57 protein-coding genes, 1 riboswitch and 1 other annotated feature (2 of these 59 cut by a window edge) are annotated in these 57,671 nt (G+C 40.5%); of the genes, 22 read left to right on the top strand and 35 right to left on the bottom strand.

From position 1 onward, the window contains the following. A protein-coding gene (gene ftsW, locus A33I_RS13550; RefSeq protein WP_022628905.1) for a putative lipid II flippase FtsW crosses the window boundary here: on the bottom strand, positions 1-496 show its start. 647 nt of this gene lie to the left of the window's left edge; 496 of the gene's 1,143 nt are visible here — the first part of the coding sequence; its start codon is at positions 494-496; its stop codon lies beyond the left edge, outside the window. Between the two features lie 260 nt (positions 497-756). Further along, positions 757-2,391, bottom strand: a complete 1,635-nt coding sequence (locus tag A33I_RS13555) for a putative polysaccharide biosynthesis protein (protein ID WP_022628906.1) — start codon at positions 2,389-2,391, stop codon at positions 757-759. A 267-nt stretch (positions 2,392-2,658) separates the two neighbouring features. Between A33I_RS13555 and A33I_RS13560 the strand changes: the two genes are divergently transcribed. Beyond that, positions 2,659-3,927 (top strand): BaiN/RdsA family NAD(P)/FAD-dependent oxidoreductase, encoded by a 1,269-nt coding sequence (locus A33I_RS13560; RefSeq protein WP_022628907.1) that lies wholly within the window; start codon positions 2,659-2,661, stop codon positions 3,925-3,927. A 621-nt stretch (positions 3,928-4,548) separates the two neighbouring features. On the opposite strand, the gene leuS is transcribed toward A33I_RS13560, so the two are convergent. Both leuS and A33I_RS13570 read right to left on the bottom strand, forming a co-directional pair. After that, entirely contained in the window at positions 4,549-6,972 is a 2,424-nt protein-coding gene (gene leuS, locus A33I_RS13565) for a leucine--tRNA ligase (RefSeq protein WP_022628908.1), read from the bottom strand. A gap of 175 nt (positions 6,973-7,147) precedes the next feature. Then, positions 7,148-7,370 (bottom strand) — a binding site (T-box leader). A 68-nt stretch (positions 7,371-7,438) separates the two neighbouring features. Then, positions 7,439-8,647: an MDR family MFS transporter gene (locus tag A33I_RS13570; RefSeq protein ID WP_022628909.1), complete on the bottom strand. Its 1,209-nt coding sequence runs from the start codon at positions 8,645-8,647 to the stop codon at positions 7,439-7,441. Positions 8,648-8,867: 220 nt separating this feature from the next. Between A33I_RS13570 and mnmL the strand changes: the two genes are divergently transcribed. The 3 genes from mnmL (at position 8,868) to A33I_RS13585 (ending at position 11,116) form a co-directional block, all read left to right on the top strand. Then, positions 8,868-9,848: a tRNA modification radical SAM protein MnmL/YtqA gene (gene mnmL, locus A33I_RS13575; RefSeq protein ID WP_022628910.1), complete on the top strand. Its 981-nt coding sequence runs from the start codon at positions 8,868-8,870 to the stop codon at positions 9,846-9,848. Next, positions 9,849-10,421 carry a tRNA 5-(aminomethyl)-2-thiouridylate-methyltransferase MnmM gene (mnmM, locus tag A33I_RS13580; RefSeq protein ID WP_022628911.1) on the top strand — a complete coding sequence of 191 codons (573 nt, stop codon included), beginning with the start codon at positions 9,849-9,851 and terminating at the stop codon, positions 10,419-10,421. A 128-nt stretch (positions 10,422-10,549) separates the two neighbouring features. After that, a complete protein-coding gene (locus A33I_RS13585) occupies positions 10,550-11,116 on the top strand; it encodes a beta-class carbonic anhydrase (RefSeq protein ID WP_022628912.1) in 567 nt (188 codons plus the stop codon). 49 nt (positions 11,117-11,165) lie between these two features. On the opposite strand, the gene A33I_RS13590 is transcribed toward A33I_RS13585, so the two are convergent. The 3 genes from A33I_RS13590 to A33I_RS13600 form a co-directional block, all read right to left on the bottom strand. Further along, a complete protein-coding gene (locus tag A33I_RS13590; protein ID WP_022628913.1) occupies positions 11,166-12,014 on the bottom strand; it encodes an SDR family oxidoreductase in 849 nt (282 codons plus the stop codon). 64 nt (positions 12,015-12,078) lie between these two features. Then, positions 12,079-13,131 (bottom strand): tetraprenyl-beta-curcumene synthase family protein, encoded by a 1,053-nt coding sequence (locus tag A33I_RS13595; RefSeq protein ID WP_022628914.1) that lies wholly within the window; start codon positions 13,129-13,131, stop codon positions 12,079-12,081. A 186-nt stretch (positions 13,132-13,317) separates the two neighbouring features. Then, positions 13,318-14,100 carry an alpha/beta hydrolase gene (locus tag A33I_RS13600; protein WP_022628915.1) on the bottom strand — a complete coding sequence of 261 codons (783 nt, stop codon included), beginning with the start codon at positions 14,098-14,100 and terminating at the stop codon, positions 13,318-13,320. A gap of 123 nt (positions 14,101-14,223) precedes the next feature. Between A33I_RS13600 and A33I_RS13605 the strand changes: the two genes are divergently transcribed. The 4 genes from A33I_RS13605 (at position 14,224) to A33I_RS13620 (ending at position 17,032) form a co-directional block, all read left to right on the top strand. After that, on the top strand, positions 14,224-14,745 hold the full coding sequence (locus A33I_RS13605) for a gamma carbonic anhydrase (protein ID WP_022628916.1): 522 nt from the start codon (positions 14,224-14,226) through the stop codon (positions 14,743-14,745). 203 nt (positions 14,746-14,948) lie between these two features. Then, positions 14,949-15,479 (top strand): phosphatase PAP2 family protein, encoded by a 531-nt coding sequence (locus A33I_RS13610; protein ID WP_022628917.1) that lies wholly within the window; start codon positions 14,949-14,951, stop codon positions 15,477-15,479. A 20-nt stretch (positions 15,480-15,499) separates the two neighbouring features. Beyond that, positions 15,500-16,651: a glycosyltransferase family 4 protein gene (locus A33I_RS13615; RefSeq protein ID WP_022628918.1), complete on the top strand. Its 1,152-nt coding sequence runs from the start codon at positions 15,500-15,502 to the stop codon at positions 16,649-16,651. An 87-nt stretch (positions 16,652-16,738) separates the two neighbouring features. Beyond that, positions 16,739-17,032 carry a hypothetical protein gene (locus tag A33I_RS13620; protein ID WP_022628919.1) on the top strand — a complete coding sequence of 98 codons (294 nt, stop codon included), beginning with the start codon at positions 16,739-16,741 and terminating at the stop codon, positions 17,030-17,032. A gap of 120 nt (positions 17,033-17,152) precedes the next feature. Here A33I_RS13620 and A33I_RS20285 read toward each other — a convergent pair whose 3' ends face one another. Further along, on the bottom strand, positions 17,153-17,305 hold the full coding sequence (locus tag A33I_RS20285; RefSeq protein ID WP_012960167.1) for a DUF1540 domain-containing protein: 153 nt from the start codon (positions 17,303-17,305) through the stop codon (positions 17,153-17,155). Between the two features lie 168 nt (positions 17,306-17,473). Further along, positions 17,474-18,679, bottom strand: coding sequence for a methionine adenosyltransferase (gene metK / locus A33I_RS13625; protein WP_022628920.1), 1,206 nt, complete (start codon positions 18,677-18,679; stop codon positions 17,474-17,476). Between the two features lie 160 nt (positions 18,680-18,839). Next, positions 18,840-18,952: riboswitch (SAM riboswitch) on the bottom strand. A 463-nt stretch (positions 18,953-19,415) separates the two neighbouring features. Here metK and pckA point away from each other — a divergent pair. Continuing rightward, positions 19,416-21,002, top strand: coding sequence for a phosphoenolpyruvate carboxykinase (ATP) (gene pckA / locus A33I_RS13630; RefSeq protein WP_022628921.1), 1,587 nt, complete (start codon positions 19,416-19,418; stop codon positions 21,000-21,002). Positions 21,003-21,082: 80 nt separating this feature from the next. On the opposite strand, the gene A33I_RS13635 is transcribed toward pckA, so the two are convergent. Together A33I_RS13635 and A33I_RS13640 are read right to left on the bottom strand one after the other, a co-directional pair. Further along, positions 21,083-21,388 (bottom strand): thiamine-binding protein, encoded by a 306-nt coding sequence (locus A33I_RS13635; protein ID WP_022628922.1) that lies wholly within the window; start codon positions 21,386-21,388, stop codon positions 21,083-21,085. Between the two features lie 108 nt (positions 21,389-21,496). Then, positions 21,497-22,291, bottom strand: a complete 795-nt coding sequence (locus tag A33I_RS13640; RefSeq protein ID WP_031311655.1) for an alpha/beta hydrolase family protein — start codon at positions 22,289-22,291, stop codon at positions 21,497-21,499. Between the two features lie 154 nt (positions 22,292-22,445). On the opposite strand from A33I_RS13640, the gene A33I_RS13645 reads away from it, so the two are divergent. The 3 genes from A33I_RS13645 to A33I_RS13655 are packed head-to-tail and all read left to right on the top strand — an operon-like array spanning position 22,446 to position 25,027. After that, positions 22,446-23,441 carry an ABC transporter substrate-binding protein gene (locus tag A33I_RS13645; RefSeq protein ID WP_022628924.1) on the top strand — a complete coding sequence of 332 codons (996 nt, stop codon included), beginning with the start codon at positions 22,446-22,448 and terminating at the stop codon, positions 23,439-23,441. Between the two features lie 13 nt (positions 23,442-23,454). After that, positions 23,455-24,231, top strand: a complete 777-nt coding sequence (locus tag A33I_RS13650; RefSeq protein ID WP_022628925.1) for an ABC transporter ATP-binding protein — start codon at positions 23,455-23,457, stop codon at positions 24,229-24,231. Then, complete coding sequence (locus A33I_RS13655; protein ID WP_022628926.1) at positions 24,212-25,027, top strand: ABC transporter permease; 816 nt, start codon at positions 24,212-24,214, stop codon at positions 25,025-25,027. Before A33I_RS13650 ends, A33I_RS13655 begins: the two co-directional genes overlap by 20 nt. A gap of 15 nt (positions 25,028-25,042) precedes the next feature. Here the strand turns inward: A33I_RS13655 and ytkD are convergent, their stop codons facing one another. From ytkD to A33I_RS13705, 12 genes are all read right to left on the bottom strand, one after another. After that, the gene (ytkD, locus tag A33I_RS13660) at positions 25,043-25,522 is read right to left on the bottom strand and encodes an RNA deprotection pyrophosphohydrolase (RefSeq protein ID WP_022628927.1); all 480 of its coding nucleotides are present in this window, start codon (positions 25,520-25,522) and stop codon (positions 25,043-25,045) included. A 71-nt stretch (positions 25,523-25,593) separates the two neighbouring features. After that, complete coding sequence (locus tag A33I_RS13665; RefSeq protein WP_022628928.1) at positions 25,594-26,802, bottom strand: bacillibactin exporter BcbE; 1,209 nt, start codon at positions 26,800-26,802, stop codon at positions 25,594-25,596. 141 nt (positions 26,803-26,943) lie between these two features. Further along, a complete protein-coding gene (locus A33I_RS13670; protein WP_022628929.1) occupies positions 26,944-27,435 on the bottom strand; it encodes a YwpF-like family protein in 492 nt (163 codons plus the stop codon). 573 nt (positions 27,436-28,008) lie between these two features. Then, entirely contained in the window at positions 28,009-29,364 is a 1,356-nt protein-coding gene (bioA, locus tag A33I_RS13675) for an adenosylmethionine--8-amino-7-oxononanoate transaminase (protein ID WP_022628930.1), read from the bottom strand. Continuing rightward, positions 29,333-30,055 carry a dethiobiotin synthase gene (gene bioD / locus A33I_RS13680; protein WP_022628931.1) on the bottom strand — a complete coding sequence of 241 codons (723 nt, stop codon included), beginning with the start codon at positions 30,053-30,055 and terminating at the stop codon, positions 29,333-29,335. The genes bioA and bioD overlap by 32 nt, the downstream gene beginning before the upstream one ends. 174 nt (positions 30,056-30,229) lie before the next feature. Next, complete coding sequence (locus A33I_RS21105) at positions 30,230-30,376, bottom strand: hypothetical protein (protein WP_012960181.1); 147 nt, start codon at positions 30,374-30,376, stop codon at positions 30,230-30,232. A gap of 160 nt (positions 30,377-30,536) precedes the next feature. After that, on the bottom strand, positions 30,537-30,698 hold the full coding sequence (gene sda / locus A33I_RS20290) for a sporulation histidine kinase inhibitor Sda (RefSeq protein WP_022628932.1): 162 nt from the start codon (positions 30,696-30,698) through the stop codon (positions 30,537-30,539). 60 nt (positions 30,699-30,758) lie between these two features. Further along, a complete protein-coding gene (locus tag A33I_RS13685) occupies positions 30,759-31,934 on the bottom strand; it encodes a MalY/PatB family protein (RefSeq protein WP_022628933.1) in 1,176 nt (391 codons plus the stop codon). Between the two features lie 120 nt (positions 31,935-32,054). Next, a complete protein-coding gene (locus A33I_RS13690) occupies positions 32,055-33,011 on the bottom strand; it encodes a 2-hydroxyacid dehydrogenase (protein ID WP_022628934.1) in 957 nt (318 codons plus the stop codon). A gap of 98 nt (positions 33,012-33,109) precedes the next feature. Further along, positions 33,110-33,541, bottom strand: coding sequence for a DUF3888 domain-containing protein (locus tag A33I_RS13695; RefSeq protein ID WP_022628935.1), 432 nt, complete (start codon positions 33,539-33,541; stop codon positions 33,110-33,112). 105 nt (positions 33,542-33,646) lie between these two features. Next, complete coding sequence (locus A33I_RS13700) at positions 33,647-35,974, bottom strand: pullulanase (protein ID WP_022628936.1); 2,328 nt, start codon at positions 35,972-35,974, stop codon at positions 33,647-33,649. A 183-nt stretch (positions 35,975-36,157) separates the two neighbouring features. Then, positions 36,158-36,337 (bottom strand): CsbD family protein, encoded by a 180-nt coding sequence (locus tag A33I_RS13705; RefSeq protein ID WP_022628937.1) that lies wholly within the window; start codon positions 36,335-36,337, stop codon positions 36,158-36,160. Between the two features lie 134 nt (positions 36,338-36,471). On the opposite strand from A33I_RS13705, the gene abc-f reads away from it, so the two are divergent. The 5 genes from abc-f (at position 36,472) to A33I_RS13730 (ending at position 41,668) form a co-directional block, all read left to right on the top strand. Beyond that, positions 36,472-38,025: a ribosomal protection-like ABC-F family protein gene (abc-f, locus tag A33I_RS13710; RefSeq protein WP_022628938.1), complete on the top strand. Its 1,554-nt coding sequence runs from the start codon at positions 36,472-36,474 to the stop codon at positions 38,023-38,025. A 740-nt stretch (positions 38,026-38,765) separates the two neighbouring features. After that, positions 38,766-39,212: a DUF4385 domain-containing protein gene (locus A33I_RS13715; protein ID WP_022628939.1), complete on the top strand. Its 447-nt coding sequence runs from the start codon at positions 38,766-38,768 to the stop codon at positions 39,210-39,212. 168 nt (positions 39,213-39,380) lie between these two features. Next, positions 39,381-40,034, top strand: a complete 654-nt coding sequence (locus A33I_RS13720) for a deoxynucleoside kinase (protein WP_012960190.1) — start codon at positions 39,381-39,383, stop codon at positions 40,032-40,034. Further along, the gene (locus tag A33I_RS13725) at positions 39,991-40,689 is read left to right on the top strand and encodes a deoxynucleoside kinase (RefSeq protein ID WP_201783214.1); all 699 of its coding nucleotides are present in this window, start codon (positions 39,991-39,993) and stop codon (positions 40,687-40,689) included. Before A33I_RS13720 ends, A33I_RS13725 begins: the two co-directional genes overlap by 44 nt. A gap of 124 nt (positions 40,690-40,813) precedes the next feature. Further along, on the top strand, positions 40,814-41,668 hold the full coding sequence (locus A33I_RS13730; protein ID WP_022628940.1) for a protein-glutamine gamma-glutamyltransferase: 855 nt from the start codon (positions 40,814-40,816) through the stop codon (positions 41,666-41,668). Positions 41,669-41,693: 25 nt separating this feature from the next. Here the strand turns inward: A33I_RS13730 and A33I_RS13735 are convergent, their stop codons facing one another. The 3 genes from A33I_RS13735 to A33I_RS13740 all read right to left on the bottom strand — a co-directional run bounded on the left by A33I_RS13735 (position 41,694) and on the right by A33I_RS13740 (position 44,077). Next, entirely contained in the window at positions 41,694-43,175 is a 1,482-nt protein-coding gene (locus tag A33I_RS13735) for a flavin monoamine oxidase family protein (RefSeq protein WP_022628941.1), read from the bottom strand. Between the two features lie 69 nt (positions 43,176-43,244). Next, positions 43,245-43,385 (bottom strand): hypothetical protein, encoded by a 141-nt coding sequence (locus tag A33I_RS21110; protein ID WP_012960194.1) that lies wholly within the window; start codon positions 43,383-43,385, stop codon positions 43,245-43,247. Between the two features lie 62 nt (positions 43,386-43,447). Next, entirely contained in the window at positions 43,448-44,077 is a 630-nt protein-coding gene (locus A33I_RS13740; RefSeq protein WP_022628942.1) for a restriction endonuclease, read from the bottom strand. A 205-nt stretch (positions 44,078-44,282) separates the two neighbouring features. On the opposite strand from A33I_RS13740, the gene A33I_RS13745 reads away from it, so the two are divergent. Genes A33I_RS13745 through A33I_RS13755 form a run of 3 tightly spaced genes read left to right on the top strand, consistent with a single transcriptional unit; the run spans position 44,283 to position 46,385 of the window. Further along, the gene (locus A33I_RS13745; RefSeq protein WP_022628943.1) at positions 44,283-45,014 is read left to right on the top strand and encodes an SDR family NAD(P)-dependent oxidoreductase; all 732 of its coding nucleotides are present in this window, start codon (positions 44,283-44,285) and stop codon (positions 45,012-45,014) included. Next, the gene (locus A33I_RS13750; protein WP_022628944.1) at positions 45,004-46,035 is read left to right on the top strand and encodes an S-adenosylmethionine:tRNA ribosyltransferase-isomerase; all 1,032 of its coding nucleotides are present in this window, start codon (positions 45,004-45,006) and stop codon (positions 46,033-46,035) included. The genes A33I_RS13745 and A33I_RS13750 overlap by 11 nt, the downstream gene beginning before the upstream one ends. Then, entirely contained in the window at positions 46,032-46,385 is a 354-nt protein-coding gene (locus tag A33I_RS13755; RefSeq protein ID WP_022628945.1) for a VOC family protein, read from the top strand. The genes A33I_RS13750 and A33I_RS13755 overlap by 4 nt, the downstream gene beginning before the upstream one ends. A 147-nt stretch (positions 46,386-46,532) precedes the next feature. Here the strand turns inward: A33I_RS13755 and A33I_RS13760 are convergent, their stop codons facing one another. The 3 genes from A33I_RS13760 to A33I_RS13770 are packed head-to-tail and all read right to left on the bottom strand — an operon-like array spanning position 46,533 to position 48,868. Beyond that, complete coding sequence (locus A33I_RS13760) at positions 46,533-47,072, bottom strand: GNAT family N-acetyltransferase (protein ID WP_022628946.1); 540 nt, start codon at positions 47,070-47,072, stop codon at positions 46,533-46,535. 12 nt (positions 47,073-47,084) lie between these two features. Then, entirely contained in the window at positions 47,085-47,735 is a 651-nt protein-coding gene (locus tag A33I_RS13765) for a response regulator transcription factor (RefSeq protein ID WP_031311659.1), read from the bottom strand. After that, a complete protein-coding gene (locus A33I_RS13770) occupies positions 47,732-48,868 on the bottom strand; it encodes a GAF domain-containing sensor histidine kinase (protein ID WP_022628948.1) in 1,137 nt (378 codons plus the stop codon). Before A33I_RS13770 ends, A33I_RS13765 begins: the two co-directional genes overlap by 4 nt. A 116-nt stretch (positions 48,869-48,984) precedes the next feature. On the opposite strand from A33I_RS13770, the gene A33I_RS13775 reads away from it, so the two are divergent. Both A33I_RS13775 and A33I_RS13780 read left to right on the top strand, forming a co-directional pair. Then, positions 48,985-49,599, top strand: a complete 615-nt coding sequence (locus A33I_RS13775) for a restriction endonuclease (protein ID WP_022628949.1) — start codon at positions 48,985-48,987, stop codon at positions 49,597-49,599. 196 nt (positions 49,600-49,795) lie between these two features. Next, a complete protein-coding gene (locus A33I_RS13780) occupies positions 49,796-51,061 on the top strand; it encodes an L-lactate MFS transporter (RefSeq protein ID WP_012960201.1) in 1,266 nt (421 codons plus the stop codon). Between the two features lie 85 nt (positions 51,062-51,146). Here the strand turns inward: A33I_RS13780 and A33I_RS13785 are convergent, their stop codons facing one another. The 6 genes from A33I_RS13785 to A33I_RS13810 form a co-directional block, all read right to left on the bottom strand. Beyond that, positions 51,147-52,844 (bottom strand): putative ABC transporter permease subunit, encoded by a 1,698-nt coding sequence (locus A33I_RS13785; RefSeq protein ID WP_022628950.1) that lies wholly within the window; start codon positions 52,842-52,844, stop codon positions 51,147-51,149. Between the two features lie 10 nt (positions 52,845-52,854). Then, positions 52,855-53,649, bottom strand: coding sequence for an ABC transporter ATP-binding protein (locus tag A33I_RS13790; RefSeq protein ID WP_022628951.1), 795 nt, complete (start codon positions 53,647-53,649; stop codon positions 52,855-52,857). 124 nt (positions 53,650-53,773) lie between these two features. Continuing rightward, complete coding sequence (locus A33I_RS13795; protein WP_022628952.1) at positions 53,774-55,372, bottom strand: Na/Pi cotransporter family protein; 1,599 nt, start codon at positions 55,370-55,372, stop codon at positions 53,774-53,776. Next, complete coding sequence (locus A33I_RS13800) at positions 55,369-56,037, bottom strand: phosphate signaling complex PhoU family protein (protein WP_022628953.1); 669 nt, start codon at positions 56,035-56,037, stop codon at positions 55,369-55,371. Before A33I_RS13800 ends, A33I_RS13795 begins: the two co-directional genes overlap by 4 nt. A gap of 77 nt (positions 56,038-56,114) precedes the next feature. After that, positions 56,115-57,416: an ABC transporter substrate-binding protein gene (locus A33I_RS13805; RefSeq protein ID WP_022628954.1), complete on the bottom strand. Its 1,302-nt coding sequence runs from the start codon at positions 57,414-57,416 to the stop codon at positions 56,115-56,117. Between the two features lie 22 nt (positions 57,417-57,438). Then, positions 57,439-57,671: the 3' portion of a carbohydrate ABC transporter permease gene (locus A33I_RS13810; RefSeq protein ID WP_012960207.1), read on the bottom strand. The gene runs 577 nt beyond the window's last position; only the last 233 of its 810 coding nucleotides appear in the window; its start codon lies off the right edge, out of view; its stop codon occupies positions 57,439-57,441.

The following is a 57,671-nucleotide window of genomic DNA, read 5'->3' on the forward strand; positions in this document are numbered from 1 at the left end:
TACCTAGGTCTGGCTGAAGCATAATCAGTCCAAAAATAACCGCCACCACAACGAGCGGCGGAAGAACCCCTTTGATAAACTGATCAATATACACTTGTTTTTTGGAATAGACATGTGCAAGGTAAATGACAATTCCGATCTTAACAAATTCTGAGGGCTGCAAATTAAGCGGACCAATACGAATCCAGCGCTGGGCCCCTCCTACTTCATAACCTAATGGGGTTTTAACAAGGATTAAGGATAATACCATAAACCCGACAATAACGATGGCAAGCTTTCTGTATAGCCGGTATGGAAAGTGCATGAAGAATAAAAAAGCTGGTATGGCAAGCAAGAACCACACAGCTTGTCTTGTAATAAAATGATAAGGATTATTAAACTTATCAATCGCCAATACATAACTTGAGCTAAATACCATTAACAGACCGAACCCAGCTAATAGGAACGTTGTAATGATAAGAACCCAATCATTATCTTTAATAAATGAATATTTCATCCGGTCCCCCAACTTGTTCAGTCTTTATTTTTTTCCATGACTGTTCTAGCTTGATTCATTATATCAAACGACTGAAATTAGAAAAAGGGGCTTTCGTTGCCAACACTTGTCGAAATAACGGCGTTTAGACAAGATTCATCATATCCTTCAATATTTTACATGATTACGTAAAAAAAGAAAGACCATTAAAAGACCATTAATTGAAGATCAAAATTGAAAAAGCTGACTGCCACGGCAATCAGCTTCTCTCACCTATTCCTTTAACTATTTTCTTTGGCGGCCTTTTTTCGTTTTAGAAAGCGAAAACGGTGGCCTAATACTTTTTCTGCAAGACCAGATCGGTATACTAAATACCCATAAACAAGAGCACCGATTCCAACACCAATGAACATAAGAATAAAGCTGTTCAGTCTTCTATCAAGAGGCATAAACGATTGAAGTCCGTTAATAGCTAATATGACCGCTCCTGCCATGACCCCTGAAAACATTAATACAAGAAGGAATCGTTTAAAAATTGAGGAGTAATCAAATTGCGCATAGCGGCCAATCGCCCACACATTAATCATAATCCCTACTAGGTAACCAGCATAAGTCGATACAATCGCCCCAGCCGGCCCCATTAGAAGGAGCATCAAATAATTTAAAGCTAATTTAACTAATAGAGCTGCTACAAGAGATAAGACTGCTTGCTTTTGACGATTCATCCCTTGCAGAATCGCAGCTGTTACAGCAAATAGGGAGAATAGCAGCGTCATAGGTCCATAATATTGTAAAACCATTCCGCCAATCGCTAAATCTTCAAGTCCATAAAGTGAAGCAAACACTGGGTAAGCAAGAGCTGCCATTCCTACTGCGGCTGGTACAGAGATAAATAAAATAATCTGATACGTCTGAGTGATTTGTCGCTGCAAGGCATCGTGATCACCGGAAGTAAAAGACTTTGTAATCGTCGGCACTAAAGTAATAGACAATGCCGTTGCTAAAGCCATCGGTATAAGCACAATCTTATGAACAGATTGGTTTAGCGCACCAAAGAATGCCTCGGAAACTGCTTCATAGGAAGTACCTGAAAGAGCGTTATTTACGGTGAATAAATCAACATACTGAAACAAAGGAATGGCTAAGCCAACAAATGATAAAGGCAGTGCATAAGCAATCAGCTCCTTATACATTTGAGGAAGAGTTAAGTCATGCCTTATCGTACTTTCTTCTACTTGCTTTAAAATATGTTTTCTTCGTTTAAACCAATAATATAAAAGAACCGCAAGACCGCCAAGCCCCCCGACAAAGGCGCCGAATGTAGCAAATCCGACGGCTAAACCGATACCGCCATCGCCAACCCCTACAATTATAAAGGCCATTGCAAGGATAAAAGAAATACGAACAATCTGTTCAACTACTTGTGACACACTCGTCGGCCCCATGGATTGAAACCCTTGGAAATACCCTCGAATAACAGCCATCACCGGGACAATGATCAGCGCAACACTGACCATACGGATGGTGAAAATAACATCTGCTTGAGTGTTACCGCCAGGCTTTTCCACCGGAAGAATACTAGGTGCCAAGACAGGAGCCAAAAGAAACAACGTCAAAAATGCTAAAAACCCAGTTATAGACATAAATAATAAGCCAGATTTAAATAATCGATGACCGGTTTCATAATCTCCTAGTGAATGATATTTAGAAACAAACTTTGATACGGCTAAAGGAACACCGAGTGTCGCTAAACTTAATATGACTACATATTGTGCATATCCGTATCCATATAAAGCAAGACCTACTTGTCCTACTAGCGCAGAAAACGGAACAATATAGACAAAACCAAGGATCTTCGAGATAAGCGTCGCAGCCGTTAAAACCATTGTGCCACGCATTAATTTTTGATCAGCCATCTTTTCCTCCTACTTTTACTAGAACACTTCGTAACAAACGACCTCTATTTTTTACTTCTAAAAATGATATTTAACACTAGTAAGCATTGTAGCATAGAGACACACTAAATATTTAGTAATTATATAAAAAAGTCTAATCGAGAAATAACTGCATTTGAGATAAAGCTTACATTCATTAAAATGTGCGACATATCAAGACAAACTTCCTTTTGCCTATAAAAGATGCTACTCTAAAACAATCAAATGAAGATAAATAAGGTGATATAAATGAATAAACACGTAATTGTCATTGGCGGCGGTCCAGCCGGGCTAATGGCTTCTATTGCTGCAGCGGAACATGGAGCAAATGTGACGCTTCTTGATAAAGGAAATAAACTTGGTCGAAAGCTGGCTATTTCAGGAGGCGGCCGCTGCAATGTGACAAACAGAATGGACCTGCAGGAATTAATTGCTCACATCCCTGGAAATGGCCGGTTTATGCACAGCCCGTTTTCTGTCTTTAATAATGAAGACATTATTACCTTCTTTGAAGGGCTTGGTATCGAGTTAAAAGAAGAAGACCGAGGCAGAATGTTTCCGGTTAATGATAAAGCAACGACCGTTGTTTCTACTCTTCTAAAGCGTGTTCGTGCACTGAATGTCAATATCCGAACAAATACAGGAGTAAAATCCCTGCAATTTAACGAGGAAAAAGTCCACTCTGTTCAATTACAAAATGGTGAAACTCTTGAGGCTGATGCTGTTATCGTCGCTACAGGCGGGAAATCAGTACCTCATACCGGCAGTACAGGTGATGCATATCCATGGGCAGAGCAAGCTGGACATACGATTACAGAACTCTACCCTACTGAAGTTCCGATCACATCAAATGAGCGCTTTATTAAACAAAAGCAGCTCCAAGGCTTGTCCCTTAGAGACATTCATCTCTCTGTGATCAACCCAAAAGGAAAAGTGATCAAAACTCATGACGGTGATATGATTTTTACTCACTTTGGAATTTCCGGGCCAGCTGCTCTTCGCTGCAGCCAGTATGTGGTTAAAGCATTAAAGAAATTTTCCGTTAAGACCATTGAAATGCAACTTGACCTTTTTCCTGACACTAATAAAGAAATGCTCTTTCAAGATTTAGTGAAACGGGTCAAAGAGGAACCAAAAAAATCCTTAAAAAACTTATTAAAAGGCTTTGTACCTGAACGCTTTCTTTTATTTATGTTCGAGCAGCTGGACCTAGATAGTACTCAGGCAGCTAACACTTTTTCACATGACCGCTTACGTGACATTGCCGGCTTTTGTAAGGCCTTTTCTTTTAAAGCAAATGGTACGCTTTCTATAGAAAAAGCGTTTGTTACAGGCGGAGGCGTTTCTGTTAAAGAAGTAGAACCGAAAACAATGCAGTCTAAGAAGAAGCAAGGTCTCTTCTTCTGCGGAGAAGTATTAGATATTCATGGATATACAGGAGGATATAATATTACCTGCGCCTTCTCTACTGGCTACACGGCCGGGAAAGCAGCAGGCGAGCTAGTCAGCTCATTATAGGGGAATTTAAGTTATTCACAATTCCACAGATCACTCCCCTTTATAAACCAATATTTGTCCGTTTGTATTTCAACAGACTGTGCATAACTCGTTTTTCACCCACAAGTTATACACAGTCTGTTAGTATTTTCTGAAAATTTGTTGATAACGCTTTCTTTATTAACAAATTTATGTGGATATAATGTGTGACTGAATATTCATTCATTTATTAATAATAGAAAAGAGGAGCTGCCCTTGTGGATAGCTCCTCTTCCACTATATGTGTATCGACACAATCGCGTGCTGAACTCATACATATCCATCTAGCATTGACGCATATCGCAGTTGAACCGACGCAATTACCTTAGAAAAGTGCAATAACATTCGGCAATGACGCATATACGTGTGGAACGAGCGTAATTAGGGTTCTTACCGACGCATAAACTGCTTGAAAACGTACAATTGAGTTATAGCAGCCAGCTGAGCGACTTCAGCCAAGAGAGTCGCTTTCACTTTTCCTGTCTAGTTACAGCTCCTTGCCCTGCGGGTAAAAACGGTGAGTCAAACGAAGTCTAAGTTCGGACTTCTGTTTGTCTCCCCTCATTTTACCGCATGCCAGAACAGTCGCTTACACTTTTCCTTTTACCCTACTACAATATTAACTAGCTTTCCTGGCACCGCAATAATTTTTCTTACGGTTTTGTCGCCGATTGCTTCTTGTACTTTGTCGTCATTCTTTGCGATTTCTTCCATTTGATCGCGTGAGGCGTCTGCTGGAATTACAAGTTTTGCACGTACTTTACCGTTAATTTGAACAACTACTTCTACTTCATTTTCAACAAGAAGTGATTCTTCGTATGTTGGCCACTCAGCATATGTGATGGTTTCGTTGTGTCCGAACTTCTCCCAAAGCTCTTCTGCAATGTGAGGAGCGAGTGGCGCTAGAAGTTTAACAAAGCCTTCCATTAACTCACGTGGAAGCTTCTCTTGTTTGTAGGCATCATTGATGAACACCATCATTTGAGAAATTCCAACGTTAAAGCGAAGCGCTGCAAAGTCTTCCGTCACTTTTTTGACCGTTTGGTGATACGTACGGATAAATTCATCTGTCCCTTTTGTATCTGTGATTGCAGGGTTCAGCTCGTTTGTCTTTTCATCAATAAATAGACGCCATACACGATCTAAGAATCTGCGCGCACCGTCTAAGCCGTTTGTAGACCAAGCGATCGATGCATCAAGAGGTCCCATGAACATTTCGTATAAACGTAGAGTATCTGCACCATGGCTTAGAACGATATCATCAGGATTTACAACGTTTCCTTTTGATTTACTCATCTTCTCATTGTTTTCACCAAGAATCATTCCTTGGTTATAAAGCTTTTGGAACGGCTCTTTCGTTGGCACAACTCCAAGGTCGTAAAGGAATTTGTGCCAGAAGCGTGCATACAACAAGTGAAGAACCGCATGCTCTGCTCCGCCAATATAAATATCTACAGGCAGCCATTGCTTTAATTTTTCAGGATCTGCTAGCGCTTCGCTGTTGTTTGGATCGATGTAGCGCAGATAATACCAGCAGCTTCCTGCCCAGTTAGGCATTGTGTTTGTTTCACGTCTGCCTTTCATGCCTGTTTTAGGATCCGTCACTTCAAGCCATTCTTTGTGGTTAGCAAGCGGTGATTCTCCTGTATCAGACGGCTTGATCTCATCCATTTTTGGCAGAGTTAATGGCAGTTCTTCATAAGCGACCGGTGTCATTGAACCGTCTTCCCAGTGAATCATAGGAATTGGCTCACCCCAGTAACGCTGACGGCTGAATAACCAGTCACGTAGACGGTACGTTACTTTTTTCGTTCCGTAATGATTCGCTTCAAGCCACTCAATCATGTTTGTAATAGCAGCTTCTTTATCAAGGCCGTTAAGGAAGTCAGAATTTACATGCTCCCCGTCACCTGTATAAGCCTCTTTTTCAACCTCTCCGCCAGCTACTACTTCAATAATTTCAAGGTCAAATGTCTTAGCGAACTCATAATCACGCTCATCATGAGCCGGAACAGCCATAATTGCTCCAGTACCGTAGCTTACAAGTACGTAATCAGCAATCCAGATCGGAATACGTTTCCCGTTGGCAGGGTTTACAGCAAATGCACCTGTAAATACGCCCGTCTTTTCTTTAGAAAGCTCTGTACGCTCTAAATCACTCTTCAATGCCACTTGTTTTTTATACTTCTCAACAGCTTCTTGTTGTTCTGCTGTTGTAATCACATCTACCAGCTTATGTTCAGGAGCAAGCACCATATAAGTTGCGCCAAATAATGTATCCGGACGAGTCGTGAATACATCAACTTTCTCCTCGTCATGTCCATCTACTTTAAATGTAACCTCAGCCCCTTCTGAACGGCCGATCCAGTTGCGCTGCATATCTTTGATGCTTTCTGACCAATCAAGCTCATCAAGGTCTTCTAACAAGCGGTCAGCATAAGCTGTAATTTTCAGCATCCATTGTTTCATCGGACGACGTTCTACAGGGTGCCCGCCGCGCTCACTTTTCCCGTCAATAACTTCTTCATTCGCAAGTACTGTTCCAAGAGCAGGACACCAGTTTACAGCTACTTCATCAATGTAAGCTAACCCTTTTTCATAAAGCTTTAAGAAGATCCATTGTGTCCACTTATAATAATCAGGATCAATCGTATTCACTTCTCGGTCCCAATCATAAGAGAAACCAAGCGACTTAATTTGACGGCGGAACGTATCAATATTCTTCAGCGTAAATTCAGCAGGATCATTACCTGTATCTAGTGCATATTGCTCTGCTGGAAGTCCAAATGCATCCCACCCCATTGGATGAAGAACATTATACCCTTGCATTCTTTTCATACGTGAAAGAATATCTGTTGCCGTATAGCCTTCTGGGTGACCAACATGCAGGCCAGCTCCTGATGGGAATGGAAACATATCTAAAGCATAAAACTTTGGCTTATCTGCCTCTTCTGTTGTTTTGAACGTTTTATTTTCTTCCCAATGCTTTTGCCACTTCTTTTCAATGTCTAAATGTGAAAACGACATACTTTCTTCCTCCTTCGAGTTTAAACAAATTGTTGTTATCCTGCCTGCTTGAGCTATCTATTCATGATTGCCACGCAACCTCATTTTCAATCGAACGATCAGGGTTAAATTGAAATCACAAGATTTTAAATCGCTAATGATTTTAAGAAACAAAAAACTCCCGCCCCTAACAATAGTCAGGGACGAGAGTTGTGTTATTCCCGCGGTACCACCCAAATTAACAAGTAACATTACTTGTTCGCTCAGCACGCTTAACGGACGTGACCCGTTGAGAATTACTACATTTTTCACTCTCAAAACTAAAAGGCGAGTTCATCATATCCTTCTGGCAGACTTTCAGCAGCCGTCTGCTCTCTTATTTCCCAGATATCATTACTACTCCTTCTAAACGTCTTAATATGAACTTAATTAGTATTGTATGAAGTGAATCGTTCGATGTCAAGCTTTAACAACACTATATTCCGATTTAACTCGGCAGGTTCATCTCTTCTTGTTCCAAGGACATGTTTCTCTTAATAATAGGGGTGTCATATTTCATTAGAAACGCGATTGCTATTCCAAACATAACTAAGAGCACATAAATGAGAATAGTCATTGAATAGAAATCCACTAACATTCCTCCGAGTAATGGTCCGATCATTTTCCCTCCAGTAGACACACTGTTGACAATCCCTTGATAAAACCCCTCTTTTCCCTTCGGAGCTAAATCATTGGCTATCGTAGGTACAGCCGGCCATACAAACATTTCACCAAACGTCAAGATGATCATCGCAGCTAAAAATCCGCTGAAGATTGTTGCTTCAGACAGCACGATATAAGAAGCCATAAAAATAATGACACCTACAATCATTTGACCTTTTAAAGACATTTTCCCCTTTTTAATCAGCCATGAGACCACAGGCTGGGCAAAAACAATCATTAGCCCGTTCACTGTCCAAAATAAACTATATTGCTGCAAGGAAATACCCAGAGATTGAGTATGAACAGACACATTAGCCTGCCACTGCGTGTAGGCAACCCAGCAGATAAAAAAGGCAACCGATAGCAAAAGTAATGAATGAAGCCGGTAATTGCTTCTGAGAGAAGTCTTTTGTTCAAATACATTCGCCGTTTGAGCATCAGCTGTTTTCGCCTTCATCCCCCTAAATGCAAAGATAACGAATACGAGCAGAAAAGCATACATCGCAGCATTTGCGCTAAACACATAGGTTAATTGAATAGAAGCAACGATCCCTACCAATGCTGTTCCGAGCGCTACTCCTACATTTTGCGCGACGTACATGGCATTAAACGGCTTTCTTCCCCCTTCAGGCCAAAGACTGCCAGCTAGGGCATACATCGCTGGAAACATCATCCCAGAACCAAATCCAAGCCCCATTAATAAAAACATATAAAAGTAATAACTATGAAAAAAGGCCAATATCGTAGCACTTATGGTTGTAATAATAATAGATAAAATCATCGTCCGGTAGGCACCTATTTTATCGAACAATCTTCCGCCGATAAGGTTGCCGATCACCCCGGCGAAAGCATTAAGCATTAATATAAATCCAGCTGCTGTTAATGAGCGTCCTAGTTCTTGATGGATGATAATCGCATTTAGCGGCCATAAAAAAGAAGCCCCCGTCACATTAATCACCATCGCTACAACTAACAGCCAAAGAGCCTTAGGCATATAAGCCCCCTCCTTCTTCTAACGTGAAACGCGAGCATTATTTCGAGCACCAAAATAATACTAGTGGAATCATCTGAAGAACGCAATCATTTTTTTGGATTTACATACTGTCTGAATCTTTGCCATTTCTTTTTTCATCTAGGTTCTCATGCTACAATAATCATGCTACAAAAATGAAAGAAAATTGAATGGATCTACTATTCAAGAGAGGCTGACTTATATGTGTAATCAATCAATATCAAACACCCCAGGCTCTGAGCGTTCCAAAGAGTTTGGCGATAAGCGTTATTACTCATGGAATAACCACCTTCGTCAGCATTTTGGCGAGAAAGTATTTAAAGTTTCACTAGATGCTGGTTTTGATTGCCCGAACAGAGATGGATCTGTTGCCTATGGGGGCTGTACATTTTGCAGCGAAAGAGGGTCTGGTGATTTTGCTGGTGACCGCTCCGATGATCTTGTCACTCAATTCAATACCATTAAAGAACGAATGCACCATAAATGGAAAAGCGGCAAATATATTGGCTACTTCCAAGCGTACACAAATACGTACGCTCCGGTTCGCACCTTGCGTAAATATTATGAAGTGATACTCGAGCAAGAAGGCGTCGTCGGTTTATCTATCGCCACAAGGCCTGACTGTCTTCCTGATGATGTCGTAGAGTATTTGGCGGAGTTAAATAAACGTACCTATCTATGGGTAGAGCTAGGCTTACAAACAATTCATGAAGAAACAGCACAGCTTATCAACCGTGCTCATGACTATCAATGCTATGTAGAAGGTGTAGAAAAATTAAGAAAGCACGGGATCCGCGTGTGTGCTCACATCATTAACGGGCTCCCAAAAGAAGATCATAAGATGATGATGGAAACAGCACGTGAAGTTGCTAAGCTCGATGTTCAAGGGATTAAGATCCACTCTCTTCACCTTTTGAAAAAAACACCTATGGTCAAACAATATGAAAAAGGACTGGTTGAATTCATGAGCATGGATGAGTATGTAAACCTTGTTGTTGACCAACTTGAAGTGATTCCGCCGCACTTTGTCATTCATCGATTAACAGGAGATGGCCCTGCAGATTTAATGATCGGCCCGATGTGGAGCACTCAAAAGTGGTCGGTATTCAATGCCATTGAAGCGGAACTTAAGCGCCGTGACAGCTGGCAAGGTAAGTTTTATCAAGCGGAGGTTAAAGAGTAGATGAAACTATTAGGCGTTCTTCCATTTGCACGTTTTTTACTTGAACGAAGTATCTCACCAGGTGATATTGCCGTTGACTGTACTGCTGGAAACGGGCACGATACTTTATTCTTAGCAAACTTAGTTGGCAACACTGGCCATGTGTATAGTGTTGATATCCAAGAAACTGCGATCACAAACACAAAATTGAAAGTAGAAGAGGCTGAAGTTGCCAACCGAATAACCTTTCACCAAAGCGGACATGAACATATTTCTACTCTCATTCCAAAAGAAGAATATGGTATGGTCAAAGGGGCAATTTTTAATTTAGGTTACCTTCCTGGCGGGGATAAATCGATTGTGACTCAATCTCAGACAACAATTAAAGCAATTGACTCTCTACTTGAACTCATGCCAAAGGGAGGCATGATTGTGCTTGTCATTTACCACGGACATGCCGAAGGGGCTGCAGAACGTGATCATTTGATGGAGTATGTAACATCACTTGATCAAAAAAAAGCTCATGTTTTAAACTATTCGTTTATTAATCAAGCGAATAATCCCCCGTTCATTGTTGCGATAGAAAAAAGATAAGGGCATTCAGTATCAAAAAGATTAGTTGACAAGTTTCGTGATTTCTTTACACTAATATAAAAGAAATGATTGATAAATCAAACTTTTTATTGGAAATAAGTTCAATATTACGAAGGAGTGTACTCATCATGACAATTCTTGATTCGATCTTAGACTATAACAAATCATTTGTTGAAACAAAGCAGTATGAACCATTCCAAACAACGAAGTTTCCAGACAAGAAGCTTGTAATCCTAACGTGTATGGATACTCGTCTTGTCGAACTCCTTCACCGGGCTATGGATCTAAAAAATGGGGATGCCAAAATTATCCGTAATGCAGGTGCTGTTATTTCTCACCCATTCGGAAGTATTATGAGAAGTATTTTAGTAGCGGTCTATGAGCTGCAGGCTGATGAAGTCGTTGTGGTTGGACACCACGGCTGCGGTATGGCAGGACTCGAGTCTGAATCCATCCTTGAGAAAGCAAAAGAGAGAGGACTCGACGTAGATGTAGTGGATACGCTTGAATACTCAGGCATTGATGTGAAAGGGTTCTTAACAGGCTTCTCAAAAGTTGAAGATAATGTTGCTCATAGTGTTGATGTGATTAATAATCACCCGTTATTCGTTCGCCAAATTCCGGTTCACGGGCTTGTAATTTGCCCTGAGACAGGGAAACTAGATGTCGTTGTAAATGGATACGATCATCTATAATCACAAAATCCGCTGCTATCTATATGCAGCGGATTTTTTATTTATGCCATCATTTTTTCTTCATCAATTTCTTTTTAACCAACCATTCTACGAGAGACCAAGGTAAAATGCTTTTGAAAAGCACTAACATTCGGACCCCTTTACCAGCATGGTAGCGGAACTTAGGCTTTTTTGCTTCCGAGATTTTGACAATCAGCTGAATGACTTCAGCAGGATCTTGGGCGCCGGCCGCTGTTTGTTTTACTTGCTGATAAATAGAATCAAAAAATGGATCATCCATCCCATTCTTTTTTGAACGAACATTTTCCAGTCCTTTGTTCCAAATATTTGTTTGAAAAGAACCTGCTTCAATCAGACAGACATAAATATTTTGCGGCAGGAGCTCTAAACGCAAAGATTCGCTAAATCCGCCAATAGCAAATTTGGACGTAACATACGGTGCCAGCCCCGGAAATCCAACTCTGCCGCTAATGCTTCCTAGATTAATGATTTTTGCTCCTGTCCTTTTTTTTAATAACGGCAAAAACGTCTTCGTCATTGTGATGACGCCAAACAAGTTCGTATCTAGCTGCTTCCGCCATTCCTCTATTTCCAGCTTCTCAATCATTCCGCCTGCGCTGTACCCAGCATTATTCACAAGCACATTTAATTGACCATATTGCGATTCCACATATAAAAATGCCTCTTTAATATGATCTTCTCTCGTGACATCAATCTGAATTACATCTATTAAATGACTGGTTCCTTCACGCTTGGCTCTATCAAGCAGTTCATTGCTCTTTTTCACATCTCGCATCGCTGCGATGACTTGGCATCCCCTTTTGGCAAGCGATAATGATGACAATAATCCAAATCCGCTGTTCGCTCCTGTAATAAGGACAATTCTTTTATGTCCCATCCAAATGTAAGCCTCCTAAAAAAGAACTGCAGCCATCTAAATCGCTGCAGCCTATCTCTATCGTTTAACTTCTTCTAAAAACCCAGCTGTTCAAATAAAAAATCAAGGTAGGAAGTCCGCCCGTCTTGATCATTTTCTTCGACTTTTTCTTCATCTCTTTATTTCCCTGCACTTTTTCATCAGATAAATAGATGGCAATAATCCCTTGATAAATCATACGGTGGAATTTAGGGTCTGGAAGGGTTGAAAGACTTTCTTCTGCCTTTTTGACAAAATAGCGAAAGCGCTCAATCATTTCCTCTTCGCTGTCATAGTAAAATAGGAAGTTAAGCTCATCATCAGCAATGTCTTCTTCTTGATCGATAAAATAATCAAGTAAAATATGAAATCCTTGAACCCATGGGAAGTACCCGGCTTTAATTGTTTCCGCAGTCTCACTCGTCAAATTAGGTTTTGTTGAATACGTAGCTAGTGCGTATACACCTAACGTAGAGGCTGTACAAGCTGAAAATTCGTACCAGGTCATCTCAGGCATCTTATGACGATGACGCTCATACCAAGCTTTAAGCATAGGAATCCTGTCTTCTTTTTTCACATGCTTATACACTTGCAGATCACAATAGTATCCGCTTAACTCAAGCATTGCAGGCTGCATCTTTTCAAACGATGGGAAGGTTGATAGGATTTGCTGACAAGTTTCTATCAGCGCGTGTAAGTAACCGCCATCTTCTTGCTCGTTACGGAACTCATAGTTATTCTCAAGCGGTGCCCCTGGTGTCAGGGCTGTAAGCAACGCATTATGTAGGGCGCGAAAGTCTCTAGGGTCTAGCGAGTCGCTTTGGTCACATAAGTTGTCTAAGTAATCGCACATAATTTGATAGGCAATAATAAATTGGATTAATTCATCAAAACGATCTCTAGCAACTAAACCAAACACTCCTCCCCCTTCGCAATGAAATTTCTTTTTGCTTAAAGCATCTAAGGCTTGTGAGCGCAATTCATCATCAGGAATCGTATGTGCCTTTTCTATCCATTGATTAAAATAACGATTTACAGTAGGGACAACATCACGATAAATATTCATTAAAATCGGAATCGGTTTTGTAGGGACTTTCATATGAAGTGTTCTCCTCCATTCACTTTCCATAATTAGTACCTTAGCACAAAAAAAAGCAAGCAACAATAAATCTACCGTTAATGTCAAAGCATCCTCATAAATTCAGCCGCCCGCTGCTTATTGCTTATAATTATTGCTTACACAAAAAAAAGAAAGCCTTGTTAAAGCTTTCTTGTAAGAGTCATTCTATGGAAGAAGTATGTTTACAAATCCGATGGCATACCTGAATACATCTTCTCTTTCCGGCTCATTAAAAATTTCATGATACAGCCCTTCCCATTCTTTATAACTCTTTTCAGTTAAAAGTAAATGATCAAACCAGTCCCTCACAGCGATTTGGTCGACAATATAATCTTCTCCAGACTGCATCACTAATATAGGCAGATTCGGCATTTTTTCAGGATAGCGGTTGGCAAGGTGCATCGCTTTCGTCAGCTCTTGATACCACCTAGCTGTCACCCTTGTTACACGCAGTTCATCTTTCAAATAAGCTTCACGTACTTCTTCATTGCGCGTACAATGCTCCGTACGCAATCCAGATTTAGCACTGAAGGTTGGCGCGACTCTATGCAAAAGCTTTGTAGCCAATGCCTTTGTTTTTGGAGGGGGACTGCTTAATCCTAAGCAAGGTGAAGATAAGATTACTCCAGTAATATGAGTATGATTACGCTCCATTAACGAGCGAACACAAACAAGACCTCCCATACTATGGCCAAACAAAATAATCGGTAAATCTTTCTTTTTTGCCTCAAGCATCCATTCATCCACCGCATCTAAATACTGATTAAATGATTGCACATGGCCTCGTGTACCTCTTGTCTTCCCTTGACCTGGCAAGTCTCCCATCACCACATCAAAGCCGTGGTCATTCCACTTCTTAGCAAGCCACATATATCTACCGTGATGCTCACCGGCCCCGTGTACCATCACGACTACACCACGCGGCTCAGAAATCTCTGATTTCCACATAATTGCATCCCCCTAACTTCATTCATTCTCTTTCAACTTTTTTATATTCGTTTCCACCTCTATGATATTTACGTTAAAATTAGTATAGCTGTTTTTTTATCAAATCAAAAGGATGTGTATAAAATGATTTATCCATACGAGGGGAAATGGCCTAAAATTGATGAGAACGCTTTTATTGCTGATTATGTCACAATTACCGGTGATGTTACCATTGGAGCAATGAGCAGTATATGGTATCAAACTGTCATCCGCGGTGATGTGTCTCCAACCATTATTGGCGAACGTGTGAATATTCAAGATCAATCCATGCTTCACCAAAGTCCTAAATACCCGCTTATTATTGAAGATGATGTCACTGTAGGCCACCAGGTCCTCCTGCATAGCTGCACCATTAGAAAAAATGCCCTCATCGGAATGGGGTCGATTATTCTTGATGGAGCTGAGATCGGTGAGGGAGCATTTATCGGTGCCGGAAGTCTTGTCCCTCAAGGAAAGAAAATCCCTCCTAATACCCTCGCATTCGGTCGTCCTGCTAAAGTAGTCCGTGATTTAACAGATGAGGACTTAGCAGACATGGCAAGAATCCGACGGGAATACGTAGAAAAGGGTCAGCACTACAAACAAGTACAATCAGAAGGTAAATAAAGAATAAAGAATAAATGATCAAAACCTTTTATCTTGCACCCACTCTAGATAGAAGGTTTTTGTCATGTTCTCATAGAAGATGACGCCTCCTGTCTAAAATCGTTAAGACGCCTTCACACTTTTAAACAATACATTTACCTTCCCTTGATAGTCACTCAATAATTTCCCTTTACACTATAAGAAAATAGAGAGGGGGAATGAAGATGATCATAAATAAATCTTGGTTGTATGAAACGGACTGCCAGCTGTTTTATTTAATTAATAAACATAACCGCCTCATGCTGCCAATGCAGTATATCACTCACTTGGGCAGTGCTCCATTAACTATTATTCCTTTACTCAGTTTATTGCTTCTCACATCGGGTGATATGTTTACAGCCAGTATAGCTGCCATGGCTGCATTAATCACTAGCCACCTTATTGTCATGGTTGTAAAACACCGTACCCCTAGATACAGACCTTATGTATCTCTCAAAGAAGCCTATGTAGTAAAAAAGCCTTTAAAAGATCATTCATTTCCATCTGGACATACAACAGCAGCCATGGCAGCCTGCACGCCTTTTATATTGATGTTCCCAGCCTATTCTATCCTCTTTTTCATTACGTCTTTCCTTGTTGGCATCTCACGCATTAGTCTTGGGCTGCATTACCCTTCTGATGTCATGGCCGGCTGGGGACTTGGGTTTGTAAGTGGTGTATTTTTTTATGCAGCAGTTGTTGCTTTGATGAGTTGAGATCGATAGGAGGATGAAAGATGAGAATCGCTATATTTTCTGATACGTACAGTCCACAGGTAAACGGAGTAGCTAGAACGTTAACGAGACTTGTCAGCCACCTAGAGAAACGAAACGTTGAATACCAATTGTTTATCCCTGATCAGCTAGAACATACAGACCCCTTTAAAAGCAACATTCATTCTTTCACAAGCTTTCCCTTTTTCCTCTATCCAGAGTGCAGAGTTGCTTGGCCTAATATGTTGAGATTAAAAAAAGAACTGCTAGCATTTAATCCAACCGTCCTCCATGTAACCACACCTTTTAACCTTGGATTAGCAGGTGTACACCTCAGCAAGAAATATCAAATTCCTTTAGTTGGCTCTTATCACACTCATTTTGATCATTACTTGCAATACTATAAACTCACTCTCCTGTCCGACTTGATGTGGTCTTACTTAAGATGGTTTTATGCTGATTGTAAGAAGATCCTCGTTCCTTCCATTGAAACAAAGCACCATCTTGCATCTAAAAAATTTAACCATCTTGATATATGGAGCCGAGGTGTAGATTGCCTGCAGTTCTCACCCTCAAAGAAAGAAGGATATTTATATGACCTCTACAATATAGAACAAAAATTTGTTCTCCTATATGTTGGCCGTATGGCACCCGAAAAAGATCTTGCAACCATGAAAAAGATTATGCGACAGCTTCCTAAAGAGATATGTGAAAATGTTCATTGGATCTATGTTGGAGATGGGCCGATGCTATCTGAAATGAAGTCTGAGTTCCAATGTGATCAAGTGACCTTTACAGGGTATTTAAACGGCGAAGCTCTCTCAGCACTATACGCTTTAGCCGACTTATTCATTTTCCCTTCCCAAACGGAGACGTTCGGTAATGTCGTATTAGAAGCTTTGGCTTCAGGAACACCAGCTATTGTTGCTGATAAAGGAGGCGTTAGAGAAATTGTGGCGCATGAAAAAACAGGTATGATTTGTAAGTCTGGTAATGCCGAATCTTTTGTTCAAGCCATTACTAAGCTCCTCTCCTCTCCTAGTCAGCGGCTTGAGATGGGATATGCAGCAAGAACGTATGCCTTATCCCAATCATGGGATTCTATTTTTGACAGTTTATTATCAGATTATAAAAAAGTCAGCATTGGTTCATTCGATAAAAGATCCCTTGCCTAACCACTCTCTCCTTCAATCATCACCACTTTCTAGGCGTGAGCATAGTGTAATAAAGAGTTAACTGATCTTTTGCTAAGGAGTGGGAGAATGTATTATTACGATCCAATGTTTGAACAGATGGAGAGGCAAGGACCACCTGGGCCACCTCCGCAGATGACGCCTCAGCTTCTAAGCGGTCCTCAAGCTTTCGCGGTGGATCCTGGAGCCATTAATCGCTGTTTATTTCGATTTACATTTATCCGCCTAACAAATGGTGAAACGTTTTGGTTCTTCCCAACATTTGTAGGCCGAAACTCAGTTGCTGGCTATCGATGGTGGTTTTTCCGCTGGGTAAATTTCGGAATTGATCTAAGAAGAATTTCATCTTTTCAATGTGTATAAGAAAAAAAGTACCTGTTTTGGGGCAGGTACTTTTTTTCTTATACATGAATAACAATGATTCTTATTCTCAATACTAAGAGTATAAAAAGAAGGCACGGAGAATGCCCTCTTTTTATACTTTTAGCTTGGTTCGAACGTTTTACAATCCGTCTCTTCTTGACGATCTGCTTGTTTCCCTTTATGACTGATTACATAGATCTTATCCGCTGCACATTGGTTACCATGCGACCAATGTACACAATTGTTCACTTCACATAAAACATCTTGTGCCATATTAGTCCACCTCCCTCTTACTGCCTAGTTTGGCCTTTTTTGAAGAGAAGCATACCTCGAAGTGTTTCTATAAATTGCTATACCCCGTTTATGGAAACTAAAACAAAAAGCACAATCTCTCAAATAAGAAATTGTGCTTTTTTGTATTTCCTTTAATAAAACTGTAAATTAAAGTCCTGCTTGTTCTTTAAGAACAGACGCTTTATCCGTTTGCTCCCATGGAAGCTCAATATCTGTACGTCCAAAGTGTCCGTATGCTGCTGTTTGCTTATAAATAGGACGACGAAGGTCAAGCATTTTAATGATGCCAGCAGGACGAAGGTCAAAGTTATCACGAACTAATGAAACAAGTGTTTCTTCAGAAACTTTACCTGTACCAAATGTATCAATTGAAATTGACACCGGCTGAGCAACACCGATTGCATATGCAAGCTGCACTTCACACTTATCAGCTAATCCAGCTGCAACAATGTTTTTCGCTACATAACGAGCTGCATAAGCACCTGAGCGGTCAACTTTTGTTGCATCTTTACCAGAGAATGCACCGCCGCCGTGACGAGCATATCCACCGTAAGTATCTACAATAATTTTACGTCCAGTTAAACCAGCATCCCCTTGAGGTCCTCCAATAACAAAGCGTCCTGTTGGGTTAATGAAGTATTTCGTATCCTCATCAAGCAGTTCAGCAGGTACAACCGGCTTAATTACATACTCTTTTAAGTTGCGTTGAATTTGCTCAAGAGTTACTTCTGGATGATGTTGAGTTGAGATAACAATCGTATCAATACGAGCTGGTTTTCCGTCCTCATCATATTCCACTGTCACTTGAGTTTTCCCATCTGGACGTAAGTAAGGAAGAATTTCTTCTTTACGTACTTCAGTTAAGCGGCGAGCTAGTTTATGACTTAATGAAATAGGAAGCGGCATAAGTTCTTTTGTTTCGTTATTTGCATAACCAAACATTAAACCTTGGTCACCTGCACCAATTGCTTCAATTTCTGCATCAGTCATTTGTCCTTCGCGAGCTTCTAATGCTTGGTCAACACCAGCTGCGATATCTGCTGATTGCTCATCAATTGATGTTAAAACAGCACAAGTCTCTGCATCGAAACCATATTTAGCACGTGTGTAACCAATTCCTTTGATCGTCTCACGAACGACTTTAGGGATATCTACATATGTGTTTGTAGTAATCTCACCCGCAACTAAAACTAAACCAGTTGTTACAGATGTTTCACAAGCTACACGAGCATTAGGATCTTTCGCTAAGATCTCATCAAGAATCGCATCAGAGATTTGATCACTAATTTTATCTGGATGACCTTCTGTTACTGATTCTGATGTAAATAAACGACGACTTTGCTTTTCTACCATGTTCAAATTCCTCCTATGCAGACAACTACAACGGTTGTGTGCGAATGATTTGAGACGGCACTCGTTTCTCATCCAATGGGTGATAAAACGGTTTAAGACGTGTATAAACGTAGAAAACCCCATTCCATCGAGGAAAAGGGTTGAAATGTTTACCTTTCGCCTCTTATCGTTCAAGGCAGCTGCCTTGCAGGTTAGCACCTTTTCACTCGTTTGGCATGAGTGTTGGTTGCTGGGTTTCTTCGGGCCTGTCCCTCCACCTACTCTGGATAAGAGTATCCGTTCGCGACATATCATAACGTACATAGAATCCTCTGTCAACACCGTCCGAAAATTCACTAATATTCATACTTTTAGTCGGAGTAGAACTCGTTTATAATGAGTTATACTATTCATTAATTAATGTCATTTTACTTTCATCACTATCTAGATTAAACCGTTTTCTTCTATATAGTATTATGCTTCTTCCAGAATTCATCTCTTCATATTTTATGGACTTATTCATTTAAAGTCTTCTTCATTTTCGTCTCAAATCGTTAGAACTAACACCTTTTCCCCTTTGGCCCTTTCCATACCAAAAGGGCGGCTTTTGGTTCATTGCATCATTTTTCAAAAAAACTTTCACATTAGTATAGACTAATAGATATAATGTGTTATACTAATTGACATAGAAACGATGACAAGTACCAAATACCAATAAAAAGTTAAATTACTTTAAATAGGAAAGGGTTTTGCGACAATGACTACTTTAAGCCTTACATCAGAACTTGACCAATTATTGAAAAGTGAGCAGACACACCATGATTTACCGATCTCGGCATTAGTTGAAAAATCACTGATGCGTAAAGAAGGTAAATTAACAGCTTCTGGTGCATTAAGCGTTGAGACTGGTACGTACACAGGACGTTCGCCAAAAGATAAGTTCATTGTCAACGAGCCAAGTGTAGCCGACAAAATTGCATGGGGCCCTGTTAATCAGCCAATCGAGAAGGATGTATTTACGAAGCTTTACAAAAAAGTGCTGGCCCACCTTGGAACGAAAGAAGAATTATTTGTTTCAAAGGGATATGCTGGGGCTGATAAAAACTTCCGTCTTTCTTTAAAAGTTGTAAATGAATTTGCATGGCATCAAGCTTTTGCTAGACAATTATTTATCCGTCCAACTGCTGAGGAATTGAATCAAGAAACAATTGCAGACTTTACGATTGTTTCAGCACCAACGTTTAAAGCTGATCCTGCAGTAGATGGAACTCGCTCTGAAACATTCATTATTATTTCATTTGAAGAACGTATCGTTTTAATTGGAGGAACTGAATATGCAGGTGAAATGAAAAAATCTATTTTCTCTGTAATGAACTTCATGCTCCCTGAACAAAACGTTCTTTCAATGCACTGCTCTGCCAATGCAGGAAAAGAAGGCGATGTTGCTTTATTCTTTGGCTTATCAGGTACAGGTAAAACTACCTTATCTGCTGACCCGAATCGTTACTTAATTGGAGATGATGAGCACGGCTGGTCATCTAACGGTGTATTTAATATTGAGGGCGGCTGCTATGCAAAATGCATTAACCTTTCTGAAGAGAAAGAACCGCAAATCTGGAATGCGATTCGTTTTGGATCCGTTCTTGAAAACGTTGTCGTAGATGAAAAGACAGCATCACCTGATTTTGACAACACGGTTTTAACAGAAAATACACGTGCTGCTTACCCGCTTGAAGCGATTCCTAATGCACTTACACCAAGTGTTGCAGGTCATCCGAATACAATTATCTTTTTAACGGCTGATGCTTTTGGCGTATTGCCACCAATCAGCAAATTAACAAAAGAACAAGCAATGTACCATTTCTTATCTGGCTACACTAGTAAGTTAGCTGGAACAGAGCGCGGGGTTACATCACCAGAAGCAACGTTCTCAACATGCTTTGGTGCACCGTTCTTACCACTTCCTGCAGCTCGTTATGCAGAAATGTTAGGCGAGAAGATCTCCCAGCATGATGTTCAAGTATTTCTAGTGAATACTGGATGGTCTGGCGGTCCATACGGTGTCGGCAAACGCATGAACCTGCCGTACACTCGTGCAATGATTCAAGCTGCATTGCAAGGTGAGCTTCGTCAAACAGAAACAGCAGTTGACCCAATTTTTGGTCTGCACGTCCCACTTCACTGCCCAGGTGTGCCTGATGAAGTTCTACACCCGCGTGATACATGGACAGATAAAGCTGCGTATGATGAAAAGGCAAAACAACTTGCTGCTGACTTCCAAGAAAACTTCAAGAAATTTGAAAATGTCAGCGACGAGATCAAATCTGCAGGACCAACATTATAATCCCATTATTAATCATACTTTTCCCACTAAAAGCCAAGTCGCCTTACACGACTTGGCTTTTTAGTATCTTATTTTGTTTACTATTTACCCTGCATTCCTTCCTTGACATGGGTCAGCTTATCCTTTATCGACACACCATCTTCGTGGTAATGAAGCTTGATATTCGTTAACACATCGCTTGCCCCTTCATCAATACCAACTTGCTGTGCTGATTTGATCACATTAAATACATCATCAATACTTCCTTCTATTACCGTTTCCATCGGTCCTACATGATAGGTGAGTCCAGAGTTTTGAACAACCTCTACAATCTTTGGAATCACACCGTCCGTATCAACATCTTTCCCGTTCGGTAATACTTGAAATCCTGCTGTTACAGTTGCCATTAATCTCATCCTTTCATGTTAGCGTATATGTTTCTCTAACCGTTTTATTAAATTTCCAAACATATTCCACTAAAACACAAAAAAACACCGACCTGAATAAGTCGGTGATTAACCAAGTCCGTGTTTTCGTTGCGCTTTTAGCCACTTCCCTGCCTCTGTCAGAATTCTCTGTTGTTCTTTTGCAGGAAAATGATGAGTGTAATCAGGGTAATACCAAGCATCAACTTTTTTATTTACCTGATTTAGAGCCTGCTCCAGTCTATAAGCATGCTCAATTGATACATGCTCATCTTTCATCCCGTGGATAATTAAAACAGAAGATTGAAGATCCTGCAGTTGATCCAAGGGTGTTCGGTCTACATATCTCTCTGGATATTTATTTGGTGTCCCTCCTATCACTCTCTTCATCATCCTTCTTAAATCGACTCGTTCCTCATACGTTAAAAACATATCCGTCACACCATTCCAGCTGATAAGAGAAGCAACTCTCTTATTGTGCAGTGCAGTTAAAAGTGCCATGACTCCCCCTCTTGAGAATCCAATAAGGTGGATGCTATCGGGGTCAACAGTTGGATGACTGAATAGGATATCACAAGCTGTATGTGCATCTTCTCGATCTTCCCCTGCAAAATCTTCCTGTCCCTCTCCCCCTTTATTGCCACGATAAAATGGAGCAATGACGACAAATCCTTCGGCTGCCCATTGAATCACCCGCTGAACTCGAACCATCCCAACATTTTTTATGCCCCCTCTTAAATAAACAAGTCCCGGAAGCTTCTCACGAGTGAGCGTTCGCGGTTCGGCTAAATATCCCTTTACTTGCAACCCATCACTTATGTATGTAATTAAATACAATGAAATGGAGGAGTGAGGGGATGGTACTTTTTGTTTATCGATGATCATTTTGCACATCATGCCTTCACCTCTTTCATATCGTTTCTAGCATACCAATCCCGCTTTTAAAACACCAATCATCTAGTATGTGATGGGCATACACACATTTATGTTTTCCTACATAAGATATTTCAAGATTCACATGATGAGGAGTTGACATGCAATGAAACTGAAAAAATGGATATGGCTCCCGTTACTTATCAGTCTGATCCTTATTTCTATTAGCTGTTCATTTGGAAATGGTTCTAATGAAAAAGTAAGAGTAGCTGAAGTGACCCGGTCTATCTTTTATGCCCCTCTTTATGCCGCAATGGCACAAGGTTATTTTGAAGAAGAAGGAATTGATCTTGAGTTAACCACTGCTTGGGGCGGAGATAAAACAATGACTGCGTTATTATCTGACGGCGCTGATATTGCACTCGTTGGGGCTGAGACATCGATATATGTCTATGCACAAAATGCCTCTGATCCTGTTATTAACTTTGCCGGACTTACCCAAACAGATGGCACATTTCTTGTAGCTAGAGAACCGACTGATGAGTTTCATTGGGATGATTTAAAAGGCAGTACGTTCCTCGGTCAACGTAAAGGCGGCATGCCGCAAATGGTAGGCGAGCATGTATTAAGACAGCATGGAATTGACCCTAGGAAAGACTTAAACTTGCTGCAGCATATCGATTTTGGAAACATCCCGAGTGCTTTTGCTTCTGGTACAGGTGATTATGTTCAATTATTCGAGCCTCAAGCAACGTTGTTTGAAAATGAAGGATTAGGCCATATTGTTGCCTCATTTGGTGAAGAGTCTGGAGAGGTTCCATACACGGTCTTTATGACCAAAGAAAGTACCCTTACGAATAACAACGAAATGATTGAACGCTTTACCCGTGCACTATACAAAGGACAACAATGGGTAAGTGAACAACCTCCTGAAATCATCGCTGCGACCATTGTAACCTTTTTTGAAGATACGCCGGTTGATGTTGTCACTCAAGTAGTAGAGCGCTATAAGGAACAAGGGTCTTATGCAACGGATCCTTTCTTATCATCAGGTGCTTGGGACAATTTACAAACGATCATGGATGCATCAGGGGAGCTGCCATTGTATGTTGAATACGAAGAGCTGGTAAACGCCCAAATTGCAGAATCGATCGTAGAGTAAGGTGGTTAGACCGATGGTAAATTTACGTGTAGATGATGTCTCACTCACTTATTTATCCAAGAGTGATGCCACTAAAGCTCTTGTCGACATTCACTTTTCAGTTGAGGATGGAGAATTCATCTCCATTCTCGGCCCAAGCGGCTGCGGGAAAACCACTCTCTTATCTCTTGTAGCAGGAATCCTTAAGCCTACTTCAGGCACCGTAACACTAGACGGTATTCCTACCTCAAGTAAGCAGGCGAATATCGGCTACATGCTTCAACAAGATTACTTGTTTCCTTGGCTGTCTATCGAATCTAATATTATGCTTGGCCAAAAAATATTAGGAATGGATAAGCCGCAGTCTAAGGATTTAGCTCTTTCGTTATTAGAGAAAGTTGGTCTTTTGGATAAGCTGACACATTACCCAGCGCAGCTATCAGGAGGAATGCGACAGCGCGTGGCACTTGTTAGAATGATGGCTACAAATCCTTCTTTGCTGCTTTTAGATGAACCCTTCTCTGCTCTTGATTATCAAACGAAATTAAAACTAGAAGATTTAGTAGCCACGATTTTAAAAGAAGAACAAAAGACAGCGATTCTTGTCACCCATGATATCGGTGAAGCCATTGCGATGTCTGACCGTGTGATTTTATTATCTGCCAGACCAGGCCGGATCGCTAAAATCTTTGACATTCCAAAGGAAATCAGAGGCGTTCTTCCATTTGAAGCAAGACAGCTTTCTTCCTATACAGAGCTTTTTAATGAAATATGGAAGGAGCTGGAGAGTCTTGAAACAAACAAAGGATGATTTAAGTCAAGCTGATTTGCACCAAACGTATCTGCGCTCCTTAAAGAAGGAAAAACGAAATGTACTATTTGTTCAATTAATCATCCTGATGTCATTTATCGGCATATGGGAAATTTCTGCGAGACATGGCTGGATCGACCAACTATTGTTCAGCATGCCCTCTCGAATTTTCAACCTTTTAGTCACCCGAATAACGGATGGAACTCTGATTACACATACCTCAGTCACTTTATTTGAAACGTTGCTTGGATTTATTATAGGAACACTAGCCGGAACGATCTTAGCAGCTGTCTTATGGTGGTCACCTTTTACTTCTAAGGTGCTTGACCCTTATTTAGTCATTTTAAATTCAATGCCCAAAGTGGCGCTTGGTCCCATTTTAATTGTGGGGCTTGGACCAGGCTTCACTTCAATTATCGCCATGGGGGCGTTAATTTCTGTTATTATTACCACGATGGTCGTCTACACAGCATTTAAAGAAGTGGATGCTAATTATATTAAAGTGATGCAAACATTCCAGGCTTCTAAGAGGCAGACCTTCCAATCAGTCATATTGCCTGCTTGTGTTCCAACAATTATCTCAACCTTAAAGGTCAATGTAGGACTTAGCTGGGTGGGTGTCATTGTTGGTGAATTTTTAGTCTCAAAGCAAGGGCTTGGCTATCTTATCATTTACGGATTCCAAGTGTTTAATTTCACACTTGTCCTAATGAGCTTGTTTGTTATCGCTATACTTGCAACCATTATGTATAAAGCAGTTGAATGGCTTGAGACAAAGCTTGTCAAACATTTCTAGCCCAAAAAGAGCAGCTCATTTCAGGAGCTGCTCTTTTCTTAAATAGTCCACGCAATAGGTTAACACGTCATCTTTCATTACAAAACTAAAGCGTGAATCCTCTCTGATTGTATCAGGCAGAGCGTCAAGGCAAACTGGCCCATTTGTCTCATAGTAACAATCTTTTTCTTGCAAAGTTGATATCACTGCAAAGTAAATATTCTTATGAATACGCTCTTCCTCTGCGGCTACTTCATATTGCCCAAGCCATGTTATCGAATGAATCAGAGCACCAGTCTCTTCAAGTACTTCTCTATGCGCAGCTTCTAATGGGGTTTCCCCGTACTCAACCTTGCCGCCAGGAAACTCCAGACCTCTCTTTTGATGTGTCGTTAGAAGCCACTGATGACGATATTTACAGATGACCCACACATGTTTAGGGTCATTTGAGAACGGTTCTTCCCCATTTAACACTAGACGAACCGTATTCCCATTTTGATCAGTAAATTGCCGCATTCAGGCGTCCCCATCCTTCCCCATCTATCTACTTAGAAGTATACGTTGTTTCATTCAACAATCCAACCGATTTACCATGTTGGATCGCTGCCTTTATCAGGTCGAATAAAGCAAATGGCAATGATAATGGCTGCTGCTCCAACGCCTGCTTGGATTAGAAAGAGAAGAGAATGGGTCGTATTCATTAATATTGCAAAAACAGGGGGGCCTGCTGCTACACCAACAAAGCGCATACTTGAGTATAAAGAAGTAACAGACCCTCTTTGTTCCATCTGTATTCCTTCGGTTACCAATGCATCCAGACTAGGCAGAGCAATTCCAATTCCAATCCCGCTGCTGAGTAAGGCCGTTAGTAAAAAGTAGATGTCATCTGAAAAGGACAGTGCAAGCATTGAAATAGTTAATAAACTTACCCCAGTTAATGTCATTCGTTTCATCAGCCATTTTTCTTGCCCGATGATTTTCCCCGCAGATAAAGAAGCTATGCAAAGGGCTGCGAGCGGGATCGCTAGAATAATCCCTTTTTTCACTCCTTCAATTTGATATTGCTCCTCTAACATGGTAGATAAATAAAACAGAACACCAAATAAAATAAACATACAAATCGCACCAATCAGAAATACAGCGTATAACCAAGCCCCTTCCCTTTTAAAGATGACTTTTAATGACAGGAAAAATTCTTTTCCAGCTAAAGGGTCCTTTTGCATCGGTGGAGATTTCACTAGAAAAATGATAAGAGCAATAGAAATGACACAGAAGACGGGAAAGGCTAAAAAAGGCAAGTACCAAAGGAGCGAAGCCAAAAAAGCACCGACGATTGGGCTAAGCACTTTTCCAAATGTATTAGACGTCTCAATCACTCCAAGTCCATTGCTGACTTCCTGCTCATCTGTAAATAAATCACCTACAAGCGGCAGTACGATTGGAGAAGCACCAGCTGCGCCAACCCCTTGCAGCAGCCTGCCAAACATAATCACCCAATACGAGGACTCCATCTGCCAAGCCGCAAAACCGGCTAGTAAACCTCCTAGTGCTGCAATGATTAGACTTGGGATAATGACACGCTTTCTACCGATTTGGTCGGAGATATACCCCGCTATTGGTATACATATAATGGCCACCACTGAATAAACGGTTATTAACAAGCTTGCTTGAAACGAACTTATGGATAATTCACGTTCAATAATAGGCAACACAGGAATAAGCATCGAATTCCCTAATGTCATGACAAGGGGAATTGATGCGATCGATAACAAGTCCCATTTTTTCTTATCTTCCATTTCGATTTTTCCTCTCCTTGTCACCATCATCCAAACGCGTTAAACATTCGGTACTCTTAGTATGGAGAGTTTCTTTTTAACTATGCAGAACCAAAAAAAGGCTGATCAAACTACAAATGTTTGACCAGCCTTTGATTGCTCTTATTTCAGTTGATAGTTGCCGCTCTCTTTTAATGATGCATACACTTCAGCTAACGTGTTTTCTGAGTGAGCTGCTAAGTTTTCTTTACGGCTTTTGAATTCCTGGACTAACTGCTCACCACTAAGTCCCTCTTCGACCAGGTCCTCAATCACATCTTCAATCACTTCGTCCTTTTGCAGAACTAACTTGGCTTCTAATAACACACTGATTCCACCCGATAAGTCTGTGATCGTAACAACATTTGTGACCATTGTTGCAGGGTGATTGTTTTTAGACGTAATAATAGCATCTACAAGCAAATGGCCGCTTTCTTGTTTGATTTCCTCGAAATAACCTTTAAATGATTCCTCCATGACAGCATCAATATGCCAAGTATGTTCCTCGTTTTCCATGTTTATAATTAATCCATCTTTTAATGGGACCGCACGCTGCTTAATCGAACCCTCGCTGCCTTCTAATATACATAGTGAGTATAGCTTAAACGTTTTCACAAAATCCCCTCCTGTTCGTATGTAAGGAAAATATGTACAGAGCTTTTTATCAATTAAAGTATATCACAACTTTTAAAAGAGACATCTATAGGAGATGTCTCAAATCCCTCAAACATGGGTTATAGCATAGCCGCCGCTCCTGAACTATACTACGCTTTTCGCGGTGAGCTAGTGAGCTTCCTCGGGCTAAGGCCCTGTGGGATCTCACTCCTGCTCTAGCCACCGCAGAAGTCTCCGTATAATTCATCCGCTAAGTTATTGCTTAATGTAATTATTATGTGGAACGATATAATTATGGCTCAGTTCAAATCATGCTTAAATCACTGAGCAGCAGAAAACTACGATGAGGGGCACTAATTAACCTCCTCGCTCCGTTGATTGGAGCGGAAGGCGCCGACTCCTGCGGGATGTGCGTGGCCAGGGAGATCCCACAGGGCGAAAAGCCCGAGGAAGCTCCCGGACCGCCCGCGGAAAGCGTGCGCCTGCAGCGGAGATCAACAACTACTGTAAGAAGCTTCTTTTTTGGTACCTTCAGCGCTTCGTTCGTATCCTGCGGCAGGCATAGATCTTTAATTAAGTCTGCATAGCTTTACTCGTTGTTTCTTTTATCGCTTGTTCCATGATGGAAATCATCGCATCGAGGTCCTCGTAGCTGCTTGCATAAGGAGGCATAAATACAATGGTATCGCCTAGTGGACGTGATAACATGCCGAGCTTCCTCATTTCAAGAGTTGTCTGATAACCGATGCGCTCAACCCATGGAAAAGGCTGCTTCGTCTTTTTATTAAGTACAAGTTCAATCCCCACCATTAAGCCAAGCTGTCTAATATCTCCCACATGCGGCAAGTCTTTTAATGCCTCCAGCTTTTCTTTGACAAATGCCGTTTTCCTCTCAACATCTTCCATTACGTTTTCTTGTTCGAAAATATCTAAGTTTGCAAGAGCAGCAGCACACCCCAGCTGATTTCCTGTATAAGAATGACCGTGGAAGAAGGTTTTCAGCTCAGCATAATCTGCATAGAACGCTTTATAAATTTCCTCTGTTGTTAACGTAGCTGCAATAGGAAGGTAGCCGCCTGTAATTCCTTTAGCCACCATCATAATGTCCGGCTCCACTTCTTCATGCTCCACCGCAAACATTTTACCTGTGCGGCCAAAACCGGTTGCCACTTCATCGATAATTAATAAGACGTCGTGTTTCTTGCAAAGGTTCTCTACCCCTTTTAAATACCCATTAGGCATCACATGCATTCCGCCTGCACCTTGGACCATACCTTCCATTATTACAGCGGCAATCTCCTTGCCTTTTTCACTTAACATCGTCTCAAGTTCAGCCAGCGCTTGATCCCTAACGTCAACCGGGTCCGGCAGCTCATTGCGATAAACCGTCGGAAACGGCACTTTATAGCTGTCAAACATTAACGGCTTGTATGTAGTATGAAAAATGTCTACTGCTCCAACGCTAATTGCCCCAACTGTGTCACCATGGTAGCCATTGGTCACTGTCACAAATTTCGTTTTATCTTGATACCCTTTATTTCTCCAATATTGAAAGGCAATCTTCAACCCTATTTCAACAGCCTCTGCCCCGCTGTCTGAGTAAAATACTCTCTTTAATGGAGCAGGAGTTAGATCAATCAATCGTTCAGCGAGTTCAATAGCTGGTCTATTCGCTGCTCCTAAAAGCGTTGTATGAGCGACTTTTCCTAGCTGCTCTTTAATCGCATCATCTAGTTCTTTCTTTTTATGGCCGTGGACATTTAACCACAGGGATGAATATCCATCATAATAACTTTTGCCCTCTGTATCATATAATCTGACCCCTTCTCCATGTTCAATAACTATCGGGTCTTCTTCATAATCTTTCATTTGAGTAAAAGGCAGCCAAAGCAAGTCCTTACTTTTTTGAATAAGCATATCTTGTTCCATTTTTATGCACCTCACAAGCTTGTAGTAATCTTTCATTTAAAACGGAATCGGCCATTTGTTGCAGCTGTTCTATTAGAGCGGCTGGCTCAAAGACTGGCAGCTTTACAATAATTGATGTGTCATTCATTTCTTCAAGCATTCGTTTATTGTCTTCTTCGATCGGATCAAACTTATTGCCGCATTCATTCAAGATGATTCCATTAACTTTAATTCCTTTGCTTCTCGCATAATGAATGGTCAAGGCCGTATGATTTAGGACTCCTACTTTTGATTTAGCTACCACGAGCACTGGAAAGCCTATTTGCTGAATAAGCGTGGTCATCGTCGTACCATCAGATGATAACGGGACAACCAGTCCTCCCGCCCCTTCAACAACGACTAGATCATACTCTTTTTCTAACTGTCTTATTTGATTAATTATCTGTTCAATACCAATTGCTGAATTTTCGAGTTCAGCTGCTAAATGAGGTGAACAAGGCACCTTATATGTATATGTAGTCTGTGCTGCCGCAGCATGTCCTGCCACTTGTTTATAAAACTCCATGTCCGCTTGGTCGGTTTCGATTCCCGTCTGTACAGGTTTGTAAGCCACTGCATTAATGCCAGCTTGTCTCAATGCACGCACTACATAAGCACATGCTACCGTTTTTCCTACGTCTGTATCATTTCCCGTAATAAATATTCCTGCCAATCTGATCCCCTCCTCGCAGCTTACTTTTCTAAAAATTAACATTGTTATAATTGCTTTTCAATAGAATCGAGCAAATTTGTTAACTTTTTTTATATTTAGGTTAACAATAATGATAAAAAGAAACTTTCTGCCAAAAGGCAGAAAGTCATATGTTTAGGGTATCGTCACCATTAATTATGAGGTTTTTATTTGCTGATAAACGGATTCAAATTGCTTATCTTTCACCCAGTTCAAGAGTTCTACCTCTTTTTCAGTCAATTCTCTACCAAGCTTACATTTACATTCTACTAAGAGCTCTTCATACCATTCTTCAAGTGCCATGTGTAAATGTCTCCTTTTCGAAAAACTCCAATAAAAGGTGAAGGCTTGACCTAATATTGTGTAACATAACCCTAGTCTATTCCTCTAGATTCCATATTATGTTCTACATATATTTCATTCTATCTGAATATTGCAAATCCTGCACTAATTAATTTGAAATTCAACTTATTTTCGTTGTTTTTTTCGAAGGAGGAGACACAAATTGCTCAAGTTCCCTGGTCTGTAATTCTTGGTAAAGAAGCTCTAAAAATTCAAGATCTAACTTTAGCTCTATTGCTTTTAAATAAGCATCAATAAGGATATCATTACGAATCTGTTCCATTTTACCTTAGCAACCTCTCTTCATTCTATTATAAGCAACCGGACTGGTTGTCTTCCATTCTTAGAATCCTTTTTTATCATATGCTTGCTTCATTTGCTTAAGTGCTTTTGCTAAGGTGTCTTTTGAACAAGCTAGGTTCATTCTTTCAAAATGCTCGCCTTCTGGACCAAAGATAGGACCGTGATTAAAGGCTACTTTCGCTTCGTGCAGCAGCCATTCATTTCGCTCTTTCTCAGGCATACCAAGCTCCTCAAAATCAATCCATAGAAGATATGTGCCTTCTGGCTTAATTGGTTTGATTTTTGGCATATGTTCTTTAAAGTACTGTTCCACAAATTCATAGTTTTGCTGGATATAATCCATCAACTCGCTTAGCCATTCTTCTCCGTGACGATATGCTGCCTCTGTCGCTGCTTGTGAGAAAATATTTATCGAGCTGAATGTTGATTGGATAAATTGCTTAAGCTTTAGTCTCTTATTTGGATCAATCACAACAGCATATGATGCCTGGATTCCGGCCAGGTTAAACGTTTTGCTAGGCGCAAGGCACGTCAATGTCCGCATTGCCATATCTTCATTGATAGAAGCGATCGGAATATGCTTTTGACCCTCAAAAAGGAGGTCAGCATGAATTTCATCAGATATAACTAGCAAATCATGCTTCTTGCAAATTTGAGCTACTTTTTCAAGTTCCTCTTGCTTCCACACTCGGCCTACAGGGTTGTGAGGATGAGACAGCAGCAGCACTTTTGTCTTTTCAGTAATCAATGATTCTAAATGGTCATAGTCCATCTCATATTGATCTTCTACTCGCTTAAGCGAGTTCTTCAAAATAATACGCCCATTTTTCTCAATAACATCGTAAAAAGGATAGTAAACAGGCGTTTGAATAATAACTTCGTCACCCGGTTCTGTAAAAGCTTGAATCATATGACTGATTGTCGGGACAATCCCTGATGTGTAAATAAAGGATTCAGGATTAACTTCCCAGCTATATCGGTTTAGTAACCAAGTGCATATAGCTTCGTCTGCTTTTACAGAAGGAGCTGGGTACCCAAAAATACCGTGTTCTACTTTATCTTTTAATGCATCTATAACTGGGCGCGGTGCTTTAATATCCATATCAGCTACCCATAAAGGAATAACGTCCTTCGCTCCAAAACGAGCTTCCGTCATATCCCATTTCATAGAGTCTGTCCCTCTTCTATCTTCAATAAATTCTAGCTTTGTACTCAAAACAACCTTCTCCTTCCATTGCAAAAAAGTATCTTATCGACACCACTAACTAGTATTCAATATAAACATACTTATTTCCTTTTCATTCTACAAAAAGAATTTAGACAACATACATTATTTTCAGTTTACTTCGTGTGTAAGGTCCCTGCCTTCTAATCCTTCGATAATATGGTCTCTTGCCATTTGAGCCATTTTCATTCTTGTTTCAAGCGCAGCACTTCCAATGTGAGGCATTGCGGTAACATTAGGTAACTTAAGCAGCGGATGATCTGCAGAGATCGGCTCCTGATCAAATACATCTAAGCCAGCAGCATAAATTTCATTTGTTTTTAAAGCCTCATATAAAGCCTCTTCATCTACGTTTGTCCCACGGGACGTATTAATAAACACAGCGGATTTTTTCATCTTAGCAAATTGTTCATGTCCCATCATTTTTTTCGTCTCAGGAGTGGAAGGGGCTAATAAGACTACATAGTCTGATCGCTCCAAAAGCTCATCAAAAGTAACATAGGAAGCATGTAATGTCTCTTCTGCTTCTCGTTTTCTTGATCGGTTATGATAGAGAATATTCATCGAGAATCCTTGAGCTCTCTTTGCCACTGCTTCACCTATACGCCCCATACCGATAATGCCAATTGTCTTATGCGAAACTTCTTGACCGGTCAAATAAAAAGGCGCCCAGCTTTTCCATTCGTCTCTTCTAATTACATCTGCTGCTTCTATAAGCCTTCTTCCACTCGCTAAAATTAAAGCAAATGTCAGATCAGCCGTTGCATCTGTTAAAACGTTAGGCGTATGCCCGACTTTAATTCCTCGCTCTATAGCCCCTGCTACGTCTATATTGTCATATCCAACCGCCATTGTACTCACTACTTTTAGCTTTGGCGACTGTTCATATAATTCATCATTAATGTCATCTGTTAAATTCACTAGTAATGCATCAGCATCCTTACTTTCTTGTAATAAAAGATCACGAGGCATTACTTTATCTTCATATTCCCACATCACTACCTCATATTTGTCTCTTAACGGGTTGATGATTGAATCTGGAAACTTTCTTGTTACGACAACCTTCATCCAAATCCACTCCTTTCTCTCTCTACTTTATAAGATTCGACTAAATGTTCCTTATTCCTCCACTAACGTATCACAGTATTCATTACAGGTAAAAGCTTCTACTCCTCTTTCTTAAATTGTGCCCACTTTGGAGGCAGCTCGAACGTTTCAATATGTTCAAAAGATATAACTTTTGTTTCCCCTGCTGTCACGAGCAGTGTCACTCGATCCCTCCCGACACTTATATGAGGGCCAATTACTGGTACAACATCAAGAACTACTTTAAAACGGAAGGAACGAAATCCATCCATTCTTTCAATATGTAAGACGGACATTTCGTAAGGATATACAACGGGTACCTTCTTAAGACTTTTTGCATAATACTTCCTAACGGCGTCACTAACTGGATCTGTCAATTGAAGCATCATGATATCATGAACCTGAAGCTCTATACTGTCCACATTTAGTTTAAGTTCTTTAGAATAAACGTGATTTTGAATTGGTAAAAACAAGAGCAGAAAGCATATATAAACCATCCCTAATCTTTTCATCAGAGCTCCCCCTTTTTCAATGTATCTACTTAGCCTCTCTCAGTTTCCACTAATCATTCTTAAACGAAAAAAACAGCCCACTTAATTTTGGGCTGCTCCTTCTTATCAACTTTCTTCTTTTTTTATAACAACGACTGTCAAAGGATCGATCGTTATGCTTTTAGCGGTTAATGTAAAGCCAGTTGGGTTCTCAATCTTTTCAGTGCCTGCATTAGCGGCATCTGCTATGACAATCCCTTGGGTGATGTCTTCAGATAACGTCAGCATTCGCCCATGCAAACTGGCATTGACAAATACATAATAGCTGCCCGTCCCGTCAGTAGCTGCATTTCTGTAGGCTAAGATTAAGTCAAATTCTTGAATTTCAGGCGCTTCTATCAGGTGTACATGCTGATCTATGAGCTCCTTTGTTCCTAGCCTGAACGCATTCGTAGACCGTCTCAAATGAATTAATCCCGCTGTAAATCTTCTTGTTGCTGTATGAACAGGAAACTGGTTTGGATCCGTAGCCTTTGACCAGTCAAACATATTTATTCGATCAGAAGAGTTGTATGAATCATGAATAAAATGAGGATATCTAAACGGTTCCCCTTGCTCATTTACCATAAACGTTGATTTATAAGGCGCGTGCCCTGTGTTCGCTAAAAACTGCTTTGTCCTGCCATACTCTTGGCCGGCATGGATAAAAGCTGTTCCCTGACTTAACAACACGAGCGCATTTCCTATTCTGATTCGTTTATGAATTTCTTCTTGATGGTACTCTGGATCTTTCATGATCGACTGAGCAATGACATCGTGAAGGGTTAAATTATCATGTGCCTCAATATAAGGCACGACATCACCAGGTGAAGTAGCGATGAAATTATGTGGCTGGGCTTTAATATTATCAAATATTTGACGTATGTTTCTTGCGCCATTCGTTAAAAATCTTGGCTGTCCTTCACTTCCATAGCCAGACTTTAATTCATTTCTAAATTCATCAGAAAACACACCCACACTGTCGGTATATTGCATCCAATCTTGATCAGCTGCACGGACAGGCATTCCCTCATCGCCTACAAACGTCCTCCAGCCTTCTCCTATCATTAAGATGTTGGGATTGAGAGCTTTAGCCTGATTATATGCTAGTTGGATTGTTTCACTATCATGGTCTCCCATCATATCAAAACGAAAGCCGTCTATTTTAAATTCTTCCACCCAATAGGTAATTGAATCTAACAAAAGCTTTCGTGCCATAAAATGTGTGGTACCTAACCGTCCTCCGCCAAAGCTCGTTCTTGCAGTCCCATCTATGTCCATAAAATGATAATAATGAGGAACTAAGGTTTCTAGGATTTCAACGAGAGCTGTATGGTTATAGACAACATCTAATATGACGCCCATTCCTTTAAGGTGGACCGCCTCTATTAAAAGCTTCAATTCTTCAATTCGACGCCTAGCGATTTCAGGTTGAGCTGAGTACATGCCTGATGGCGAGAAGTACCCATGCGGATCATAGCCCCAATTATAATTATTTCCCTCAGATGAAAAATCCAGTTCGCGTGTTTTATTATCATTTTCATTCACTTTATAACAGCTCATGATGGGCAAAAGCTGAATATGAGTGACCCCGAGTGTTTTAATATAATCAAGTTTATCAATGAAAGCAGTGTATGTCCCAAAAGGTGACTCTAAATCATTTTCAATCATTGGATCAGAAGTGAAGTCTCTTACATGTACCTCATAAATGACTGCATCTTCTCTTTTTTCATATTGTTCGATCGCTGCAAAATCCAGCTCTGGACCTATGGTTGAAGGATTAATAATGGCCGCTTTCCCCACTAAATAACCTCCTCTGAAATCCCATGCTGCCATTGATTTTGCATATGGGTCAAGCCCTAGTTTCTTCTGACCATTCACTTCAATAACATAGTGATAATAATAGCCTTCTAAGTTACTTACGCCCGTATTTTCATGGGTAAGTGTCACCTTCCATACACCTTGATCTTCTTTGGTCATGATGATTTCATCAGCTATGATATTGAACTGATCTTCTTTATCATAAACAATTACACTAATAGAGTCGGCTAATGGAGACCATAGCTTTAAAGTGGCATTTCCATTTTCATGCAAAGCGGCTCCTAATTGTCCCTCATATTTAAAATAGGTATCCATTAACGTCCAATGAAGACGGAGCTGTATGGCTTGTTCTTTATATGTCACTGTAAATGGTATGTGTTCAATTGAAAATACACCGCTTAGTTCAATTAGATCGTCTTCAATTTTTCTTACTTCATCTATTGGAATATCCTCGCCGGTATGGCTTTTAATATGGATATTTTCTTTGAGATCATTATCACTTAGTTGATCGATACCAATCCCTTTTACATGAATAGTCGTCTCTCCTGCTACTACTCCTGAATGCAGATAAAATCCTATTGGTGGTGTATTCATCAATGATCACCAACTCTCCCCAATTAAAATGTGCTTATTACCAACATATGCACTGATAATGAACATGTGTACTTGATATAAGAATGCCTTATTAAAATCAAATGAGAACAAAAAAGCATATAAGAAACGAACCCTTATATGCTACTCATTTTATGTTGAAATATGCGGTTTTATAAGGTGAACTTATAGATCTTTAACTTTCCCGATCTCTTTTTGAACATTCCCCTTTGTTTTTTCTTTCTTGCCTTCTCGCTGCATTTTGCTATTGTTTGTTGCATTTCCCACTTGATCCTTCACTTCACCTTTTGTTTTGTTCACTCCGCCTTTAACCTTATCTGAAAGTCCATCATTATTGTTTGCCATCGTTTTATTCCTCCTTTGTTTGTTAAAGATATATAACCTCATTTAGGGAAGAATAAACATCACTTTATAGGAATGAATATGGTAAGATGGCTACAGTAGTATTGGAGATTGTTTAAAAGGAAAGGTGTTAGTCCATGAGTATATTAACCGTTAAAAACTTAAGCCACGGTTTTGGTGACCGTGCTATTTTTCATGACGTTTCCTTCCGCTTATTAAAAGGCGAGCATATCGGCTTAATTGGCGCAAACGGCGAAGGTAAGTCTACATTTATGAACATTATTACAGGTAAGTTAATGCCTGATGAAGGAAAAGTAGAATGGTCAAAAAAAGTTCGTGTCGGTTACCTAGATCAGCATACCGTACTTGAGCGAGGCATGACAATGCGTGATGTTCTTAAGAGTGCATTCAAATATTTATTTGACCTAGAAGCTGAAATGAATGCGATGTATGACAAAATGGGGGACGTAACTCCAGAAGAGTTAGAAAAGCTTTTAGAGGATGTCGGTGTGATTCAAGATACTCTCACAAACAACGATTTCTATGTTATTGATGCCAAAGTAGAAGAAATTGCTCGCGGCCTTGGTCTTGATGATGTTGGTCTTGAGAAGGATGTTGAAGATCTAAGCGGCGGTCAGCGTACTAAAGTTCTTCTTGCTAAGCTGTTGCTTGAAAAGCCAGATATCCTCTTGCTTGATGAGCCGACCAACTATTTAGATGAACAACATATCGAGTGGTTAAAGCGTTACCTGCAGGAATATGAAAATGCCTTTATTTTGATTTCGCATGATATTCCGTTCTTAAATAGTGTAATTAATTTAATTTATCATATGGAAAATCAAGAGTTGAATCGTTATGTCGGCGATTATGATCATTTTCTTGAAGTACATGAAATGAAAATGCAGCAATTAGAGGCCGCTTATAAACGCCAGCAGCAAGAGATCTCACAGCTAAAAGATTTCGTAGCAAGAAACAAAGCACGTGTATCTACACGAAATATGGCTATGTCTCGTCAAAAGAAGCTAGATAAAATGGATGTCATTGAATTAGCTAAGGAGAAGCCAAAGCCTGAATTCAATTTTAAAGAAGCACGTACAACAAGCAAGCTTATTTTTGAAACAAAAGACCTTGTGATTGGGTATGATGAGCCGTTATCTCGTCCTCTTGACTTACGTATGGAACGCGGTCAAAAAATTGCTTTAGTTGGGGCAAACGGTATTGGTAAGACGACCCTGCTTAAGAGCCTGTTAGGTATTAATAAGCCTCTCTCTGGATCAGTTGAACGCGGAGATTATCAAGAAATCGGCTATTTTGAACAAGAAGCAAAAGACTCCTCTAACACGTGTATTGAAGAGATATGGCAGGAGTTCCCTTCACTTGGACAAGCAGAAGTCCGTGCAGCTCTTGCTAAATGCGGCCTGACGACAAAGCATATTGAAAGTAAAATGATTGTATTAAGCGGTGGAGAAAAAGCAAAGGTCCGCCTTTGTAAATTGATTAATCGTGAATCAAATATCCTTATTCTCGATGAGCCGACAAACCACTTAGATGTAGAAGCTAAAGCTGAACTCAAACGTGCCTTAAAGGCATACAAAGGCAGTATTCTTCTGATCTCGCACGAACCAGAATTTTATGAAGACCTCGTAACAGACGTGTGGAACTGCGAAAGCTGGACGACGAAATTAGTATAAATAAGAATTCGTGACAAAAGTAATTTATAGATGAGAAACAGCGCGCATCTGTTCTGCAGATACGCGCTGTTTCTTTTTTTGAAGGATAACCTTTCAATAAGCAATGACTTAGCCGAACTTTCTCAAAATGAAATACATCCCTATCGTATTTGTTGATCTCCGCTGCAGGTGCTCGCTTTCCGCGGGCGGTCCGGGAGCCTCCTCGGGTTTTCGCCCTGTGGGGTCTCCCTGGTCACGCACATCCCGCTGGAGTCTCGCACCTTCCGCTCCAATCAACAGAGGAAGGATGTTATATAATGCTCCCTCATCGTAGTTGTTCGTTGTTAAGTGATTTAAGCAAACGAAGACTCGAAGTTGTAATTTGAACTAACTCATTAATATATCACTCCTCTAATTAATTACATAAAGCAATAACCCAGCGGATGAACGATACGTAGACTCCTGTGTGGACTAGAGCAGGGGTGAGATCCCACAGGGCTTTAGCCCGAGGAAGCTCACCAGCTCCACACGGAAAGCGAAGTATCGTTCAGGAGCGGCGGTATACACTGCATCCCATATTTCCCAGCTTTTTAGTTCCATTGCCTAGAGCAGGAGTAAGATCCCAAAAGGCTTAGCCCGAAGAAGCTCACTAGCTCCCCACGGAAAGCGGAGTATAGTTCAGCGGCGGCTGCCTTACACCATTCAAGCTTCTTGTTTCATTCATTCGTACCGGGGAATGATGGCATTAGAGGAGTGATCATATGAGCTTTGATTATGAGCAAGACTTTGACAACATCAATTTCCGTGAAAACCCTGAAAAGTATCGAGTCGGACGCGGGGAGCAAGGCGTTCTTCTCGTGGAACCTTATAAAAGTGAAATTCTTCCTCATTGGCGTTTTAAAACACCAGAAATTGCACGCGAATCATCTGAGAAAATCTATCAACTCTTCCAATACTACAAAGAAAATGACGATTTCATCGGCATGGATATGGCTCGTAAATTCATTCAAATGGGTTATACGAGAGCCAGACGCTATGCAAATTATAAAGGCGGGAAAAAGTACGATGAAGACGGTTATGTGAAAAAGCGGCAGATAGATGAGGAAAAAGCAGAGTCGGCACGAATCTTTGAAGAAAAATGGAAAATCATTCGAACAGATAAAAAGTATCTTGAGAAAAAGAAGGATCACCAGAAAAATTTCGGGTGATTCTTTTTTTAATTCCTCCCTATGCGAACACTTCTATTAATTAAACGTTTGTTTAATCCCCAAAGTGCGTCAAACATGTGGTACAATAACGCTTGTCTGAAAAAAATAAGTTGCCTGACTATCAAAAAATATATAGCGAACCTTACTAAAAAGGAGGCATGTCCACCTATGAGCCATACACCTTTTATTGCAGTTGAAGGACCGATTGGAGTGGGAAAAACATCTCTGGCTAAAGCGATATCGCTTCATTATCAATATCATTTACTAAAAGAAATTGTCCACGAGAACCCATTTCTAAGCAAGTTTTATGAAAACATAGAGGAATGGAGTTTTCAAACAGAGATGTTTTTTCTCTGCAATCGCTATAAACAGCTTGAAGATATACAGCGGAAATTTCTAGCCTCCAATGTTCCTGTCGTTGCGGACTACCATATTTATAAAAATATTATTTTTGCCCAGCGTACATTGAGAAGCGACCAATATGAAAAGTACACCGCAATCTATGATATTATGACCCAAGATATGCCTAAGCCGAACTTTATTATCTACCTTGATGCAAGCCTGCCGACATTGTTAAAACGAATAGAGATGCGTGGCCGTGAAATGGAACTGAAAATGGATCCTGCATACTTGCGTCAGCTTAGAGAAGATTACGAAACGGCCATGGCTAAATGGGCCGTCGAATACCCTGATATACCAATAATCCGCATCAATGGAGATGAGCTGGATTTTGTTCAACATGAACAAGATTTGCAAAAAATCTTCACCCTGATTGATGATGCTAGAAAAGAAGGAGCTTTTTGCCTTGAATCTACGAGATAAATACAATATCCCAAAAGATGCTATTATCACAATTGCCGGTACAGTTGGCGTTGGGAAATCCACGATGACCAAGTCCATTGCAAAAGCGCTTGGTTTTCAAACCTCTTTTGAAAATGTAGACCATAATCCATATTTAGATAAATTTTACGCAGACTTTGAGCGTTGGAGCTTTCATTTGCAGATCTATTTTTTAGCCGAACGCTTTAAAGAACAAAAGCGTATGTTTGAACAAGGCGGCGGATTTGTACAAGACCGTTCGATTTATGAAGATACAGGTATATTTGCGAAAATGCATGCAGATAAAGGAACGATGAACCCTGTAGATTACGAAACGTATACAAGCTTGTTTGATGCGATGGTTATGACCCCATTCTTCCCTCACCCACATGTTCTCATTTATCTTGAAGGAAGTCTTGATGATATTATTGACCGCATTCAAAAACGAGGACGTGAAATGGAGCAGCAAACACCAGTCTCTTACTGGGAAGAAATGCATAAGCGTTATGAAACATGGATTGACTCGTTTACTTCCTGTCCTGTCCTGCGCCTAAATATATCTGATTACGACCTGCTTCGTAACGAGAATGATATTGAGCCGATTATTGCTAAAATCGGAGACGTTATTGAAAGCAATCAGACAGCTGCTCAGCTTTAACATACATCCCTCCTTAGTTCTCTAAGGGGGATTTTTTATTTCTATCCAACATAGCTCGTCAACTCATAATTACCCTCAAAGCTGAATATGATAGGGCAACATGTCATAACTAGCGAGGTATAGAATGATTGAAATATCAGGAGTCCCTTTTCACTCAAGCACAAGCTGGCCTGCCGGGAGTTTAGAGCGAAGTATTGTGGATCAGATGATGAATTCTTCTGCTACTTTTTCCTATCGTTCAATGAATGAACAGCAATTTGAAGTGGAATTGCGGAGAAGCATCATACGAAGTTCTCGAATGCTTAATCAAAGTAATGCCGCTTTTGAAGTATTTGAGACCTCTCGCAGCAATCCGATGTATTGGTATACAACAAGATACGGGGGTTTTCAATTAAGACCTGGAGTCAGACCTTCTGTTGCGATTGATGATATTTACCGTAATAGTCATATGTATGGGTTTGAATGTGCAACAGCAATGGTTATTGTTTATTACCACGCGGTCTTGAATATCATCGGTCCATCTAAATTTGATCAATTATTTCCTGATCTTTACTTGTACAGCTGGAATTTTGACCCTGACCTTGCCCTTCAAACCGGATTTTCTGCTCAATTTGTCCCAGGGGATGTTGTGTATTTTAACAACCCTCAATATCATCCCCAAACCCCGGAATGGCGAGGAGTTAATGCGGTTTTACTTGAAGACGGAACCTATTATGGCCATGGCATGGGGATTATGAGAGCCGACCAGATGATTGCAAGTTTAAATGAATCCAGAGCGCCTTGGGCCACGCAGCCTGCCTATTTAACAAATATGGTGACAAGACCTGGATTCGCTTATTTAGCAAGTGTGGCTCAAATGCGCTCACAACGACCAGAAAAAGTAAAGTATCCTGTTATTGAACATAATGAATGTTCCATCTCCTTTGACCGATACGTCTATTACCTCAACAACACCCACCTTAACGGGCCGACCCCATAAGGTGGGTGCTTCTTTTTCAAGCACATCATTCAGTCAGTTGATGGACCTCCAAGGCTGCTCTTATGCCTGACTCAACTGCACCCTCAATCCAGGCATGCATGAAAGAAGTATGCTCTCCTGCAAAATGAATCCGCTGTTCCGGCATTGTTATGATCTCTGGATATGTTGTGGCTTGATAAGGTCCATATAAGGAGAAGCACCCGCCTGAAAAACGATTTTGTCCCCAATTATATGAGGTTCCTGCTAGAAAGGTTTGTTCTGCTTTTTGGCCATGGATTCTTGAAATAAAAGTCAACGCATATTCCACTCGCTCCTCATCAGACATCGACTCCCATAACCTGGCATTCTCACCCCAGCTGTAGCTTCCTAATAAGACCCCGGGACCTGGCTTACCGATCCCTAGGCTTGGATAATACATAAACTGAGTCGGCAAATCCGTAATCAGCTTCCCCCCTAGCATCCCATCTTCCTCCCAAAATTTCTTATCAAATTCTAACCCTACCTTCACAGAGGAAACATACGGCAGCGTCCGTATCGCTTTCCACTTTTCAAATTTTATAGAATGGTAGGGCTCTACTTCAATAAATTGAAATACAGAAAAGGGAATCGTTGTAATGACATAATCTGCTTGAAAACTACTAATAGATTGAGGTCCTTCTGTAATTACTTCTACTCCTTTATCATGTTGGATTATTTTTTTCACTACATAATTTAAATAAATATCCTCTTCTAAATAAGGATAAAAGGAATAAGGAAGCCGGTCATTTCCCCCTTCGATCTCATAAAACGACACATCTTCCATAAAGATCGTATTAACAATGTTTAAGAGGGTATCTAAAAAGGATAAGGAAGGAAATCCTTCGATCCCCAAAAGGGTCTGTATCTTATGGATAGCATGAGTTGATAACGTTCTTCCGATTGGATTATTCCGCAAAAAAGTAGTCATTGAATACTGATCAAAATTTCGTCTTAGCAGCTCTCTTTGCTGCTCGTTTGCATTTCTGTAAAGGTCAACAAAGCTAGATACAGCTTCTTGTAATAATTGTTCGGCTGTCTTACCTTTTTCATCTTCTAAAAGCGGGAACTTCAAAATGGCGGGATCTTCTTCGTATTGATATCTTCTAACCAATTTTCCATTAACATATAAAAGATCATTCGGTGTGCTTGTGATAAAAGGGGTTATAGATAGGCTCCATTTGTTGATCCAGGAAAGTGTTAAGACATGATGACTCGGGATACGCATTGCACCCGCTTCAAAATAGTTTCCTTCAGAGAACGGTTCTCGGATCGTATGAACTCTTCCACCAATTCGGTCATTTCCCTCAATAATCGTCACTTTGTGGCCTGCCTGCTTTAAGAGATAGCCAGTTACAAGTCCAGCCATTCCAGCTCCCAAAATTAATATATCTTTTTGAGGTGCTCCGATATCGGGCAGCCCCTCTTCAATTATTTTAAGATATTCCTCCGATTTTTCGGTATAAGAAGGTAACGGATCTATTCTTCGCATTTTCCCAATCCTCCTTGATCATCTCAAGCAACCCAGCCTTCTAGCTCCACCATAAAAACCGGACAACTTTTACGCTGCCCGGTCATCATCTTCTTTATCTGTTTTTGAAGTAAAATAATACAATTTCGGAATATGGAAAAATGGAACATACTCAAGCAGTAATGAAGCTCCAACAAACGCAACCATTTGAAGATCAATTCCTTTTAGCATCACGGCACGCTCCTCTTTTGGGCAGTTTATGATGCCACGTGATTGTCTTATGACTAGTGACCTTACTGCTTATAAAAGTATTCCCCCGCCTGAATAGCACCCCTAACCTCAGGAGGCTTCTCTAAGCTGTTTGTTGAACTATAGGCGACCGGTTCCAAAGAAACGTCTAACACTTCCCACGCCTCCGCGTATCTTCCTTTTTTAAAGGCTTTAATAACTGCATCTAAGTCCAAGCGATCGACAATGTGAACGTCCGTTGCTGCGGCAAGTTTCAAGCAGGAATCTGAGAGTTTATCTGCTGTTGTAATAATTAAAGCACGCTCTGCCCCGTAAAAGGCTTTTGCTGCATATACTTCCTGCACCGCGGATAACCCTAATTTCTCGCGATATCGCTTTGCTTGAACGACACACTTCGTCCCGTCTTGCTGCTCATATAATAGATCAGCCCCGTAATCTCGGCTTTTCTTGGTCTGATAAACCTGCTCATACTCAAGAGCTGAGATCAGCACATAGAGATAATCCTCAAATTCATGTCCATCCATTTTATCGATATCACGCATTGTAATTTTAGCTAAATCAAATTTTCTTCTTCGCCCAACTATCCATTTAATCCAGCCTATTAATAAAAGGACTACAAGAGCCCCTGCTATCCAGATCACTAACGAAGAACTAATTGAAAACGAATCAATCAACCGTCTTCACACCTTTCTATTCACATGCCCTCATCATACGGGATTCTCCCCCTGCATGCAAACATATGTTTTTCATCGCACTACATCAAAAGTCGTAGAGACGGCTCAACCAGATTATGCAAAAAAGATCCGTATCTTCACCGAGGACCGCGGACCGCGTAATTCGTAAACTGAAAGTAACTAAAACAAAGGAGCTGGTAGGATCATGCAGCAACAAAAAGTAATTATGATCACTGGAGCATCAAAAGGATTAGGAAAAGCATTAGCTCTTCACCTTGCTGGTAAAGACCATAAATTAGCGATTTGCGCACGAAATGAGGAAGAGCTGAAGCAAGTAGAAAATGAGATTCACAGACGTGGTGCAAAAGTCGTTGCGGCCGTCGCTGATGTAAGTAATAAAAAAGATGTAGAGCGCTTTGTTTCTATAACTGAAAATACCTTCGGCAAGATTGACGTTCTAATCAATAATGCCTCTGTATTCGGCCCTGGCCCAACATACTTAGCAGATTACCCTGATGAGGCATTTGAAGACGTCATCCTCTCAAATATTACGAACCCTTTTTATATGACAAAGAGAGTATTACCCGGCATGCTTGCTAGACAAAGAGGAACCATCATCTCAATCACTTCTGAAGTTGGTATTACTGGCTATGCAGAATGGGGAGCCTACAGTGTCTCAAAATATGCCCTAGAAGGATTAGCTGCTGTCTGGGCGGATGAGTTGAAAGATACAGGAGTCCAAATGGTGCTGGTCGATCCAGGAGAAATGGATACGATTATGCATAAAATTGCGGTACCAGATTGTAATTACTCTCTCTCATCCCCCGCACAAATTGCACGAGCACTACAATCAGTCGTATTAGATGAAACGATGAGCTTGAATGGGAAAAGATTCGAAGCACAAGACCTTATCGAGGAGGGACCTCATGATGATTAATAGTACGATCCATTCATTTAAACTACCACCTTACCTGCATGCCACTACGCCTGCAGAAGTTACAAGAAATCAACGCAGCGATGTAAGGTTATTGACTTTACACGGAGACAGCGGGGCGTGGGATCATCACACATTTGAAGATATTATAGACCTTCTTCAGCCTAATGATCTTCTTATCTTAAACACTAGCCGTACCATTCCAAGCTCACTTCGGACAGTAGATGGGGGAGAGATCAGACTTTCAAGAAAGATAGATGAACAGGTATGGGAGGTTTTAATCTTAGAGAAACGTTTAAACGAATCCACTACTCTCTATTTTGATGATGGAATCTCGGCATCTATCGTCGGTCCAGGTATGGCTCCTGAGTTGACTCTTATTGAATTTTCTATTGGAGGGGAAGGATTAATGCACTTTTTTTACAATCATGGTCAGCCAATCACCTACGAATATATCGATACTCCGTGGCAGCTATCACATTATCAAACAGTCTATAGCCATCAGCCTGGCTCTGTGGAGATGAATTCAGCGGGGCGTGCATTTTCTCATAAAATGCTTAAACAATTAAAGGATAAAGGAGTTCAGATCTCCTATGTGTGCCTTCACACCGGCCTAAGCTATTACGAGAACAACCGCTGGCCTGATCCTTTAAGACACTTTGAGTGGTTTTCAGTGGGAGCTGATACCGTTGAACATATATACAAAACAAAAAAGGGAGGACATCGTGTGGTGGCAGTTGGAACCACTGTGGTGCGGGCGCTAGAAAGTGCACATGACCCCAAAGCTGGATTGCAGCCACAAGAAGGGCTCACCAATGTATATATTGACAAAGATACGACCTTAAAAGTTGTAGACGGCCTGATTACAGGATTTCATGAGCCTGAAGCGAGCCACCTTGATATGTTATGCGCCTTTGTTCAAGAAAAAAAGTTGATTGAGGCCTACCAAGCAGCCATAAACGAACAGTATCTATGGCATGAGTTTGGTGATTTGAATCTCATTTGGAAGCAGACCTATGCATGAAGCTGCATCATCTTGGAATTGATGTCGTTGATCTTGATAAAAGTACAGAATACGTCCAATCTACTTATCAAGCTCGGTTTCTTTTTGAGACCACTTTTGGTGAGGAGACAATCCGATTTTTCCAGCTGAATGAGTTTGTATTAGAGCTTATTTATCACCCTGCCAAAGAACAATTAAGCTGTCATATTGCATGGCAGGTAGATTCGATTGACCACATTTTTAATCACATAAGCAGCAAGGACGAAAAAAAGATCGAAGGACCCTATCAATTTGAAAATGGCTGGACATCTATTTTCCTTGAGCTAAATGAGGAGCTGTATGTAGAATGGGTAGAAGAGCCGCTTATCTAAAGGTAAGCATATGATTTTTTGGTACAGATAATCACTTCAAGGTCGGGATAAGATTCCTAAATCCTTCTTCCCCCAAGTGATAATCAGTGACTTAGGCAATCGTTAACATCGATTGCCTTCTTACTGTTTTAGTATCATCAAAAACCACTACGTTATATGATCTTTCTTCAGCAAAGAATACACATTAACATCATATGCCACACCATTTTGGTACATATAATCTCTCAGGACGCCTTCTTTCAGAAATCCCATTTTGGTTAATAACTTATTAGAGGCTTCATTTTCTATAAAAACAACAGCACCTATTCTAGTTAAACCGAGATCACCAAATCCGTAATCAATAACTTTAGATACAGCCTCAGAGGTGTATCCCTTTCTCCAATGGTCAGGATGTATCTCATAACCTATCTCTGCTCTCTTATGTTTAGGAGACCAAGCATTAAATCCAATAGTACCTATTGTTCCTTGTGTTCCTTTTAATTCAATCCCCCAACGTATACCTCTTTTTTCTTTGTAACTATTTGCAAAAAATTCAACAAGAGTTTCTGCTTGTTCTATATTTTTCAAAGTATCTTGTCCATAATACCGTGTTACATGTTTATTTGAAAAACAAGCAAATATCCCCTCTGCATCATTCTTTGATATTTCTCTTAGTACCAACCTTTCTGTCTCTAATATTGGAAACATTGGCTTTCCTCCTTAACCATCTTTAGTAGTAAGCCCCATCCTCATTGCAAATAAAGCAGCCTGTGTACGATCTGACAGCTCTAATTTTGAGAGGATATTTGAAATATGTGTTTTAACTGTTTTCTCTGTGATATGTAGAACATCCGCCAATTCCTTATTACTTCGTCCTTTTGCTAATTCTATGAGCACTTCTTTTTCACGCTTGGTCAGTCTTTTTACTTTAGCTTCCTCCTCGTCTTCCTTATGTGAAATTCTAGTCAGCACATACTTCATCACTTTACTGTGCACTTTACTCTCACCTGCATGAAGAGCACGGATCGTTTCTGCTAATTCTTCTGGGTCAATGTCCTTTAACTGATAGCCGCTTGCACCAGCTTTCAGCGCGGGAATCACATAATCTTGATCCGAGAAGCTCGTTAAAACTAAAATCTTTAATTCGGGGTTTGCCTTTATTAACTGTTTTGTAGCTTCTATTCCGCCCATCACAGGCATGACAATATCCATAAGAACCACATCCGGTTTTACGGTTTGAACAAGCTTTACAGCCTCCTCACCGTTTGCTGCTTCTCCTACTATTTCCAGGTCACTTTGTGTAGCTAGAAAAAAACGCAAGCCTCGTCTGACCATTTGATGATCGTCTACGATAATCACTTTAATCATCATTCTCTCTCCTTTTTTGTTCGAAAGATGTTTTGTTCGATAGGGGCTAGAGGAATAGAAATGGAAATCACAGTTCCCTGATCAGGAGCACTCTTCATGTTAAAGGTTGCACCTATCTCGTGTGCTCTTGTTCGCATGTTGAGAAAGCCGTCCCCACTAAAGATTGAATGATCTTGTGGTGAAAAACCGCATCCAAAATCTTTAATACTAATCTTCCAATTAAATCCATCCCGATCAAAATGCAGGTCGACGCTTTTTTCTCCTGAATGCTTGCTGCAATTATTTATTGATTCTTGAATGATTCTCCACACATTGCGCTCCACCTTAGATGGTAATTGAACGTTCCCATCTCCTTTTACATTTACTTTTATTCCAATCAGTGCTGCATAACGATGGATGGCAGCAACCATCCCATCTTCTAGTTCTTCCGTACTCGTCTGCCAAATGATCTGCTTTAACTTGAGAAGAGCCTCACTGGATACCTCTCCAATTAAATCTATGGCTTCATTTACATTCGTATCCTTACCCTTGTCTTTTATCCCTTTAGCAGTAAGTGAGACAGAAAAAAGTAATTGATTAACAGAATCGTGTAAGTCGCGAGCTAATCTATTTCTTTCATCCATTCTCGCAAGTTCTTGTTTTTTTTCTTCCTGTTTCAGTCTATAAATAGCAGCACCAATTTGAAGAGCTACTGTTTCTAATACCTCTAATTCCTCGTTAGAAAAGTGGTTTTTATCAACAGAAGCAATATTAATTAAGCCATATGTCCTATCCCCCGCAAAAATGGGGACCGTTGCATGATGAGTTAAGCCATTGGTTGGTCTGCCTAGTTCCCTAGCTCTTTCAATCCTTCTGCATTCCATAATATTCGCTGCTTTTTTCAACTGTCCGTTCATACATTTATCTTTACACCAGCAGCCACCCTCACACATGAGTTTTGAGCGATGTTCGAGCCCGCTTGGAAGCCCATGATGAGCAACCAATTGATGACGATGGTCTTCAATTAAAAAGATCCATCCTGTATCATGATTAGTTACTTCTAACAGCTTCTCTAAAACAGGTTGAAGCATAGTAGAAAGGTCTTCCCCCATATTTAAGGTTTGAGCAATGACTTTTAACGTGTGAACGACATTCACCTGACCAACTCCCTTCTCTTTATTATAACGTGGACATCACTTTTCAGGAATTATTTACATATTATTGATTTTTAGTGGAATAGTAAGAATGATTTGTATAGAAAGGATGTTGCCTCGTGCAAGAAAAGAAAACAACCATGATGGGTAAAAAGAAACGATACCCTTTTTTGCCTACTCTCTTATTTGTCATTACATTTTATATGGTTCAGCTTTTTCAATATAACGTAACCGTATTTTTTATCGTTTTAGGATTATTAGGATCCATTCCGCTATCTTGGTACGGATGGAAGCAGCTTAAGATCGCAGAACAGCGATTATCCTCTGCCCGTGAAATTGATGGGATGACTCATCATCAATTCACTTTATTCCTAAAGCCTCTCTTTCAAAAGCAAGGGTACTCAGTCACAAAAGTAAAGCACTCAAATGAACATGGCGTTCATCTCATTGTACGAAAGCGCGGCATAAAGGCGATTGTACATGCTAAGCTAAGTCAAAATGAAGTTCAGGCTAAAACGCTGCGAGATATAAATTACGTTAAGGAACAATATAAAGCAAACCAAGTGATAGTTGTGACGAATCACCTCTTTACAAAAGAAGCTGGACAATACGCTACCGCAAATAAAATCATCTTAATGGATCATAATACGTTAGATGCCATGATCCAGGTCTTTATGAAAAAACGAAAAAACCATCGCTTCATTGACAGGGTTCGATCTGCTTGGCTTGATTAACCCCCCTCCTGTAGAGTACGTGCTCTACAGGTTTTTTTGCGTGTAAAAACAGAAGAAAGATGTCTATTTGTACACTAATATAAAAAATAAAAAGTAACAAAATTTTCATAATTTATTGATTTTTATATCTAGAGATTATACCCTGTTATATATGAAAGGGTTTTCATAGCTTTAGAAAGAGAAGGAGGAGAGAAAGATGAATACAACGAAAAACAGGTGGTTAATTGCTTTATCTGCCATCGCTATCCACCTATCCATTGGCGGAGCTTATGCTTACAGTGTCTACACGTATCCTATAAGTGAGCAAATGGGCTGGTCGCCAACAGAGATTACGATTGCCTTTACGATTATGATGGCGCTCGCTGGTACTTCTGCAGCTTTCTTCGGAAAATTTGTTGAACGCAGCGGACCTAGAAAATCTGCCATTGTTGCTGCTGTCCTTTTCGGTTTAGGACAAGCTGGTTCAGGTGTTGCCATTGCGCTCGGGTCCTTGCCGCTTTTCCTGTTAACATATGGACTAGCCAGTGGATTAGGTCTTGGTATCGGATATATTTCACCTGTATCTACTCTTGTAAAGTGGTTTCCTGACAGACGAGGACTCGCAACAGGCATGGCAGTTCTCGGATTTGGGAGCGGCGCACTTATTACAGCACCCATCGCTGCTAATTTGATGAGCACCATTGGCATCTCCGCTACATTTTACGTACTCGGTGCCTGTTATTTCGCCTTAATGCTTGTGGGTGCTTCCTATATTGCCCCGCCAAAAGAAGGTTGGATGCCGGCTTCGATGAAACGTAATATCGCTTCTGGAAAAAAAGTAATCAAAAAAGATCTTCAGCAGCTGACTTCAAACGAGGCTGTCAAAACGAAACGCTTTTGGATGCTTTGGACAATGATGTTGATCAATACAACAGCCGGAATTATGATGATCTCTGTTGCTTCTCCAATGGCTCAAGAGGTTGTAGGCTTATCTGCCGCTGCAGCTGCTACATTGGTTGGGATCATGGGTATCTTTAATGGGGGCGGCCGTCTTGGCTGGGCAGCCATTTCAGATTATATTGGACGCTCAAACGTCTTTCTCATATTCTTTGTAATCCAAACGATTGCCTTTCTAACATTACCGATGATTACTAATGTTATCATCTTCCAGCTTCTTATACTGCTTGTTGTCAGCTGTTATGGCGGCGGTTTCTCCAATCTCCCAGCCTTTGTAGGAGATTTATTTGGAACAAAGCAGTTAGGGGCCATTCACGGCTACTTATTAACAACATGGTCACTTGGCGGGATATTGGGTCCAATGATCGTATCCCAAATTAGAGAACGTACAGACAGCTATATTCCCGTTTTCTATGTCTTCTCAGCCTTGATTCTGCTTGCGCTGCTTGTGTCTATTATGATGAAGCTAGATATTAAAAAGAGTGAACAAGAAACAAAACAAAGACAGGAACAAGTCGTTTCTTAACCTTGCAAGCAGCAAAATAGACTGACTGGTCAGTCCAAAAAAGGTCTTGCGCATAAGCTGATGCTTATCGCAGGACCTTTTTCCATTATTCTTTTACAAAATTAATAGTGATTCCCCGGTCAATCTCCTTGGCTGTGAAGGTTAAAGCTCCCCATACCGTTATAGCGGTAATGAACAGGTTTAGTGCCAAGCCGACTAACGTCACTATGATTGGCATACTCGATTTTAACCCGATTATCCATTGAACAATCATCATAAAAAAACCACTTGATTCATCCCCCAGCAAAAAAACTAGCTCACTGGCAGGCAGTAATGTTAAGCCAAATGGAATTACTTGTATGAGCACATACCCCATTGCGACAAATAATAAAATGAACGAGGTTCCTGTTTCTAAGCGATTTTGAGGGTTTTTATGATTAAACTTCGCCCCAATGGCACCAAAATATAATCCGATAGCGCTTGAGCCTAGACCGGTTAATCCAATTAACAACCAACCAGCTACCGTATGAAAAGGTGACCATCCGAATATAATAGCACAAATGATCTGCAGTATTCCGATAAATCCGAATAGAATCAGCCAATGAATCCACAGTTTCCCAACAGCAACCTCAATTCCCTTTAAGGGCAGCACCCGCAGCAGGTCAATTGAACTTCCTTCTCTTGCAACAGAGCCAGAAGTGAATGTCGACGTCATAAAGGAAAACAACCCTAGAGCAATAGCTTGAAGACTGATCCAAGAAAGGGCGGGAACTGTTTGAAGAAACTCCATATTGCCGTCTCGAATCATAATCGAGAAGATAGGAAAGAACATAAAAAATGTCATAGGAATCAGCATCGTCCATTCTCTCATATCCCTCTTGATCGTCCGCCATTCTTTTAATCCAACCTCAATGATTGGAGTCCTTACTTTAAATACAGCAGAGGATGCCTTCTTTTTCTTTCGGTTTGATCTGCTTTCATTCATCTGAATCCAGCCTGTACGAAATCCTTTATCCACCAGCATAGAAGATAGATACAAGACAGCGAACGTCAAACCTGCGAGCAATCCACTAAACAAAATGGTTTCTCCCGTTACGTCACCGAGTAAAAGATGACTGACGCTTTCTCCAGCCCAATACAATGGCAGCCATTGAGGAAGCTCTGGGATAAGCATAGAAGACTCCCCCCCGCCCCCTCGAGACATCATTGTAGGGATTTGAAAGGCCACATAGCCTAGAATCCCTGCAAAAGCAGTAATTACAGTCATCAATTCTTTCGCTCTATGGGCAGGGATCATTTGAATAAGAAGTAAATTAAGTAAATAAGCAATCCCAAGCCCCATTAATACAACCAAAATGGCTGTAAAATAAGCAAATGGGTAATAAAATATATTGGCCCCCGCACCTAGACCAAACATGGTAAGTAAGACGAGTGAAGCTGCTAAAATCAGCCCTGGTATTCCAAGAAATACCTGCGTGAACTTTGCCCAGTAAATATGAGTTGATTTTAATGGCAAAGTGAACAACAAGGTTAAGTCATCATCGCCGTACAATTTGGTAAACACTTGTGGTACAGCAAATAAAATTAAGAAAGCAAAAAGAGATAGAAAACTAAGAGAAAGGATATCACTTAGTAATTCTCCCGGAAGCGTCCTTGCTACAGAAAATACGATACCGCTAAAAAAGAGAACCGCAAATCCTATTGCAACACCAGAAATGATAAGCGTCGTTTTGGCTTTATCGGAAGATTCTTTAAAGCTATTAAGATTCATCCTCCAAAACCAGCGAATTAGATTCCACGTCATACCCTCACCTCTATTCCCTAATCCCTTTTGATGGATAATCTTCCATTTCTTGCACATATGATTGTGTTTCACGATCTCCAGTCAGCTCCAAGAAAAGATCTTCAAGCGATGAATCCTCACTGCCTTTTTCCTGACGTAATTCATCTACTGTTCCAACTGTTAATAGATCCCCATTTTTAATAATAGCAACCCGGTCACACATCTGCTCAGCAATTTCTAAAATGTGAGTGGACATAAATACCGTCATGCCGCCTCTACATAATTCTTGAAGCAGATTTTTCATCGTACGAGCTCCTTTTGGATCTAGTCCCACAGTGGGCTCATCAAGAAATAACACTTTCGGTTCGTGCAGAAGCGCTGCACACAGACTAAGCTTTTGTTTCATCCCATGCGAATAGGTTTCAATGAGCTCATCTAACCTATGTTCAAGCTGAAACATGCGGACATACCGTTCGGCTCTTTCTTCAAACTCTTCTTCCTTCAATCGAAACACACTCGCTGTAAACTGCAAAAACTCATTCCCCGTCAGTTTAGGATAGAGTTTTGGCTGATCAGGTACGTAGGCAATCTTTTTTTTAGCCTCAAGTGCTTCCTTCCACATGTTCACCCCGGAAATATGAACCGTTCCGTTTGTTGGCTCTAGCAATCCTGTCATCATCTTAATCGTTGTCGTTTTCCCCGATCCATTGGGCCCTAGAAAGCAAAAAAGTTCCCCCTTTTTCACTTCTAAATCAAATGGTTTAACGGCATGATTTTCTCCGTACTCTTTTGATAGTTGATTAAGCTTGATCCTTACTTCATTCAAGCTGCTCCCCCCTTACTTATCTATCATCTGATATGTATAGCCTAGATTAAAAAAAGATAAGGTGAATCATCACAGAGATGAATTCACCTTATCATCCTAACATAATTTGTCATTAAATTCAGGCTTAGATAATACCTAGCACCGTTCTCGATATATTCATAGAGGCATGCTGCAAGCGCATAAGCTGATTGACTAAATCAAGATAAATAGCGCTTATTGCCGGGTTGTATTCATTCTGCTGAAGCAGCGTATTGAAATGATCAAATCTAAAATCTCTTTCTTTCTCACTAAGTGCGCCTTGTTCTCTAATGACTTTTCGAACTTGCTTATTATTTTTTTCTTCACAAGCTGTGATTGCATGCTGCAAAATATCTTCAATAGTTGGGATAAACTCTTTTAATCTCTCGGCATCTTCTGCCACTAACTCAAAATGCTGATTTCGCAGTTTTTCAATATTAGCTGAAATTTGGAGGACAATAGCACCTATCTGCTCTAGGTCATTTAACATATATAGGAGCTTTACCTCTTGGTCTGATTGTTCCTTTGACAAATCTTGCTGGGCAAGCTTTAAAAGATACTGTTGAATAATTAAATAAGCTTGATCTATATATTCTTCTTTGCGTACGATCACATGATGGTCTATGTTCCCGTCTATAATTGCCGGAATGGGAGCAATTATTTCCGTTTGAATATAACGCGAGAGCTTGAGTACTTCTTTCTCAGTCTGAATAAGGGCTTCATCCGGGATTGCTAAATATTGCTCACTTATATGAACAACCTGCCTTGGTTCAGATGGAGGGAGAAACCTAGTCATTAATTTAGCCAAAAGAGCTAAAAATGGGAGCCAGCATAGCGCTAAAAAGATATTAAAAGCAGTATGAAAGTTAGCAATCTGTCGTTCTGCTTCACCAGGGATAAACATACTAATCACAGGGAATATCAATAACATCATTCCAACCACAACGACAATTGACAGCTTCATAACTAAATAGGCAAAGGCAACCCTTTTTCCTTCCCGTGAAACAGAGAAGCTAGCAATTAAGACAGGTACAGTTGATCCTACATTTGCTCCAAGCACAAGCCAAATGACTTCTTCATAACCCATCGCGCCTGCTGAATAAAAGGAAATCCCAATAATAATCATTGCCACGCTGCTATGAAGGGCTGCGGTTACCCCTACACTCAAAAGAAAAAGCCAGATTGGTTGACTCGTTAGACGCAGCATCCATTCTGTTATAAAAGGATCATTTGCTAAAGGTGAGACTGCTTGTGACAGGTAAGAAATTCCGAATAACACTAACCCTAGACCGAGAAGAACTTCACCCGCTGGTTTCACACGATCCGTAGAGATAAACACAAGGAAAATAACACCGAGAAAGATAAATACCGGGGAAAGCTGACTAATATTGAAAGCAAGCACTTGCACAGTGAGTGTCGTTCCAATTGCAGAACCTAATATCACACCTAGTGCTTGCACAAACGTGATGATCGAGTGACTCACTAGTCCGACTGCAATAATGGACATCACCGTGCTGCTTTGTAAGAAAAAAGTAAAAAAGAGACCAACAATTAATGCCTGTAATCTATTTTTAACGAGTACGCCCATTTGATGACGCAGTTTATTAATAGCTGCTTTTTGTAATCCTTTACTTAGTCGATTCATTCCATATAAAAAGATGCCAAGCCCTCCTATGAAGCTTAGAAGGCTCTGTGTAATCATCATGGAGAATTCCTGCTTATTGAGGAGTGGCAGTCTAGTAAATACTGTCTGTAATCTCTCGCTGCATTGGAAACATGATCGGCCATCCTTTCAAAGAATCGACTCATTAAAATCAACTTGCCCCCGCTGTCTGCAGGAAGCTGCTCTAGTCTAAGAGAATCAGTAATCCGTTTAAAGGACTTTTTATTCAAACGATTAACGACCTCGTCTTCTTTTTCATAAATAGCTTTTAAGCGTGAACAATCTTCCTCTTTAATCCCCTCTTTAAGAGACTCAAGCATTTGACCAATATTCTTCATAAACTGAGAAAAAGATTGTATGACAAGATGAGGTACTGAGTCAATTGGCGCCACAACAATGATATTAATGACATGATCACCAACACGCTCTAAATCTTTAGCCATCTTTGAAAATAAGAAAAGCCCCTTCACTTGTTTGATGGCGAGCTGTTCATAGGATAAGAGCTCAAGTACCTTTTTTTGGATCATTTTATTAATGGCATTCATATCTTTTTCTGCTTGCAAAATACTTTCCTTATCAAAGGTTGAGTCTTTCTCTATCGATTCTGAGCTAAGCTGCAGCATCTGGTAGCTTAATTCGACCATTAAAAGAAGCCGTTCTTTCAATTCATTTATTTCTCTGTCAAGAAAGTTGGTCCGTGTCAGCATCCGTATCCCCCCTTCTTATACTTGTATAGAAAAGTCTTACTCACTATGCGTATGAGTAAGACTTTTCATTGTTTTAATTAATGATTTAATGCTTCATCAATTAACTCTTTTGCTTTATTCAGCGATGCATCAGGATCATTTTGCTGATAGAGCTCTTCAATCGCATTTTCGATAATATTTCTGGCCTCAGGGAAAACATTCATCAATGCCCCTTGAGTTGCAGGCGTCAGCTGAGTGTTTTGCAGCTGCTCTACAGCTGTTGTAAATTGAGGAAATTCTTCATATACAGCAGCCAGCTCCTCTACCTCATAAGCTGCGGGCGTAATCGGGAAGTACCCTGTTGCCGCAGCCCATTTTGCTTGCACTTCAGGATCAGCTGTATACTTTACAAACTCCCATGCAGCTTGCTGTTCCTCATCCGATACTTGGTTTGTAATCCACAAAGATCCACCTCCGACAATCACACCGTTTGCTTCTTCTCCGTCTACATGCGGTAAGAAAGCTGTACCGACTTCGAAGGGAGAATCATTGACATTATCACGAGTTGCCGCTGTGGAATCAAGATACATTGCAACCTGGCCTGCACGGAATGCAGCGCGAATATCATCCCACTGACGACCGAAGTTGCCAAGCGTTCCTGCTTCATCCATCTCGTTTAACCAATTAAAAATATTTTGCCCTGCCTCACCATTAATCAAAGCTTCGGCAGGCTCTCCGCCGCGACCGTTGTCTTGATCAAGATAATGAGCCCCTTGATTCGCTAATAACTGCTCAAAGAACCAGCCATAAATAAGAATAGCAAAACCGTTAGCATCTGTTTGATCAGTTAATGTTTGAGCGGCTTCCTTCACCTCTTCAAAGGTACGAGGAGGATTTTCTGGGTCAAGCCCCGCTTCTTTAAACATATCCTTGTTGTAAAACATAATGGCATTTGATGTATTAAACGGCATCGAATACAGATCACCATCTAACTCATAATAGCCTAAAATATTTTCTTCAAGCTGGCTCACATCAAAACCGTCTGCATCAACAAATTCTTGCATTGGAGTGATAAAACCGCTGTCACTCATGTATTTAGTTCCCACTTCGTACACTTGCACTAAAGAAGGGGCCTCAGTTGAGCCGCCAACTGCTCGCAACTGATTTAGGAGCTCCTCATAGCTGCCCTGATAAACGGCTTCTACTTCAACAGTGTCTGATTGAGCATTAAAATCTGCAACCATTTCATCAATCGCCTGCCCAGGGCCTCCCCCCATTGCATGCCAAAACGTAATCTTTTTCTTGCCATCTTCTGTTGCAGAATCATTTCCGCCGCAAGCCGCCACGACAAACAACATTAAACAGACGACCACACCTAGCCAGACTTTCCGACTCTTCATTATCTTCTCCCCTTTTTTATATTTATCCCTTTATAGCTCCAGCCATTAACCCTTTACGAATATGTTTTAGGCCAAAGAATAAAAGCAGCAGAGTCGGCAGCAAAATCATCACTACTGCTGCCATTACCATATTCCAAGATGTCGATGATTCTTGAGCAATCATCATTTTCAGTCCAATTTGAACCGTTCTGACATCATTATTACTCGTCACTAAAAGCGGCCAGAGATACATATTCCACGTCGTTAAGAAACCAT

This window comes from Alkalihalophilus marmarensis DSM 21297 (assembly GCF_000474275.2).
GTDB lineage: Bacteria > Bacillota > Bacilli > Bacillales > Bacillaceae_D > Alkalihalophilus > Alkalihalophilus marmarensis.

What these genes read in the sequence shown, in the direction of transcription:
- A33I_RS13555 (WP_022628906.1), bottom strand. Translation starts at nt 2,391, where the DNA reads ATGGCTGATCAAAAATTAATGCGTGGCACAATGGTTTTAACGGCTGCG.
- A33I_RS13560 (WP_022628907.1), top strand. Translation starts at nt 2,659, where the DNA reads ATGAATAAACACGTAATTGTCATTGGCGGCGGTCCAGCCGGGCTAATG.
- leuS (WP_022628908.1), bottom strand. Translation starts at nt 6,972, where the DNA reads ATGTCGTTTTCACATTTAGACATTGAAAAGAAGTGGCAAAAGCATTGG.
- A33I_RS13570 (WP_022628909.1), bottom strand. Translation starts at nt 8,647, where the DNA reads ATGCCTAAGGCTCTTTGGCTGTTAGTTGTAGCGATGGTGATTAATGTG.
- mnmL (WP_022628910.1), top strand. Translation starts at nt 8,868, where the DNA reads ATGTGTAATCAATCAATATCAAACACCCCAGGCTCTGAGCGTTCCAAA.
- mnmM (WP_022628911.1), top strand. Translation starts at nt 9,849, where the DNA reads ATGAAACTATTAGGCGTTCTTCCATTTGCACGTTTTTTACTTGAACGA.
- A33I_RS13585 (WP_022628912.1), top strand. Translation starts at nt 10,550, where the DNA reads ATGACAATTCTTGATTCGATCTTAGACTATAACAAATCATTTGTTGAA.
- A33I_RS13590 (WP_022628913.1), bottom strand. Translation starts at nt 12,014, where the DNA reads ATGGGACATAAAAGAATTGTCCTTATTACAGGAGCGAACAGCGGATTT.
- A33I_RS13595 (WP_022628914.1), bottom strand. Translation starts at nt 13,131, where the DNA reads ATGAAAGTCCCTACAAAACCGATTCCGATTTTAATGAATATTTATCGT.
- A33I_RS13600 (WP_022628915.1), bottom strand. Translation starts at nt 14,100, where the DNA reads ATGTGGAAATCAGAGATTTCTGAGCCGCGTGGTGTAGTCGTGATGGTA.
- A33I_RS13605 (WP_022628916.1), top strand. Translation starts at nt 14,224, where the DNA reads ATGATTTATCCATACGAGGGGAAATGGCCTAAAATTGATGAGAACGCT.
- A33I_RS13610 (WP_022628917.1), top strand. Translation starts at nt 14,949, where the DNA reads ATGATCATAAATAAATCTTGGTTGTATGAAACGGACTGCCAGCTGTTT.
- A33I_RS13615 (WP_022628918.1), top strand. Translation starts at nt 15,500, where the DNA reads ATGAGAATCGCTATATTTTCTGATACGTACAGTCCACAGGTAAACGGA.
- A33I_RS13620 (WP_022628919.1), top strand. Translation starts at nt 16,739, where the DNA reads ATGTATTATTACGATCCAATGTTTGAACAGATGGAGAGGCAAGGACCA.
- A33I_RS20285 (WP_012960167.1), bottom strand. Translation starts at nt 17,305, where the DNA reads ATGGCACAAGATGTTTTATGTGAAGTGAACAATTGTGTACATTGGTCG.
- metK (WP_022628920.1), bottom strand. Translation starts at nt 18,679, where the DNA reads ATGGTAGAAAAGCAAAGTCGTCGTTTATTTACATCAGAATCAGTAACA.
- pckA (WP_022628921.1), top strand. Translation starts at nt 19,416, where the DNA reads ATGACTACTTTAAGCCTTACATCAGAACTTGACCAATTATTGAAAAGT.
- A33I_RS13635 (WP_022628922.1), bottom strand. Translation starts at nt 21,388, where the DNA reads ATGGCAACTGTAACAGCAGGATTTCAAGTATTACCGAACGGGAAAGAT.
- A33I_RS13640 (WP_031311655.1), bottom strand. Translation starts at nt 22,291, where the DNA reads ATGATCATCGATAAACAAAAAGTACCATCCCCTCACTCCTCCATTTCA.
- A33I_RS13645 (WP_022628924.1), top strand. Translation starts at nt 22,446, where the DNA reads ATGAAACTGAAAAAATGGATATGGCTCCCGTTACTTATCAGTCTGATC.
- A33I_RS13650 (WP_022628925.1), top strand. Translation starts at nt 23,455, where the DNA reads ATGGTAAATTTACGTGTAGATGATGTCTCACTCACTTATTTATCCAAG.
- ytkD (WP_022628927.1), bottom strand. Translation starts at nt 25,522, where the DNA reads ATGCGGCAATTTACTGATCAAAATGGGAATACGGTTCGTCTAGTGTTA.
- A33I_RS13665 (WP_022628928.1), bottom strand. Translation starts at nt 26,802, where the DNA reads ATGGAAGATAAGAAAAAATGGGACTTGTTATCGATCGCATCAATTCCC.
- bioA (WP_022628930.1), bottom strand. Translation starts at nt 29,364, where the DNA reads ATGGAACAAGATATGCTTATTCAAAAAAGTAAGGACTTGCTTTGGCTG.
- A33I_RS21105 (WP_012960181.1), bottom strand. Translation starts at nt 30,376, where the DNA reads ATGGCACTTGAAGAATGGTATGAAGAGCTCTTAGTAGAATGTAAATGT.
- sda (WP_022628932.1), bottom strand. Translation starts at nt 30,698, where the DNA reads ATGGAACAGATTCGTAATGATATCCTTATTGATGCTTATTTAAAAGCA.
- A33I_RS13690 (WP_022628934.1), bottom strand. Translation starts at nt 33,011, where the DNA reads ATGAAGGTTGTCGTAACAAGAAAGTTTCCAGATTCAATCATCAACCCG.
- A33I_RS13695 (WP_022628935.1), bottom strand. Translation starts at nt 33,541, where the DNA reads ATGAAAAGATTAGGGATGGTTTATATATGCTTTCTGCTCTTGTTTTTA.
- A33I_RS13700 (WP_022628936.1), bottom strand. Translation starts at nt 35,974, where the DNA reads ATGAATACACCACCAATAGGATTTTATCTGCATTCAGGAGTAGTAGCA.
- A33I_RS13705 (WP_022628937.1), bottom strand. Translation starts at nt 36,337, where the DNA reads ATGGCAAACAATAATGATGGACTTTCAGATAAGGTTAAAGGCGGAGTG.
- abc-f (WP_022628938.1), top strand. Translation starts at nt 36,472, where the DNA reads ATGAGTATATTAACCGTTAAAAACTTAAGCCACGGTTTTGGTGACCGT.
- A33I_RS13715 (WP_022628939.1), top strand. Translation starts at nt 38,766, where the DNA reads ATGAGCTTTGATTATGAGCAAGACTTTGACAACATCAATTTCCGTGAA.
- A33I_RS13720 (WP_012960190.1), top strand. Translation starts at nt 39,381, where the DNA reads ATGAGCCATACACCTTTTATTGCAGTTGAAGGACCGATTGGAGTGGGA.
- A33I_RS13725 (WP_201783214.1), top strand. Translation starts at nt 39,991, where the DNA reads ATGCTAGAAAAGAAGGAGCTTTTTGCCTTGAATCTACGAGATAAATAC.
- A33I_RS13730 (WP_022628940.1), top strand. Translation starts at nt 40,814, where the DNA reads ATGATTGAAATATCAGGAGTCCCTTTTCACTCAAGCACAAGCTGGCCT.
- A33I_RS13735 (WP_022628941.1), bottom strand. Translation starts at nt 43,175, where the DNA reads ATGCGAAGAATAGATCCGTTACCTTCTTATACCGAAAAATCGGAGGAA.
- A33I_RS21110 (WP_012960194.1), bottom strand. Translation starts at nt 43,385, where the DNA reads ATGCTAAAAGGAATTGATCTTCAAATGGTTGCGTTTGTTGGAGCTTCA.
- A33I_RS13745 (WP_022628943.1), top strand. Translation starts at nt 44,283, where the DNA reads ATGCAGCAACAAAAAGTAATTATGATCACTGGAGCATCAAAAGGATTA.
- A33I_RS13750 (WP_022628944.1), top strand. Translation starts at nt 45,004, where the DNA reads ATGATGATTAATAGTACGATCCATTCATTTAAACTACCACCTTACCTG.
- A33I_RS13755 (WP_022628945.1), top strand. Translation starts at nt 46,032, where the DNA reads ATGAAGCTGCATCATCTTGGAATTGATGTCGTTGATCTTGATAAAAGT.
- A33I_RS13760 (WP_022628946.1), bottom strand. Translation starts at nt 47,072, where the DNA reads ATGTTTCCAATATTAGAGACAGAAAGGTTGGTACTAAGAGAAATATCA.
- A33I_RS13765 (WP_031311659.1), bottom strand. Translation starts at nt 47,735, where the DNA reads ATGATGATTAAAGTGATTATCGTAGACGATCATCAAATGGTCAGACGA.
- A33I_RS13780 (WP_012960201.1), top strand. Translation starts at nt 49,796, where the DNA reads ATGAATACAACGAAAAACAGGTGGTTAATTGCTTTATCTGCCATCGCT.
- A33I_RS13785 (WP_022628950.1), bottom strand. Translation starts at nt 52,844, where the DNA reads ATGACGTGGAATCTAATTCGCTGGTTTTGGAGGATGAATCTTAATAGC.
- A33I_RS13795 (WP_022628952.1), bottom strand. Translation starts at nt 55,372, where the DNA reads ATGATGATTACACAGAGCCTTCTAAGCTTCATAGGAGGGCTTGGCATC.
- A33I_RS13800 (WP_022628953.1), bottom strand. Translation starts at nt 56,037, where the DNA reads ATGCTGACACGGACCAACTTTCTTGACAGAGAAATAAATGAATTGAAA.
- A33I_RS13805 (WP_022628954.1), bottom strand. Translation starts at nt 57,416, where the DNA reads ATGAAGAGTCGGAAAGTCTGGCTAGGTGTGGTCGTCTGTTTAATGTTG.